This is a genomic window from Mannheimia indoligenes, assembly GCF_036880405.1.
Taxonomy (GTDB): Bacteria; Pseudomonadota; Gammaproteobacteria; order Enterobacterales; family Pasteurellaceae; genus Mannheimia; species Mannheimia indoligenes.
In genome coordinates this window covers 1-57,671 of record NZ_JBAJJM010000005.1, presented here as the reverse complement: position 1 = coordinate 57,671, position 57,671 = coordinate 1, and the positions used below count along the sequence as shown (strand labels likewise).

48 protein-coding genes and 1 riboswitch (1 of these 49 running past the window's edge) are annotated in these 57,671 nt (G+C 39.4%); of the genes, 34 read left to right on the top strand and 14 right to left on the bottom strand.

The window, feature by feature from the left end; all coding sequences use genetic code 11:
- The 9 genes from lepB to V6W77_RS03490 form a co-directional block, all read left to right on the top strand.
- Positions 1-820, top strand: partial view of a signal peptidase I gene (gene lepB / locus V6W77_RS03530; RefSeq protein ID WP_334253803.1) — the 3' portion only. The gene continues 140 nt to the left of window position 1, outside the view; the window shows 820 of its 960 coding nt (coding positions 141-960); its start codon lies off the left edge, out of view; it ends in the stop codon at positions 818-820.
- A gap of 56 nt (positions 821-876) precedes the next feature.
- Positions 877-1,551: a ribonuclease III gene (gene rnc, locus V6W77_RS03525; RefSeq protein WP_334229408.1), complete on the top strand. Its 675-nt coding sequence runs from the start codon at positions 877-879 to the stop codon at positions 1,549-1,551.
- Between the two features lie 49 nt (positions 1,552-1,600).
- Positions 1,601-2,518 carry a GTPase Era gene (era, locus tag V6W77_RS03520; protein ID WP_334236508.1) on the top strand — a complete coding sequence of 306 codons (918 nt, stop codon included), beginning with the start codon at positions 1,601-1,603 and terminating at the stop codon, positions 2,516-2,518.
- 228 nt (positions 2,519-2,746) lie between these two features.
- Positions 2,747-3,469, top strand: coding sequence for a DNA repair protein RecO (gene recO, locus V6W77_RS03515; protein ID WP_334253802.1), 723 nt, complete (start codon positions 2,747-2,749; stop codon positions 3,467-3,469).
- 77 nt (positions 3,470-3,546) lie between these two features.
- The gene (gene rhlB / locus V6W77_RS03510; RefSeq protein WP_334233137.1) at positions 3,547-4,788 is read left to right on the top strand and encodes an ATP-dependent RNA helicase RhlB; all 1,242 of its coding nucleotides are present in this window, start codon (positions 3,547-3,549) and stop codon (positions 4,786-4,788) included.
- Between the two features lie 4 nt (positions 4,789-4,792).
- Positions 4,793-5,212 carry a hypothetical protein gene (locus V6W77_RS03505; RefSeq protein ID WP_283386010.1) on the top strand — a complete coding sequence of 140 codons (420 nt, stop codon included), beginning with the start codon at positions 4,793-4,795 and terminating at the stop codon, positions 5,210-5,212.
- A 23-nt stretch (positions 5,213-5,235) separates the two neighbouring features.
- Positions 5,236-6,726 carry a helicase HerA-like C-terminal domain-containing protein gene (locus tag V6W77_RS03500; protein WP_025235821.1) on the top strand — a complete coding sequence of 497 codons (1,491 nt, stop codon included), beginning with the start codon at positions 5,236-5,238 and terminating at the stop codon, positions 6,724-6,726.
- A gap of 140 nt (positions 6,727-6,866) precedes the next feature.
- Positions 6,867-8,576, top strand: coding sequence for an Hsp70 family protein (locus V6W77_RS03495; RefSeq protein ID WP_334253801.1), 1,710 nt, complete (start codon positions 6,867-6,869; stop codon positions 8,574-8,576).
- Between the two features lie 9 nt (positions 8,577-8,585).
- Positions 8,586-10,319, top strand: a complete 1,734-nt coding sequence (locus V6W77_RS03490) for a J domain-containing protein (RefSeq protein WP_334253800.1) — start codon at positions 8,586-8,588, stop codon at positions 10,317-10,319.
- A gap of 62 nt (positions 10,320-10,381) precedes the next feature.
- Here the strand turns inward: V6W77_RS03490 and V6W77_RS03485 are convergent, their stop codons facing one another.
- The 5 genes from V6W77_RS03485 to V6W77_RS03465 form a co-directional block, all read right to left on the bottom strand.
- Positions 10,382-11,020, bottom strand: a complete 639-nt coding sequence (locus V6W77_RS03485; protein WP_334253799.1) for a DsbA family oxidoreductase — start codon at positions 11,018-11,020, stop codon at positions 10,382-10,384.
- 13 nt (positions 11,021-11,033) lie between these two features.
- Positions 11,034-12,044, bottom strand: a complete 1,011-nt coding sequence (locus tag V6W77_RS03480) for an ABC transporter ATP-binding protein (RefSeq protein ID WP_334253798.1) — start codon at positions 12,042-12,044, stop codon at positions 11,034-11,036.
- 9 nt (positions 12,045-12,053) lie between these two features.
- Entirely contained in the window at positions 12,054-13,700 is a 1,647-nt protein-coding gene (locus V6W77_RS03475) for an ABC transporter permease (protein ID WP_334253797.1), read from the bottom strand.
- Positions 13,701-13,821: 121 nt separating this feature from the next.
- Complete coding sequence (locus tag V6W77_RS03470; RefSeq protein ID WP_025235825.1) at positions 13,822-14,850, bottom strand: Fe(3+) ABC transporter substrate-binding protein; 1,029 nt, start codon at positions 14,848-14,850, stop codon at positions 13,822-13,824.
- Positions 14,847-15,008: a hypothetical protein gene (locus V6W77_RS03465; RefSeq protein ID WP_283386005.1), complete on the bottom strand. Its 162-nt coding sequence runs from the start codon at positions 15,006-15,008 to the stop codon at positions 14,847-14,849. Before V6W77_RS03465 ends, V6W77_RS03470 begins: the two co-directional genes overlap by 4 nt.
- 211 nt (positions 15,009-15,219) lie before the next feature.
- Here V6W77_RS03465 and rpsB point away from each other — a divergent pair, with 211 nt between their 5' ends.
- Together rpsB and tsf are read left to right on the top strand one after the other, a co-directional pair.
- Positions 15,220-15,933, top strand: a complete 714-nt coding sequence (rpsB, locus tag V6W77_RS03460; protein WP_334253796.1) for a 30S ribosomal protein S2 — start codon at positions 15,220-15,222, stop codon at positions 15,931-15,933.
- 97 nt (positions 15,934-16,030) lie between these two features.
- On the top strand, positions 16,031-16,882 hold the full coding sequence (gene tsf / locus V6W77_RS03455; RefSeq protein ID WP_025235827.1) for a translation elongation factor Ts: 852 nt from the start codon (positions 16,031-16,033) through the stop codon (positions 16,880-16,882).
- Positions 16,883-16,974: 92 nt separating this feature from the next.
- Here the strand turns inward: tsf and V6W77_RS03450 are convergent, their stop codons facing one another.
- Positions 16,975-18,516 carry a phosphoethanolamine transferase gene (locus tag V6W77_RS03450; protein WP_334253795.1) on the bottom strand — a complete coding sequence of 514 codons (1,542 nt, stop codon included), beginning with the start codon at positions 18,514-18,516 and terminating at the stop codon, positions 16,975-16,977.
- Positions 18,517-18,608: 92 nt separating this feature from the next.
- Between V6W77_RS03450 and pyrH the strand changes: the two genes are divergently transcribed.
- Together pyrH and frr are read left to right on the top strand one after the other, a co-directional pair.
- The gene (gene pyrH / locus V6W77_RS03445; protein WP_025235829.1) at positions 18,609-19,322 is read left to right on the top strand and encodes a UMP kinase; all 714 of its coding nucleotides are present in this window, start codon (positions 18,609-18,611) and stop codon (positions 19,320-19,322) included.
- A 49-nt stretch (positions 19,323-19,371) separates the two neighbouring features.
- A complete protein-coding gene (frr, locus tag V6W77_RS03440; protein WP_025235830.1) occupies positions 19,372-19,929 on the top strand; it encodes a ribosome recycling factor in 558 nt (185 codons plus the stop codon).
- 72 nt (positions 19,930-20,001) lie between these two features.
- Here the strand turns inward: frr and V6W77_RS03435 are convergent, their stop codons facing one another.
- Complete coding sequence (locus tag V6W77_RS03435; RefSeq protein ID WP_283386003.1) at positions 20,002-20,685, bottom strand: 2,3-diphosphoglycerate-dependent phosphoglycerate mutase; 684 nt, start codon at positions 20,683-20,685, stop codon at positions 20,002-20,004.
- A 163-nt stretch (positions 20,686-20,848) separates the two neighbouring features.
- Between V6W77_RS03435 and V6W77_RS03430 the strand changes: the two genes are divergently transcribed.
- The 13 genes from V6W77_RS03430 to gyrB all read left to right on the top strand — a co-directional run bounded on the left by V6W77_RS03430 (position 20,849) and on the right by gyrB (position 39,628).
- Positions 20,849-21,997 (top strand): murein hydrolase activator EnvC family protein, encoded by a 1,149-nt coding sequence (locus V6W77_RS03430; protein ID WP_334253794.1) that lies wholly within the window; start codon positions 20,849-20,851, stop codon positions 21,995-21,997.
- Positions 21,998-22,858, top strand: a complete 861-nt coding sequence (locus tag V6W77_RS03425) for a divergent polysaccharide deacetylase family protein (RefSeq protein ID WP_334253793.1) — start codon at positions 21,998-22,000, stop codon at positions 22,856-22,858. It abuts the gene before it with no gap.
- A gap of 12 nt (positions 22,859-22,870) precedes the next feature.
- A complete protein-coding gene (gene tamA, locus V6W77_RS03420) occupies positions 22,871-24,721 on the top strand; it encodes an autotransporter assembly complex protein TamA (RefSeq protein WP_334253792.1) in 1,851 nt (616 codons plus the stop codon).
- Positions 24,722-24,789: 68 nt separating this feature from the next.
- A complete protein-coding gene (gene tamB, locus V6W77_RS03415) occupies positions 24,790-28,887 on the top strand; it encodes an autotransporter assembly complex protein TamB (protein ID WP_428981771.1) in 4,098 nt (1,365 codons plus the stop codon).
- 101 nt (positions 28,888-28,988) lie between these two features.
- A complete protein-coding gene (gene cydD / locus V6W77_RS03410; protein WP_334253791.1) occupies positions 28,989-30,755 on the top strand; it encodes a heme ABC transporter permease/ATP-binding protein CydD in 1,767 nt (588 codons plus the stop codon).
- Positions 30,755-32,422 (top strand): heme ABC transporter ATP-binding protein/permease CydC, encoded by a 1,668-nt coding sequence (gene cydC / locus V6W77_RS03405; protein WP_334253790.1) that lies wholly within the window; start codon positions 30,755-30,757, stop codon positions 32,420-32,422. The genes cydD and cydC overlap by 1 nt, the downstream gene beginning before the upstream one ends.
- A 137-nt stretch (positions 32,423-32,559) precedes the next feature.
- Positions 32,560-32,742: a type II toxin-antitoxin system HicA family toxin gene (locus tag V6W77_RS03400; protein WP_334253789.1), complete on the top strand. Its 183-nt coding sequence runs from the start codon at positions 32,560-32,562 to the stop codon at positions 32,740-32,742.
- A 24-nt stretch (positions 32,743-32,766) separates the two neighbouring features.
- A complete protein-coding gene (locus V6W77_RS03395) occupies positions 32,767-33,177 on the top strand; it encodes a type II toxin-antitoxin system HicB family antitoxin (protein ID WP_334253876.1) in 411 nt (136 codons plus the stop codon).
- Positions 33,178-33,293: 116 nt separating this feature from the next.
- Complete coding sequence (gene hflD / locus V6W77_RS03390; RefSeq protein ID WP_334253788.1) at positions 33,294-33,923, top strand: high frequency lysogenization protein HflD; 630 nt, start codon at positions 33,294-33,296, stop codon at positions 33,921-33,923.
- Positions 33,924-33,956: 33 nt separating this feature from the next.
- On the top strand, positions 33,957-35,324 hold the full coding sequence (gene purB, locus V6W77_RS03385; protein WP_334253787.1) for an adenylosuccinate lyase: 1,368 nt from the start codon (positions 33,957-33,959) through the stop codon (positions 35,322-35,324).
- A 66-nt stretch (positions 35,325-35,390) separates the two neighbouring features.
- Complete coding sequence (locus tag V6W77_RS03380; RefSeq protein ID WP_334253786.1) at positions 35,391-36,152, top strand: DeoR/GlpR family transcriptional regulator; 762 nt, start codon at positions 35,391-35,393, stop codon at positions 36,150-36,152.
- Positions 36,145-37,020 (top strand): 4-hydroxybenzoate octaprenyltransferase, encoded by an 876-nt coding sequence (ubiA, locus tag V6W77_RS03375; RefSeq protein ID WP_334253785.1) that lies wholly within the window; start codon positions 36,145-36,147, stop codon positions 37,018-37,020. Before V6W77_RS03380 ends, ubiA begins: the two co-directional genes overlap by 8 nt.
- Before the next feature lie 175 nt (positions 37,021-37,195).
- Positions 37,196-39,628, top strand: coding sequence for a DNA topoisomerase (ATP-hydrolyzing) subunit B (gyrB, locus tag V6W77_RS03370; protein ID WP_334253784.1), 2,433 nt, complete (start codon positions 37,196-37,198; stop codon positions 39,626-39,628).
- A gap of 62 nt (positions 39,629-39,690) precedes the next feature.
- Here the strand turns inward: gyrB and cmoB are convergent, their stop codons facing one another.
- Together cmoB and ycaO are read right to left on the bottom strand one after the other, a co-directional pair.
- The gene (gene cmoB / locus V6W77_RS03365) at positions 39,691-40,653 is read right to left on the bottom strand and encodes a tRNA 5-methoxyuridine(34)/uridine 5-oxyacetic acid(34) synthase CmoB (protein WP_334253783.1); all 963 of its coding nucleotides are present in this window, start codon (positions 40,651-40,653) and stop codon (positions 39,691-39,693) included.
- Positions 40,654-40,716: 63 nt separating this feature from the next.
- Positions 40,717-42,480: a 30S ribosomal protein S12 methylthiotransferase accessory factor YcaO gene (gene ycaO, locus V6W77_RS03360; RefSeq protein ID WP_334253782.1), complete on the bottom strand. Its 1,764-nt coding sequence runs from the start codon at positions 42,478-42,480 to the stop codon at positions 40,717-40,719.
- Positions 42,481-42,672: 192 nt separating this feature from the next.
- Between ycaO and rng the strand changes: the two genes are divergently transcribed.
- Positions 42,673-44,148: a ribonuclease G gene (rng, locus tag V6W77_RS03355; RefSeq protein WP_283385989.1), complete on the top strand. Its 1,476-nt coding sequence runs from the start codon at positions 42,673-42,675 to the stop codon at positions 44,146-44,148.
- Positions 44,149-44,299: 151 nt separating this feature from the next.
- Positions 44,300-45,802 carry a lysine--tRNA ligase gene (gene lysS, locus V6W77_RS03350; protein WP_334253781.1) on the top strand — a complete coding sequence of 501 codons (1,503 nt, stop codon included), beginning with the start codon at positions 44,300-44,302 and terminating at the stop codon, positions 45,800-45,802.
- 61 nt (positions 45,803-45,863) lie between these two features.
- Here the strand turns inward: lysS and ygiD are convergent, their stop codons facing one another.
- Positions 45,864-46,649, bottom strand: coding sequence for a 4,5-DOPA-extradiol-dioxygenase (gene ygiD / locus V6W77_RS03345; protein WP_334253780.1), 786 nt, complete (start codon positions 46,647-46,649; stop codon positions 45,864-45,866).
- 140 nt (positions 46,650-46,789) lie between these two features.
- Positions 46,790-47,863 carry a homoserine O-acetyltransferase MetX gene (gene metX / locus V6W77_RS03340; RefSeq protein WP_334253779.1) on the bottom strand — a complete coding sequence of 358 codons (1,074 nt, stop codon included), beginning with the start codon at positions 47,861-47,863 and terminating at the stop codon, positions 46,790-46,792.
- Positions 47,864-48,206: 343 nt separating this feature from the next.
- Here metX and V6W77_RS03335 point away from each other — a divergent pair, with 343 nt between their 5' ends.
- Positions 48,207-48,821 carry a SanA/YdcF family protein gene (locus tag V6W77_RS03335; protein WP_428981752.1) on the top strand — a complete coding sequence of 205 codons (615 nt, stop codon included), beginning with the start codon at positions 48,207-48,209 and terminating at the stop codon, positions 48,819-48,821.
- Between the two features lie 30 nt (positions 48,822-48,851).
- Here V6W77_RS03335 and purU read toward each other — a convergent pair whose 3' ends face one another.
- Positions 48,852-49,688 carry a formyltetrahydrofolate deformylase gene (gene purU, locus V6W77_RS03330; RefSeq protein WP_334253778.1) on the bottom strand — a complete coding sequence of 279 codons (837 nt, stop codon included), beginning with the start codon at positions 49,686-49,688 and terminating at the stop codon, positions 48,852-48,854.
- Positions 49,689-49,761: 73 nt separating this feature from the next.
- Positions 49,762-50,181 (bottom strand): H-NS family histone-like protein, encoded by a 420-nt coding sequence (locus V6W77_RS03325; RefSeq protein ID WP_334253777.1) that lies wholly within the window; start codon positions 50,179-50,181, stop codon positions 49,762-49,764.
- Positions 50,182-50,321: 140 nt separating this feature from the next.
- A riboswitch (Lysine riboswitch) is annotated at positions 50,322-50,491 on the top strand.
- 119 nt (positions 50,492-50,610) lie between these two features.
- Between V6W77_RS03325 and V6W77_RS03320 the strand changes: the two genes are divergently transcribed.
- The 5 genes from V6W77_RS03320 (at position 50,611) to V6W77_RS03300 (ending at position 56,884) form a co-directional block, all read left to right on the top strand.
- Positions 50,611-52,140: a Na+/H+ antiporter NhaC family protein gene (locus V6W77_RS03320; protein ID WP_283385984.1), complete on the top strand. Its 1,530-nt coding sequence runs from the start codon at positions 50,611-50,613 to the stop codon at positions 52,138-52,140.
- A gap of 242 nt (positions 52,141-52,382) precedes the next feature.
- Positions 52,383-53,135, top strand: a complete 753-nt coding sequence (locus V6W77_RS03315; protein WP_334253776.1) for an SDR family oxidoreductase — start codon at positions 52,383-52,385, stop codon at positions 53,133-53,135.
- 48 nt (positions 53,136-53,183) lie between these two features.
- A complete protein-coding gene (trpB, locus tag V6W77_RS03310; RefSeq protein ID WP_334253775.1) occupies positions 53,184-54,374 on the top strand; it encodes a tryptophan synthase subunit beta in 1,191 nt (396 codons plus the stop codon).
- Entirely contained in the window at positions 54,374-55,180 is an 807-nt protein-coding gene (trpA, locus tag V6W77_RS03305; protein WP_334253774.1) for a tryptophan synthase subunit alpha, read from the top strand. The genes trpB and trpA overlap by 1 nt, the downstream gene beginning before the upstream one ends.
- Before the next feature lie 135 nt (positions 55,181-55,315).
- Positions 55,316-56,884: a sialidase family protein gene (locus V6W77_RS03300; protein ID WP_334253773.1), complete on the top strand. Its 1,569-nt coding sequence runs from the start codon at positions 55,316-55,318 to the stop codon at positions 56,882-56,884.
- An 84-nt stretch (positions 56,885-56,968) separates the two neighbouring features.
- Here the strand turns inward: V6W77_RS03300 and V6W77_RS03295 are convergent.
- On the bottom strand, positions 56,969-57,671 hold a 703-nt coding region (locus V6W77_RS03295), incomplete at its 5' end, for a transferrin-binding protein-like solute binding protein (protein WP_334253772.1).

Sequence of the window (57,671 nt, the reverse complement as noted above, 5' to 3'; positions counted from 1 at the left end):
CAAATTCAGTGCCGATCCAAGACGTAAACAGGCAATTGCTCAACAGCAAAAACGCTTAGGCAGAGCATTAACCGCTGAAGAAATGGCAGAAATTCAGCCAAAATCGGCAGTGGGCGAATTTTTTGCCTCGCTTTTCGGCATTTTATTCTTTGTTACCGTACTACGTTCATTTTTATTTGAGCCGTTCCAAATCCCAAGTGGCTCAATGGAACCTACACTACGAGTAGGTGATTTCTTAGTGGTGAATAAATTCAGTTATGGTATTAAAGATCCGATTTGGCAAAATACTTTAATTGAAACCGGCAAGCCGGAGCGTGGTGATGTAATTGTATTTAAAGCACCGGCACAACCGCACATTGATTATATTAAACGTGTGGTTGCAGTAGGGGGCGATAAACTACAATATGATTTTGCCACCCAGCAATTAACAATTACCAAAGCAAATGGTGAAACTAAGGTATTTGAATACAGCGAGGGCAAGCCAAACCCTGAGTTCTTCTATCACGGTGAAATGCAAGTGGAACGTACGGAAAAAGGTGATGTTACGCATCAAATTTTAAATCACCCGATGGCGTTTAACTATGCTCCTTATTTCTACAAGCAAGAAGGTCAAGCAGAAGGCGAGTGGATTGTGCCAGAAGGACATTACTTTGTAATGGGCGATAACCGTGATAACAGTGAAGATAGCCGTTTTTGGGGTTTTGTACCTGAGAAAAATATTGTAGGTAAAGCAACTTTTATCTGGCTCAGCTTAGATAAAAAAGCAAACGAGTTCCCTACAGGGCTTCGTTTTTCTAGAATGTTTACTACTATTAAATAATGTCGTGTAGGGGCGAATTGTAATTCGCCCCTAAGTCTTTAATAAATAAAGAATTTATGCAACTAGAACGATTACAGAAAAAATTAGGTTATCAATTTCATAACCTCGATTACCTCACTCAAGCCTTAACGCACCGTAGTGCGGCGGCGAAAAATAATGAACGCCTTGAATTTTTGGGCGATTCGATTTTAAATTTTACTATCGGCAAAGCGTTATACGATAAATTCCCTAAAGCGAACGAGGGAGAATTAAGCCGTATGCGGGCAACGCTTGTGCGTGAACAAACCTTAGCCATTATTGCCCGTAAATTTGATTTAGGCGAATATCTAAAATTAGGTCCGGGTGAGCTAAAAAGTGGCGGACATCGCCGAGAATCTATTTTATCGGACTGTGTAGAAGCCATAATTGCAGCTATCTATTTAGATCAAGATATGGATCAGGCAATGGCAAAAGTGATGGATTGGTATGCGGATTTATTAAAAGAAATCAGCCCAGACGATTCACAAAAAGACCCAAAAACCCGCCTGCAAGAGTTTTTACAAGGCAGAAAATTGCCCTTGCCTGAATATGATGTATTAGATATTAAAGGCGAAGCCCACAACCAAACTTTCCGTGTTACTTGCAAAGTGATCAATCTCGATGAAATTTTTATCGGTACCGGCACGAGCCGCCGTAAAGCCGAACAAAACGCAGCAGAAAAAGTATTAACGGTAATTAAAACAAAGAAATAACGAATTCCCTTCTTTCTAAAGAAGGGGATCTATATGAAAGGAAAACCAAATGACAGAACAAAACCAAATCCCAATCAAAACCTACTGTGGCTTTATTGCCATTGTTGGTCGCCCGAATGTTGGGAAATCGACTTTATTAAACAAAATTTTAGGGCAAAAAATTTCAATCACCTCACGCAAAGCACAAACTACTCGCCACCGTATTGTTGGTATTCACACCGAAGATCAATACCAAGCGATTTATGTGGATACTCCGGGGCTTCACATTGAAGAAAAACGTGCGATTAACCGCTTAATGAACCGTGCAGCAAGCTCGGCGATTGGCGATGTGGATTTAATCATTTTTGTTGTTGAAGGCACAAAATGGACGGATGACGATGAAATGGTGTTGAACAAGCTCCGCTCGGCAAAAGCTCCAGTGTTGTTGGCGATCAACAAAATCGACAATATCAAAGAAAAAGAAGAGTTGTTGCCACACATTACCGAGCTTTCACAAAAATTCGATTTCGCAGAAATCCTACCGATTTCGGCTCAACGTGGTAAAAACGTCCATATTCTGCAAAAATTTGTACGTGAATCGTTACGCCCGGGCGAGCATCATTTTCCTGAAGAGTACGTAACAGACCGTTCCCAACGCTTTATGGCATCGGAAATTATCCGTGAAAAATTAATGCGTTTCACCGGTGAAGAATTGCCTTATTCGGTAACGGTAGAAATTGAGCAATTTAAAATGAACGAGCGTGGTGTGTATGAGATCAATGGCTTAATTTTGGTTGAGCGTGATGGTCAGAAAAAAATGGTTATCGGTGCCGGCGGTCAAAAAATCAAAACCATTGGTATTGAAGCCCGTAAAGATATGGAACGCCTGTTTGATAACCAAGTCCATCTCGAACTTTGGGTGAAAGTCAAAGCTGGTTGGGCTGATGACGAAAGAGCCTTGAGAAGTTTGGGGTATATGGAGGAGTAGGCTTTTTTAACTTTCATTCGTAAAGTTCAGATTGTATCAAATCTCCCCTAACCCCTCTTTTCTAAAGAGGGGGACTAGATCCCCATAAATTTTAAATTCATCTTTCTACTTGAGTTGTTAAATAGGGAAATGACTTACAAATAGACTTTGTACGATCTCCCCTTTTTAGCAAAGAGGGGAGGGGGAGATTTGGCAGAAGTATTACAGCCTCATAATTTATAAGACAATATGACTACAGACCAATGGCAACGAGCCTTTGTGCTTCATCGCCGAGAATACAGCGAAAGTAGTTTGCTTGTGGATTTCTTTACGGAACATTACGGGCGGATCACACTACTTGCTAAAGGAGCAAGGCGGGCTCGTTCGCCGTTGAAAGCGGTGTTGCAGCCGTTTACGCCATTGTTGTTGCGTTGGACGGGAAAAGGGGATCTGAAAACCCTCACTAAAGCAGAGCCGGCAGCACTTACTTTACCGATGGAAACAATCGCTCTTTATAGTGGTTTCTACATCAATGAAGTACTTGCAAGAGTATTGGAAAATCAGACCGCTTACCCAGAGCTCTTTCTGCATTATTTACATTGTATGACGGCACTTGCCACTCAAGATCGGGTTGAGCCGATTTTACGTACCTTTGAATTTCATACCCTCAAAGCATTGGGCTATGGGGTGGATTTTACCCACTGTGCGGCAACAGGTTTACCGGTTGATCCGAATATGAGCTATCAATTCAGAGAAAATGAAGGCTTTATTGCCTCGCTACTTCAAAATAACCATAGCTTTTTAGGGCGTGATTTACTGGCATTTTCTCAGCTTGATTTTTCAGAAAAAGCAACCCAACAAGCGGCAAAACGGTTTACTCGTATTGCATTAAAACCCTATTTAGGTTCTCAGCCACTCAAAAGCCGAGAACTTTTTCAAGCAATCTTGCCTAATAAAGTGAAAAGCGGTTAGTTTTGTTAAATTTTTTGCAAATTTTCAGTAAAATATAACCGCTTGTAACAATAACAATTATCTCAAGGAAATATTATATGTCAAACCATCTTACCGAGCACCGTTTTATCGATTTCCCTATTCACGCTAATGTCCTGAATGCGTTGGATAGTAAAGGTTTCGAGTTCTGTACGCCAATTCAAGCGAAAACCTTCCCGATTACCTTAAAAGGTAATGACATTGCAGGACAAGCCCAAACGGGTACAGGGAAAACGCTTGCCTTTTTAATTGCGACCTTTAACCACTTATTAAATAATGAAATTGAAACGGCAAAAAACCAACCTAGAGCTTTAATTCTTGCCCCCACTCGTGAATTGGCGGTACAAATTGGGGCGGATGCACAGTTATTTTTACAACATTGTGATCTTAAACTTGCCCTTGCCTATGGTGGAGATGGCTACGATAAGCAGGTGCAAGAAATTGAAAAAGGTGTAGATATTCTTGTTGGTACAACAGGTCGAGTGATTGATTATGTAAAACAAGGCATTATCAACTTAGATAACATTCAAGTAATCGTACTAGATGAAGCAGATCGAATGTTCGATCTTGGCTTTATTAAAGATATCCGCTATTTAATGCGAAAAGCACCTAAGCCTTCTGAGCGTTTAACGTTGCTCTTTTCTGCCACTTTATCGGCAAAAGTGCGAGAGCTTGCTTATGAAGATATGGATAATGCCGAATACATTGAAATTGAACCACTGCAACGTACAGGGCATCGTATTAAAGAAGAACTGTTTTATCCGTCAAATGAAGATAAAATGGCATTATTATTAACTTTATTGGAAGAAGAATGGCCGGAGCGTTGTATGGTGTTTGCCAATACTAAACACAAATGCGAAGAAATTTGGCAATATTTGGCGGCAGATGGTCATCGGGTTGGTATGCTAACGGGTGATATTCCGCAGAAAAAACGTCTGTCGTTGCTGGATAATTTCACTAAAGGTAATTTGGATATTTTAGTTGTAACTGATGTAGCTGCTCGTGGATTGCATATTCCAGATGTAACGCACGTTTTTAATTACGATTTGCCTGATGATAAAGAAGATTATGTTCATCGTATTGGCAGAACGGGGCGAGCAGGGGAAAGCGGGCATTCAATCAGCTTTGCTTGTGAGCGTTACGCGGTAAATTTACCAGCTATTGAAGAGTATATCGGACATCAAATTCCGGTCAGCCAATATGATAAGGAGTCTTTATTTGATTTGCCGAAAGTGAATCGTCCAAGAACTAAAAGTCCTTTTGTCGCAAAGAAAAATAATCGTAATGGTTGGAATAAATAGAGCTATGAATACCATTAAGTTTGCTAAATATCTATGTTGCTTAGTATTGCTGACTGGCTGTAAGAGCCTAGAGCAGTTTGAGGAAGATTGGTTATCTTCGGCAGAATCGGTTAATCGCCATTCATCAGCTAAGATTATAACGAAAAAAGAGCGTAATATAGGATTAAATCCGACGGTTAAAGCTAGTCAAAATAAATTACCTATAGTTAATCAAACTGTTGTAAATAAACGGATAAATACGACCGCTTGTAAAGACAGTGATGATTGGTATTTAGATGGCTATCGTGTAGGGAAATCATTCCGTGCACAGAAAAACCAAATGTTAGAACAACGAAGTAGATACTGTGGCTATAATGTAAAAGAGTTACCTTCTCATTATTATCATAATTGGGATAGAGGTTTCCGCATTGGCATTAAAAGTTAATTTTAGACGAAAGAGAATCAAAAATGGGTTTATATAATATTGCTCAAACAGAATCGGGCAAAGTCATCTCACTTAACGCAAAAATGGCGAACCGACACGGTTTAGTGGCTGGGGCGACAGGTACAGGTAAAACAGTTACGTTACGAAAATTAGCGGAAGCCTTTAGTGATGATGGTGTGCCGGTATTTTTAGTGGATGTAAAAGGCGACCTTTCAGGTTTAGTACAAGCGGGCAGTTTTTCCGGAAAAATTGCAGAACGCATTGAGATGTTCAACTTAGGTGGAGAGGATTACTTAAACGGTTATCCTGTCTCATTTTGGGACGTGTTTGGTGAATCGGGCATTCCGCTTCGTACCACGATTTCCGAAATGGGACCGATGCTACTTTCCCGTTTACTTAACTTAAACGATACCCAAGAAGGTTTATTAAATCTTGTTTTCCGTGTAGCAGATGATCGTGGATTGCTATTGATTGATTTAAAAGATTTGCGTGCTTTACTTAAATTTGTGGCAGATAATGCGAAAGAATTCCAAGTGGAATACGGCAATGTATCTGCGGCAAGTGTAGGAGCTATTCAACGTGCATTATTAAGACTTGAAAACGAAGGGGCGGATAATTTATTTGGCGAACCTGCACTAGATTTACACGATTGGATGCAAACCCGTAATGGGCGTGGTGTAATCAATATTTTAAATTCGGAAAAATTAATTAATTCTCCAAGAATGTACGGTGCTTTTTTACTATGGTTTATGGCAGAATTATTTGAAAATTTACCTGAAGTTGGCGATCCTGAAAAACCAAAATTTGTGCTTTTCTTTGACGAAGCTCACTTATTATTTGATGATGCCCCTAAAGCATTAGTAGATAAAATTGAACAGGTGGTTCGCTTAATTCGTTCTAAAGGTGTTGGGGTTTATTTTGTTACGCAAAACCCACTCGACTTACCCGATTCTGTGCTAGGGCAGCTCGGTAATCGTATTCAACACGCCTTGCGAGCTTTCACGCCTCGTGATCAAAAAGCAGTGAAATCAGCGGCGGAGACCTTCCGTGCCAATAAAGAGGTAAATGTAGTAGAAGCTATTACTCAACTTGGTGTGGGGCAAGCGTTGGTTTCGGTGTTAGATGAAAAAGGAATGCCAACACCTGTTGAAATTGCCTATATCTATCCGCCAAAAAGCCAGCTATCTCCATTAGCTACAGGCGAACGTGATGCTTTAGTGAAACAGGATGATCTGTATCATCATTACAGCCAGTATGTAGATAATGAATCAGCGTTTGAATTGCTTAATGCTAAAGCTGAACAAGTGAAAGCCGAGCAAGCTGCTGTGGAAGACGAAAATAACGATTTCTTAGGTGGCATTATCTCTTCGATTTTTGGCTCGAAGAAGAAAAAAGATCAATCTATTACCGAACAAGTGGTTAGCCAAGTGGCACATTCAGTTGGTAGAAATTTACGCAACCAAGTAACTAAGCAAATTATGCGTGGCATTTTAGGGGCGATTACTAAAAAGTGAATTTAGAAAAGTAAGTGAGAAATTTGCTTCTGATGTGAATATAAAAATTGAGATATTTAAAAAATATTTCATATTTAGTTATAAGCCACATTTTTAGAATAGAAAAAGTTCATCAATTTTAAATAATGTAAGGGATGGATATGGCACTTCAAATTGGGATTGACTTAGGTACAACTAACAGCTTGGTAGCTCAGTTTATTGAGGGTGAAACTCGGTTAATTCCTAATCGTTTCGGGCATTTTCTCACACCGTCTGTGGTGAGTCTTGATGATGACGAATCTGTATTAGTCGGTCTACCAGCCCGTGAAAGGTTGGTGACAGCACCAGATAAAACAGTGGCATCCTTTAAGCGGTTTATTGGAACCGACAAAGTATTCACGATGGGAAAACAGCGTTTTCGGGCCGAAGAGTTATCGGCACTACTGCTAAAACAATTAAAAGAGGATGCGGAAGCCTATTTAGGTGAAACGATAAGCGATGTGGTGATTACTGTACCAGCCTATTTCAATGCAATTCAACGCCAAGCAACTCAAAATGCAGCAAAAATTGCAGGTTTGAATGTCCTAAGGTTATTGAATGAACCTACTGCGGCTGGATTGGCCTATAACTTACAGGATAAGCCCGATAATACACAATTTTTGGTCTTTGATTTAGGGGGCGGTACTTTCGATGTCTCTATTCTTGATTATTTTGATGGCGTTGTGCAGGTTTCTGCCAGTGCGGGCGATAATCATCTGGGTGGAGAGGATTTTGTAAATGCTGTTCGCTACGCTTTTTTATCCCGTTGTACGACTTTAAATGAAGGACAAAAGCAGCAGATTAAACAGAGTAGTGCGTATTGGCAGCTATTTGAAACAGCAAAACGGACACTGAGTAAAGAGAAATCGGTAGAGGTAAAACTACATTTAAAAGGAGAATTGCACCAAGCCACAATCAGCGAAGAGGATTTCCGTCAAGCTTCACAAAGTCTTATCTCCCGTCTACGCCAGCCACTTGAACGGGCATTGCGTGATGCCCGAATTACGCCAGCTAATATTGATGGTATTATTTTAGTTGGTGGGGCAACCCGTATGCCGATTATCCGCAAAGCGATTATGGCGTGGTTCCAACGGATTCCTCTCTCAGCCATTAATCCTGATGAAGCCATTGCACGTGGAGCTGCAGTACAAGCAGCGTTAATTGCCCGTAGTGCTAGCGTGGAAGAGATTGTCTTAACCGATGTGATGCCGTTTTCATTAGGCACACAGACCAGCCACGAATTGTCGGGTGGGCGTTTGGTACATAATCGCTTTGCTCCGATTATTGAGCGAAATATGCCGGTGCCAATCTCACGGGTTAGAAGTTTTGCTACTATTTACGATAATCAAGAAAAATTGCTGTTTCAAATTTTGCAGGGCGAATCGGCAATCGCCTCGGATAATCTGTTATTAGGTGAGATGGAAATTACCATTCCGAAACGGCGGGCTGGTGAAGTCTCTGTAGATGTTCGGTTTAGCTATGATATGAACGGCTTATTGGAAGTGGATTTAACCAATGATGAACTCTCGATTGCTCATAATAAAGTGTTTCAGCAAAACAGCCAAAATCTGAGTGAGGCGGAGATTCAACAGGCGTTAAACCGGTTGGCAGGCTTAAAAATTCACCCGAGGGAACAGAAAGAGAACCGTTATTTACTCGAAAAAGGAAAACGGTTATATGAAGAGCATTTAGGTGAAGAACGCCGCATTATTAGCGAATATCTTGCCTATTTTGAGCAAACGCTGGAAAGCCAAGATGAGACTCTGATCCGTAAGGCTCGCAAAACATTCAGCGAATGTTTGGAACGCTATGACAGTGGTTGGTTGCTATAAGGGGGAAGAATGGGGTGTTGGGCTATCTTAGGCATTGATCCGACCGCAGATGAGCGGGAAATTCGCCGTGCCTATGCGAAAAAATTGAAAATCACCCGTCCTGATGACGATCCTGAAGGGTACCAAGCTTTGCGGGAAGCCTATGAACAGGCACTACGAGATGCACCGTTTTATACGGAAGATGCAGAGCAGGCACCTCTGTTCCCCGATTTATCAATGGATAATGAGCAACAAGCGGGCGAAAACGAGGTATTTTTTGCAAATTCGGATATCTTGTCATTAGATCCCGATTTCGCAGAAAATCAAGCGGAACTCACAGCTTGTGAGTTGGATATGGCAGAGCGTGAGCCGTTAGTGCCACAGAATGATTTGGCTGAACAGGACGATGAGCTGTATTACTCGGGTGAATTTATTTTTCATCATATTGCCGAGCTTTATCAAGAGGCAGGCGAGCAGGGATTACTCAATGAATGGGATTCTATCCAAGAACAGCTATTGGCGAGAATGGCATTTGGTGAACAGGAAGGACTTGCTTTCAATCTGTTTCTGTTTTTAAAAAATAATGACATTGAACACCCGATTATCTGGAAGCAGTGGAGTGAGTATTTTGGTTGGTTGAGTGATTATCACAGTGCGGATTATATTTTTGCTGATGATCGTGAATTATTACAATCGAAATTAGAGGCAGCTAATCAGTATTTATGGGGAGATCGTGGCTATGCCCCAGTGAAAGCGGACATCACAGATCATCACTTTCCACTTGCTCAAGCCTTTGTGAATTATCTGCAAAAGGGTGGCTCCCGCATTTTGGCGTTATTCTATGCAATGCTCATTACCCCCACGATCAGCCAAGAGACGAACAAGCCTCTTCGTTACCATTTAATGTCGAAAAATAAAACGCTAGATTGGCTGTATGACTATGCCTTTATACTTCGTTTCTTTTGGCCTCTAATATTGTTTGGTATTGTGGTATTTACTCGCAATGAAAATAACATTTTGTATATAACCTTTTCTTTGGCTCTTTATTCTGCTGTTCTTTTAATGTTTGGGTTACTAATGCTAGCGATTATTTCATGGGTTGTTAAATGTCTTCCAAGGTGGCTTTATCAGTATCGTATGATATGGGAACTGCTGAGTGCCTTCTTATTGCCATTTATTATTGTTGGCTTGGCATTTTTTAACGAATATCGCTACATTGCTTTCACCAGTTTTGTGATCTGGTTTGTCAGCTATTTCACTTTTATTCGGCAGTTTAATGCAAAATCGATAGGGTGCTCTATTCCTCTGATTATAATGATGGTAATGCTCGCTATTCCTGAAAACTTAGATCCGTCTGTTCGCTCTCTGGCCTTGCTAGGAGCTTTACTATGGCTTAATGCTAATCTTTTTTTAGAGGCTCGTTTCCCGAATATTACACAGAGGATGCTAGATGAAATTCATCAACCATTCCAACAGATTTCTTATGATAAAGCACTACTTCTGTTGCCAGTGAAAATATTAAAATCAGCACTACTTTGGTTGTTTTTTATTCCTCTGAACTGTGGAAGATTTTTGGAGAAGAGTGGAGGATATGCGACATTGGTAGAGATTGGGCTAGTAGCGTTATTTGGTGTGCTTTATCTGAGCCAATATAGTGATCTAAGCTATCTCTTATTCTACCCAATATCTTACTTAGTCTATTTCAATTATAAGTTACTTGAAAAGTGGGTATTTAAGCAGTTAGGTTTTAATTACAAGACTTAGAATGATTTTAAGGGCTAAGCTCAGAATAAGACCGCTTGTTTAGCTTAACAAGCGGTCTTTTTTCAACTTATTTTTTGCAATGCCTGTTTGATGGCATTTAGCAGTACTTCTGGCGGTTGAGCCCCTGACACGCCGAGTTTTTCATCAATCACAAAAAATGGGACGCTGTGAATACCATATTTGTGGGCAACTCGCTCATCTTCACGGACTTCGTGCCCGAAATCATCGCCTGTGAGCAGTTGAGCGACTTCATCACGTTCTAAGCCGATTTCTAAAGCTAAACCGATAAGTTCTGTGCGTTTAGCTAAAATAGTGTTATCGGTAAAATAGGCTTTGAATAAACGTTCAACCATTGCTTCACCTAAGCCTTTACTTTCCGCAAATTTTGCCAAGCGATGAGCCTCAAAGGTGCGAGTGTATTGTGTGGTGCGGTAGCGTAAATCTAGCCCGGCTTGTTTTCCAGCTTCCTCTACATAGTTAATCATTTCATCAGCCTGTTCAGCCGTTTTTTGATATTTCTGCATTAAGCGTTGCTGAATATCACCTTCCGGTTCACCATTTGCGTGTGGGTCAAGCTCAAAGGCTCGGAAAATCACTTCAACCTCACCCTCACCCTCAAATTGAGCTAAGGCTTGCTCTAAATGGCGTCTGCCGATGTAACAAAACGGGCAGGCAAAGTCTGACCAAACTTCAATTTTCATATTCTCTCTCTGTTTAAAATAGGATAAATTCTCTCACTTGGAAGCCAACTTCCACTTGTTCGCCAATTTTCAGCTCTTGGGATTGGTAAGTTACAATCTCAATGCCTTTAATTTCAACTTGATAGCGGTAGTATAAGCCTAAAAACAGTTTGCCTACCACTTTACCTAAGCCTAGCTCATTGGGTTTTAAGATAATCTGCTCTGGGCGAAGAAGCCAGCGGTAACGCCCCTTCTGAACGTCCATTTCAGGGAAGAGTCGGAACTCACCAATCGGGCTACATAGCACTTTGTCTTCCGTTACATTACAGTTAAGATAGTTTGTGCCACCTAAAAAATCCGCTACAAATGGATTAACCGGAGAATGATATAGCTCGTTTGGCTTACCAAATTGAACAATTTTTCCTTGATCCATCACGGCAATTTTATCGGCAAACGCAAAGGCTTCTTCTTTGCTATGGGTTACAAAAATAGCCGGCACATTTTGGCTTTTTAAGATTTGCTTGATCTCTTGAATCATCGCATAACGAGTTTGGCTGTCAATATTGGAAAACGGCTCATCTAACAGTAGCAGTTCTGGCTGGCAGGCTAATGCTCTGGCTATCGCGACACGTTGTTGTTGTCCGCCCGACAGCTCGTGTGGAAAACGGCTTTCAAAGCCTTGCAAATGCACAACTGAAAGCATTTTTTCGGTAATCGCTTTTTGTTGAGCTTTTGGCAATTTAGATAAACCAAATTGGATATTGTCAGCCACCGTTAAATGTGGAAAAAGAGCATAATCTTGGAAAATCAGCCCGATTTTACGCTCTTCCACCGCTTTGCTTTTTAAGCATTGTCCGGCTAAATGAATATCACCTTGTTCAATTGGCAATAGCCCGGCAATCGCTTTCAGTAAGGTAGTTTTACCGCAGCCACTTGCACCAAGCAGGCAAATAATTTCATTCTGATTTACCGCGAGATGGAGATTTTGTAAAACCATTGTGCTGCCAAAATTAAGATTCAGATTATTGATAGTTAAAACAGACATAAAATTCCTTTATCTTTCCTTTTCAGACTGCGAAATAAGTGATCGGGTAAGCCAAATAACTGGCAATAAACCGACTAACACCAATACGATGGCAGGCAGAGCAGCACGCTCAAGTTGCTCGTCTGATGTAAAGGTAAACACGTAGGTTGCGAGTGTATCAAAGTTAAACGGGCGGAGTAGTAGAGAAGCGTTTAGCTCTTTCATACTCTCAATAAAAACCATCAATCCGGCAGTTAGAATGCCTTTATAAATCAATGGGATATGGATTTTTGCTAACATTGCGATGCCGTTTTTACCAAGCGTTTGGCTTGCCATATCCAATGAAGGTGAAATTTTATTGAGCGAAGTTTCAAGACTTCCGATTGCCATTGCTAAAAATCGAATGGTATATGCCAATACCAATGCAAAGAGTGAGCCTGAAAAAATCAATCCAACAGGTGATAATTCAAGGCTTTTTAGCCAAGCGTGGAGTTGATGATCGGCAAATGTTAAAGGTGAAAGTAAACCGATCGCTAATACTGTTCCCGGAACAGCATAGCCAAGAGAGGCTAATTGTAACGACAAGCGGTCATTTTTGACTAAAATTTTACGGGTATTCAAACGTTTAGAAAAATGCAGAAGTAGAGCAATGAATACCGTTATGACTGAGGCGATAATCGACACTTTTAAGCTATTAAGCGAAAATTGGACAAAGTCTAAATTCCACGCTTGCTCGAAATAGTCGTATGCCCAATAGAGCAATCTGCCAAACGGAATGAAAAAAGCTAACGCCAACAAGCCCCAGCACCAAGCAAGGGCTAATGCTAATTTCCAACCGGTTAAAGATTTAAATGCTGATTTCTTTTCATAGCCACGTTGATAGCTTTTTTGTTTGCGGCGGCTGTATTGTTCCAAAGTCAAAAATAGGAAAATCATCAGCAGCATAAAGACCGCAATTTGGCTGGCTGTGCCGAGATCGTGATAACCTAGCCACGAGTCATAAATTGCCGTAGTAAGCGTTGGCACGGCAAAATAGGCAACGGTGCCAAAATCGCCTAAGGTTTCCATTGCGACTAATGCCATACCAACTGCAATAGAAGGGCGAATTAATGGTAATGTAATACGGCGAAAAAGTTGAGCAGGAGATGCTCCAAGCATTTTTGCACTATGCGTTAGGTTTTCTGACTGTTCTAATAATGCCACTCGCACTAATAAAAAAATGTATGGATACAGCACTAATGCAAGTACAAAGCAAGCACCGTACAATGTTCGAATTTGGGGAAACCAATAATCTTGCGGGCTGGTCCAGCCAAAAATACTACGTAACCAGCCTTGAAAAGCCCCCGAGTAATCTAGTAAATCAGTGTATAAATAGGCGATTAAATAAGCAGGCATTGCAAGAGGCAAGCAGAGTAGCCATTGCAAGGTTTTTTGTCCCCAAAAGCGATAGTTAGCCACAATCCAAGCGGTAGGCAGAGCAAAGAACAGAGCGAGAAATACCGTTCCTAACACTAATAATGTTGAATTTTTCAGATAGATTGGCAACATTGTTTGCCAAAGATGGGAAAGGTTTTCACTGTCTCCTTGCAATGCGTGATAACCAATGGCAAGGAGTGGAAGTAAAACAATAAAAGTGGTTAGAGTTGCAATGCTTTTCCAGCAAAATTGTGATCGCATTTTTATTTAAGCCTGTTATTCCATAAAAAATAAAAGGACGCAAAATGCGTCCTTTTGCAAGCGGTCATATTTTAGCAAAATTTTGCAAATTTTTGTGGAAAAATGACCACTTGTTGGTTGATTATTTTTTCTCAGAGAAATCGTCAAATTTCACTTCATCAACCAATTTTAATGCTGCTTCATAGTGTTTTGCGATATTTTCCAGCTTGATTTTATCAGCTGTGAATGTACCCCAACCTTTTACGATTGCAGATGGCTCAATGCCTTCTTTTACCGGATATTCGTGGTTAAGCTCAGCATATAAACCTTGTGCTTTTTCACCACTGAGGTATTCGATTAATTTCACCGCATTTGCTTTGTTCGGCGAGTGTTTCGCAATTACCACACCGCTGATGTTTTTGTGTGTACCGTACTCGCCGCTAGGGAAGTTAATCACCGCCGCTTCTGCCCACGATTTTTGTTTTTCATCATCTAACATTTTACCGTAGTAATAGCTGTTACCGATAGAGTAATCACAGATCCCTTCTTTGATTGCTTTTACTTGATCACGGTCGCCACCTTGTGGTTTTTGTGCAAGATTTGCTTTTAAGCCTTCTAAGAATGCTTTTGTTTTCTCAATGCCGTAATGTTCAATCATCGCCGCAAAGAGTGATACATTGTAAGAGTTTTTACCTGAACGAACGCAAACTTTGCCTTTATACTCAGGTTTTGCTAAATCTAAGTAATCAAAACCGGCAGGTAATTTGCCTACACGATCTTTTGAGGTATAAATTACGCGAGCACGTGTAGTTAAACCGAACCATTGGTCGTTAGAATCACGGAATTGTTCAGGAATGTTTTTCTCTAATACTTCAGAGTCAATTTTTTGAGCAAGACCCGCATTCACAATTTCCATTACACGAGCGATATCCACTGTTAAAAGTACATCAGCCGGGCTTAATTCGCCTTCTTGTTTCACACGATCAACTAAACCTTTATCCGCAAAAATAACATTTACTTTGATGCCGGTGTCTTTTTCAAAGTTTTTCAGCATCGGCTCAATTAAGTAAGGCTGGCGGTAGGAATATACATTCACTTCATTAGCGGCAAGTGCTGAGGTTGAAGCAAAGGTTGCAGCAGCAACAGCAAGAGCAGAAAGCGTTTTTTTCATTGATAGTCTCCTTTGTTTGATTGACTTTGTATAGCAATTTCGGCAATTCTAAATGCACTTATTTCTTTAGTCAATAATGAGAACGGTTTTTGTTTATTTAGAGCAATTAATTTTGAAACAAGAATAAAGTGATTGGCAAATTGTTTGTTTTTTGGCATAATACTCGCCGTTTTTTGTCTTTACTGATTAAGTAAGAGAAAAAACATAACCATTTATTTTTTAACACTAAAACACACACATATCACAAGCTAGGAATTGGGGTGTCTATTATCTCAGTGAGCGTAGATCGATTTTCTAGGATATGTGGAGGCTAAACCCCGTTTTGCCGTTCATAAGTGGCGAAACAAACAACTTTGAAGGAAAATTCTTATGGCACAAGTTTCTATGCGCGATATGCTTAACGCAGGCGTTCACTATGGTCACCAAACTCGTTACTGGAACCCAAAAATGAAACCATTCATTTTCGGTGCTCGTAATGGTGTTCACGTTATTAACTTAGAAAAAACATTACCTTTATTCAACGAAGCATTAGCAGAATTAACTCGCATTGCTTCTAACAACGGTAAAGTGTTATTCGTTGGTACAAAACGTGCAGCGTCAGAAGCAGTTAAAGCAGCGGCAGTAGAGAGCCAACAATTTTACGTAAATCACCGTTGGTTAGGTGGTATGTTGACTAACTGGAAAACTGTTCGTCAATCAATCAAACGTTTAAAAGATTTAGAAACTCAAACTCAAGACGGTACTTTTGACAAAATCACTAAAAAAGAAGCGTTAATGCGTACTCGTGAGTTAGAGAAATTAGAGTTAAGCTTAGGCGGTATCAAAGATATGAACGGTTTACCGGATGCAATTTTTGTAATCGGTGCTGATCACGAACATATCGCAATCAAAGAAGCAAACAACTTAGGTATTCCTGTATTTGCTATCGTTGATACTAACTCAACTCCAGATGGCGTTAATTACATCATCCCTGGTAACGATGACGCAACACGTGCAATCCAACTTTACTTAGATTCAGCAGTAGCTGCAATCAAAGAAGGTCGTGGCGTTGAAGTTGTTGCAGCTGAAGAAGCAGCAGAATAATTCAGTTTGTAGGGGCAGGTTTTACCTGCCCTAAACGATAAAATCTCTAGGCAGGTAAATCCTGTCTTTCCCGTATCAAATCAAGAGGAATTAAAAAATGGCTGAAATTACAGCATCATTAGTTAAAGAGCTTCGTGAACGTACCGGTGCAGGTATGATGGAATGTAAAAAAGCATTACAAGAAGCAAACGGCGATATCGAATTAGCGATCGACAATATGCGTAAATCTGGTCAAGCGAAAGCGGCTAAAAAAGCAGGTAACATTGCAGCTGAAGGCGTAATTTTAGCACGCGTAGCTAACGGTTTCGGCGTATTAGTTGAAATGAACTGCCAAACTGACTTCGTAGCAAAAGATGCAGGTTTCTTAGGTTTAGCAAATGAAGTTGCAGATTTCGCAGCGGCAAACAAAGATATCTCTATCGAAGCATTAGCAGCACAATTTGAAGAAAAACGTGTTGCATTAGTGGCTAAGATTGGTGAAAATATGAACATTCGCCGTGTTAAATTCTTAGAAGGTAACGTAATTGCACAATACTTACACGGTGCAAAAATTGGTGTATTAGTTGCAGGTGAAGGTTCTGAAGAAGAATTACGCAAAGTAGCAATGCACGTTGCAGCAAGCAAACCTGAATTCGTAAACCCGGAAGATGTGTCTGCTGATGTAGTAGCTAAAGAGCGTGAAATCCAAATCGAAATCGCGATGAACTCTGGTAAACCAAAAGAAATCGCTGAGAAAATGGTTGAAGGTCGTATGGCTAAATTCACCGGTGAAGTTTCATTAACCGGTCAGCCGTTTGTAATGGATCCATCACAAACTGTAGGTCAATACTTAAAATCAGTAGGTACTTCAGTTGCTAACTTCATCCGTTTAGAAGTGGGCGAAGGTATCGAGAAAGTTGAAGAAGATTTCGCAGCAGAAGTTGCTAAAATCACTGGCGGTAACGCTTAATTCAATCCTTGAGTTGATGAAAAAAAGCAGGCTTTTGCCTGCTTTTTATTGTGTAATGATGGGCAAATTGTTATTTGCCCCTACAAGTAGAATTAATGTGATGGAATAACGACTGCCGGATCTTCCACAGTAGATTGGGTTTCAATGATTTTTTTCAGCCCGTAATCGCTTTTATCAGTTTTATTATTAAAGAGATCAAGCTCTTTATCTAACAACGCATTTTCAATGCCAATCCAATTTGCAATCCCATTGGTAAAATTCAGCCCTGATTTAAATGTCTTATAAATATTACGTTGAGTATCATCACTTGAAATTTTGAACAACGGAATGTCGTAGTGTAATTTACTTCTATCTTTACCATTTTGAATGACAATATTATCTTTAGACATTTCGTGAGATAAGCCGTGATCAGATAAATAGATCATCGAAAATGAACGCTGAGTTTCGGTTTGGTTTTTCACTAACATCTCATATATCCGTTTTAGCAATTCATCGGTTTTCTTAATTGAGGAAATATAACAATTCACGTTGAAATAACGCTTCGGTAGTTTGTTGTCATCAAACATTTTCGGATAATCGGTTAAACGGTCGCAAGTAATTGGGTGTGAGCCGTATAAATGCAAGAAAATAAAACGTTTGCCACTAGCAGGTTCTGCAATCACTCTACTGAAATGTGGCAGTAATTCAAAATCGCTCACGTTGCTGTTTAACGAATCGCCTGATTTGGTGAAGATCTTCACATCACTTTTATTGCCGATCGAGGAAATAGGTGTATCGTAATTACCCAAATAGCCTTGGTTAGAAATCCAATAGGTTTTTACCCCAGCAGATTTAATCAAATCAATCAAGGTTAAGGCATAATTAGCCTCCCATTTTTCAGTATCAGGCTTGGTTAGCATTAAACGCAGTGAGGCAATAGTATTTGTACCACCAGAGGTTAAACCGTCAACAAGCGTACCATTTGCCGAGCTCATAAAAGGCGTGTTAAGAATAGGATAGCCGTAGGCGTGGTGATAATCCTTCCTTGCACTTTCGCCCATAATCAGCACGTAATCATCATATTTTGCGTTATCGCCAAGCTTCGATTCTCCCCATTGGGATTCTAAGGTTAAATTATTTAATTTCTCCAATTCTTTCGCGACTTTTGTTCCTGAACTATAAAATTCTTGGAAAAACTTGAATGGAGCAAGTTGAGCTAACATTAAAAGAGAAGCGGCTATGACAAAAGTTTTATTTCTCAAAAAGTGGATTTGATAAGCATTGGTAATTTTTTTGAAAAAAATGACCGCTAGTACAATCACTATGCCGGCTAAAATATGCAAAATAGGAAGCTGAGCCAGAAACTCTTTACTCTCCATCATATCAGTTGCGAATACGGAAGCGATATATTCATAGGTTGGTTTACCAAAATTAAGCCCAATGGGCGTATAAAAGGCATAAGCAATACTAATTGGCAACAGTAACGCATAGTAAGTCCATTTAGAACTGGCTAAGATAATAATCAGAAATACCCCAAATAGTATTTCAAAGATAGTGGGAGTCGGAAAAAAGCCCGAGCCAATCAGCATCAAATAACTTGCAAGAACAGCCAGTGAAAGTGCAATAAATAATGCTAAAAATTTGTTTTTTCTCATTGTTGTTAAAATTTTTCGGTTTATCGTTGAAGTGGATTGTTCTATAATAGCGTAATTTTGTGTTTAGTCCATACAGTTAAGAGGCAAATAAAATGAGCAAACCTATTTACAAGCGAATCCTTCTCAAATTAAGTGGTGAAGCCTTACAAGGCAACGAGGGCTTTGGTATCGATCCGTCTATTTTAGATCGTATGGCACTAGAAATTAAAGAGTTGCTTGAAGAAGGCGTTGAAGTTGGCGTTGTACTTGGTGGCGGTAACTTATTCCGTGGAGCAAAATTAGCTAAAGCTGGAATGAACCGTGTGGTGGGCGACCATATGGGGATGCTGGCAACCGTGATGAACGGCTTAGCGATGCGTGATGCTCTACACCGTGCCGAAGTGAATGCAAAATTAATGTCTGCATTCCAATTAAACGGGATTTGTGATACTTACAATTGGTCTGAAGCCATCAAAATGTTACGTGAAAAACGTGTAGTAATCTTCTCAGCCGGTACAGGCAGTCCGTTCTTCACCACCGATTCTGCCGCTTGCTTGCGTGGTATTGAAATTGAAGCTGATGTCGTATTAAAAGCAACAAAAGTAGATGGTGTTTACGATAAAGACCCGGCAAAATTCGCAGATGCTAAACTTTTCAATCAATTAACCTATGCTGAAGTAATCGATCAAGAATTACAAGTAATGGATTTAGCGGCATTTACCCTTGCACGCGATCACGGAATGCCGATTCGTGTATTTAATATGGGTAAACCAGGTGCATTACGCAAAGTGGTATTTGGCACAGAAGAAGGCACAACTATTTCTTAATAATTTTCTCTATTTTTAACTCTGTTTTAAGTAAAAGGATAAACAATCAATGATTAATGAAATCAAAAAAGATACACAAGATCGTATGGAAAAAAGCCTTGAGGCTTTAAAAGGTCATATTGCAAAAATTCGTACCGGTCGTGCTCAACCTTCTTTATTAGACGGTATTCAAGTTGAATACTACGGTTCTGCAACACCTCTACGCCAAGTAGCTAACGTAGTAGCAGAAGATGCTCGCACATTAGCGGTAAACGTATTTGATAAATCGTTAATTTCTGCGGTAGAAAAAGCGATTTTAACCTCAGATTTAGGCTTAAACCCATCATCAGCCGGCACAACGATTCGCGTTCCTCTTCCACCATTAACAGAAGAACGTCGCCGTGATTTAATTAAAATCGTGAAATCTGAAGGCGAGCAAGGCAAAGTTGCTATTCGCAACGTACGCCGTGATGCAAACGACCAAATCAAAGCGTTGTTGAAAGATAAAGAAATCAGCGAAAACGAACAACATAAAGCTGAAGAAGATATTCAAAAAATCACTGATACTTTCATCAAAAAAGTAGATGAAGTATTAGCTGCAAAAGAAAAAGAACTATTAGATTTCTAATTTGCAAAACTTCCTCAAAAAATAACCGCTTGCATCACTACAAGCGGTTATTTTTCATCAAAACTTTACAAATTATAAGTAACGTTTGCTGATCACTTTTAAGTTGTCGTCTAATTCGTACACTAACGGCTGACCGGTTGGGATTTCTAAATCCATAATGTCTGCATCAGAAATGCCTTCGATATGTTTCGCTAACGCACGAAGAGAGTTTCCGTGTGCAGTAACTAATACGGTTTTACCTGAAATTAACGCCGGAGCAATTTGGTCTTCCCAGAATGGTAATACACGCTCAAGGGTAATTTTTAGGTTTTCTGCGTTTGGAATTAAATCTTTCGGTAAGTTTGCATAACGGCGGTCGTTATGAGCAGAATTTGGATCTTGTGGGTCTAAATCCGGAGGAGAAATATCGTAAGAACGACGCCAGATATGAACTTGCTCATCACCGTATTTTTCCGCAGTTTCTTTTTTATCTAAACCTTGTAATGCACCGTAATGACGTTCGTTTAAACGCCAGTTTTTGATTTGTGGAACCCATAATTGGTTAGATTCTTCTAACACGATGTTACAGGTTTTGATTGCACGGGTTAAAACAGACGTGAACGCGATGTCAAATTCAAAGCCGGCAGCTTTTAATTTTTGACCTGCAGATTTTGCTTCTTCAATGCCGCGTTCTGTTAAATTCACATCACGCCAGCCTGTAAATAAATTTTTAGCATTCCATTCACTAAAACCGTGACGGATAAAGACTAATTTCATAATGACTCCTTGTTTTGAGTTAAATAATGGATTTGAAACTGCGGTATTTATAGCAAAATTCTTGCCGTTTTTAAATAGATAGTTAAATTCTTTCACTAAAAAGCTGATCTTGAGCAAATAACCGATTAGAATATAGGCTTAATGATGTTTTTGTAGATAAGGTATGCTTGTGAAACAACGAAATTTTTATTATTGGGTTTTAATTTTAGGTGGGGCGTTAAGCTTTTCCGTGCCTTCGTCGTGGGCGAATAACTTAAATCAGATTCAGCAGAAGATTCAGCAGCAAACCTCTAAAATCAACGAGCAGAAACAAAAACGCATAGCATTGCAATCCACTTTAAAAACTCAAGAAATTGAAATGGGAAAAGTGTTGGATAGATTGCAAAAAACCGAAATGTCGTTAGGTGAAATTCGTCAAACCATTAAAGCTACCGAGCTCGAGATCACTCGTCTTGAAAAACAAGAAAAACAACAAAAAGAGAAGTTAAAAGAACAGCTAGATTCTGCCTACCGTTCGGGTGTGAATCCGTCTGTGCTAGAGCGTCTTTTGTCGGAAGATGCAAAAAATGCAGAAAGAATGGCGACTTATTATGGGCATATGAATAATATCCGTATTGATTCGATTGTCGAAATTCGTAAGACCCAAGCAGATTTGAAAATCAGACGGGATGAGTTGAAAGCTCAGCTTAAAGATCATCAATCGCAATTAAACGAACATAAAAAACAAGAAAAAGATTTAAAGAAAGTTCAAATCCAGCGTGAGAGCACCTTGCGTTCTATTGATAAAACGCTTGAGCAAGACCAAAGTCGTTTGGAGAATTTACGCAGTAATGAACAAGCGTTAAAACAACAATTGGATAAAGCTCAAAAAGAGTCTGAACAAGCTCAAAAGCGTGAGCAACAACAGGCAAAATCATCTAAAAGTTCAGATAACGTGAGTAGTGCACAAATTAAAGCAGGCAAATATACGATGCCTGTTTCGGGCAATATCATCACCAAATTCGGCAATAATTGGCACGGTGTGGTAATTGGAGCAGCAGCAGGTACGTCGGTAAAAGCAATGGCAAGCGGCAGAGTCATTATGGCACAATGGCTTGCCGGCTATGGCAATATGGTAGCAATTGATCACGGCAATGGTGATATTTCACTGTACGGCTACAATCAGTCTGTTTCTGTGAGCAAAGGTAACCGAGTGCAAGGCGGGCAAGTGATTGCCAAAGTCGGGAATACCGGTGGACAGACTCGTCCGGCACTCTATTTTGGTGTAACTCGAAAAGGCACACCTGTCAATCCATTAAATTTGGTGAAATAGATGCTAAAGCAGATTTACAAGCGGTTAAATTTTACGATTTTTTTGCAAATTGTGCTGATTTTGCAAATTTTTATGTTTTTTTCACCGCTTACGCAAGCCGCCCAAATTGCCATTGTGATTGATGATGTCGGTTATCGAGTAAAAGAAGATCGGGAAATTTTGTCTCTACCTAAAGAAGTGAGCGTGGCAATTATTCCTGATGCCCCTTATGCGGCAGAAAGGGCGAAAGAGGCTTATGCTCAAAAGCGTGATATTTTAATTCATTTACCAATGCAGCCGAAATCCAAACAATTGATTGAAGCAAATAGCGTTAAAATTGGTGATAGCGAAGAAAAAATTCGGAAACTTATTGAGCATTCACGTAGTCAAGTACCTTATGCGATTGGTTTAAATAACCATATGGGTAGTGGGGCAACCTCAGATCCAGCCACAATGCAACATTTAATGAAAGTGTTGAAAGAGCATTCACTCTTCTTTTTAGATAGTAAAACTATTGGTAGTAGTGTTGCGGCTAACACTGCTCGCCAATTTGGGGTAAATGCATTAGAGCGAGATGTTTTTTTAGACGATAGCGATCTGCTTTCTGATGTGCAGAAACAATTCTCGCAAGCCGTTCAGTACGCTCGCAAAAACGGCGTAGCCGTTGTCATTGGACACCCTCGTAAGAATACGATTAGTGTACTTAAACAACATTTAGCTCAATTACCGAAAGATATTGAATTAATCGGGGTTGGGGCATTGTGGCGAAATGAAAAAGTGGTACCGGAAAAACCGTTCATTATACTATTTGAGCAAGAACCCGCATTAACGTCTGTGCCACCTTATGAAAGTGTGCCGCTGTTACGCGGTATTCCAAAATAATAAAGGTTATCAATGAATACAAAACTGCATTTTTTAACATTCTGCTGTTTAATTGCTTTTGCTTCAATGGCTAAAGCAAATCAGGAACAGAACAATCAACAAGATAGAATTACCGATGTTGATCAAGAAAGAATTGGTGAATTGGAAGATACACTCACAGATGAGCCAAATGATGAAGAAAAAGTGGAAGCTTTAGTGGATTTAGACGTTAAAGGTATTCACGATAAAGAAGCAAAGAAAAATGTCGATTTGTATTTAAATCAAATTGCCGATGAATATGCGGATGGTTCAGAACGCCATCAATATTTAGTCCAAACAACGGTGGATAAAGCTCTGCGTGCGTTGGGTTATTACAATAGCAAATATCAATTTGTGCAACTGCCTAACAGTGGTAAAAAGCCTTTATTGGTGCTGAATGTTGAGCTGGATAAAGAAACCGTCAAAATTGATGAGACCGATATTGTGCTACAAGGCGAGGCAAAAAATGATGAAGATTTTGTAGCTATCACTAAAAAAGCCCCGAAGCAAGGTTCTCGTTTAAATCATAAAACCTATGAAAACTTTAAGAGCGATATTGAAAGCAATGCATTCAGCAAAGGTTATTTTGACGGGCATTGGCTTTATCACCGTTTAGAAGTTTACCCAACCGATCATAAAGCTGATTGGCGTTTAGGCTATGATAGTGGCATTCGCTATCGCTACGGACAAATTAATTTTGTAGACAGCCAAATTAAAGAGGAATATTTACGCAATATTCTGAAAATTAATTCGGGTGATCATTATTTTGCCAATGATCTTTCCAACTTAACCCAAGATTATTTATCCAGTAACTGGTTTTCATCGGTAATGGTTGAGCCACATCTCAATGAACAAGATAAGACGGTAGATTTAAACGTGCTACTCCAACCGAAAAAGAAAAATGAGCTTGAAATTGGTATCGGTTATGAAACGGAAGTAGGACCTCGTTTACAATTTAACTGGAAAAAACCGTGGCGAAATAAAAGAGGGCATAGTATCGATACTCGAACTTATATTTCCGCCCCTGAGCAGAGATTTGAATTTGGTTACAATATTCCGCTAAAAGAAGATCCGCTTCATTACTACTATCAGATATCGGGTACGGTTGAAAATGAAGATCAGAAGGATACTAAATCAACGGCAGCGACTTTAGGTTTACAGCGTTATTGGACACATACCACAGGTTGGTCGTTCTCTGCAGGGGTAAAAGTCCGTTATGATTCTTTTACGCAAGCCAACGATCGTTTTAAAACTTTGCTCGTATACCCAACTGCCTCATTAAACCGTACTCGTACTGATGGCAAGCCTTATCCATTATGGGGAGATAGCCAAAAACTTACCGTAAATTGGGGAAACAAAATATTTGGCTCAGATGTGAATTTTTATAGCTATAAAGCTTCTACGTCGTTTGTGAGAACTTATGCAGATAATCATCGCTTCTACTTAAGGGCGGAGTTAGGCTATTTGAAAGCAAACCAATTTGAACGTATTCCGCCTGCCTTACGCTTTTTTGCGGGGGGCGATATGAGTGTGCGTGGTTTTGGTTATAAAGATATTTCACCGAGAGATCCGGCAAATGGGAAACGTGTAGGCGGTTCACATTTAGCTACAGGTACGTTTGAATACCAATACCAAGTTTACCCAAACTGGTGGGGAGCGGTGTTTTATGATGTGGGCTTAGCAGCGAATAAATTTGAGACAAAACAGTTGCATCAGGGGACAGGTTTAGGTGTTCGCTGGGCTTCACCTATAGGAGCAATTAAATTTGATGTGGGTATGCCTGTAAAATCGCCTGATAATAAACGCGGTTTCCAAATTTATGTTGGCTTAGGCTCGGATATTTAATACAAGCGGTGCGATTTTACTAAAATTTTACCAATGATGATTTTATTACTCAGTAAGTATTCAAAATGATGAATGAACAACAAATAATAGATAGCCAAGAAATGCAAGCACAACAAGAAATGCCTAAAAAGAAACCTAGCTCAAAATGGCGTTTCTTGAAATGGAGTATTTATATTTTTTTAATTCTGCTCTTGGCTCTTATTTTATTTTTATGCACAGGCTTTGGGCAGCGTAAAACTGTTCAGTGGGTTGATCAATTCGTTGAACCGTTGCAGATCGGAAAAGTTGAAGGTAGCATACAAGACGGTTTGCAACTTTCTGATACTCAATTTATTACTGATGGCGTTAATGTACAAATAGGTCAAGCAGACTTACACATTGATTTTAATTGCTTAATTAAATATGAAGTTTGTCTAAACAATTTTAACGTGCAGGATACCAAAGTTGTTATTGATACCACTCAACTTCCGCCTTCTCAAGAAAAAGAAGACAACACGCCTTTCACTGAGCTAAATTTACCGCTCGGTATTTCAGCGAAAAATATCACCCTAGAGAATATTGATGTCAGCGTTGATGATATGGATATTCATCTTAATCACTTCAATACCTCAATTTCCGGCAAAGGGCGTGAGGTTATTATCAAGCCTACCACCTTAGATGACTTAAAGTTGCTATTAGCTTTAAAAGTGGGGGAAGCACTAGATACACAAGCGGTCGATTCTGACGCAGAAAATGCAAAAGTTACAGTAACCAGAAACCCGGCTAATGCACAAGAAGCGATGGATCGAGTTGTTCAAGAAGCGGTGGAAAAAACCGGCGAAAAAGTAGTTGAAGAATTCCATCAATTACAAGGTAAAACCACCGCAGAAGCTGAACAACAGCCGCATAATAAAGTGGATTGGGCGGCGATTAAAGCTCAGTTAGAACAACCGATCTTAAATAAAAATATCCGTCTCTCGTTACCGTTAGATTTAACCATTGAACAGATTGATATTGCCAATGTTTCGGTTGCTCAAAAAGCACAAGATGGAAAAGGCAACTTGGTTGAGCCGATTTCACTCATCAATGTAAATTCTTTACAGCTTAAAGCCCAAGCGAAAGATCAGCTGGTAACCTTGCAACGCTTGGATTTTAAGAGCGATCAAGGCGATCTCAGTGCAACAGGTACACTTTCACTTAAAGAGAATTATCCATTAAATTGGCAGCTAGAAGGTATTGAGGTAAAAGAGGCTAAAGTGAAATTGCCATTTAGTCATATCAAGGCAATGCTTTCAGGCGAGTTGTATGATAAAACCGTGCTGAATTTACAAACAAATGGAGCTATTAAGGCAGCTTTAGAGGGGCATATTGAGCTTGCAACGCCTAAAACACCTTTTGATCTGATGCTTAAAAGTGAATCAGTGAAGTATCCTTTTGCACCGCAAAAAGGTGATGATACGCTGGTTTTAGAGAATATTGACATTCATCTGAATGGTAATCCGCTTGCTTACAATTTGGTAGCAAAAGTCAGTGCCAAAGGTATGGGAATTCCGCCAAGTTCCGCTGATTTAAAAGGCAATGGCGAATTAACGCATTTTAATATCCACGATTTATTGCTCAATACATTAGAAGGTAATGCTCAACTTACGGGCTTAATTGATTGGACGGAAGGGATCGAGTGGAATTCTAATCTTAAGCTAAACAATATTAATACTAAAGCTTTAGTACCGGATTGGGCAGCGGTATTATCAGGTTCTCTTTCTACTCAAGGTTATGCAGGGCGTGGTAACATAGGCTCAGATTGGAAGGCAGATGTTTCAAATATTGATATTAAAGGCTCACTACACCAGAAGAATCTACAATTAACAGGGAATTTAAATGCCAATAATCAGCAACTTTTAGATGTGCCGGGTTTATCGCTGGTTTATGGCGAAAACAAAATTGATCTGAAGGGGCTTTTAGGCGAAAAATCAGATTTTTATGCAGATATCAAAGCCCCGAATTTACAAGGTTTAGTGCCAAATTTAAAAGCAAGTGTGAATGGCAATGTGAAATTATCAGGCAAAATTGCCGAGCCAAATGTGGATTTAGATTTGGTTGTTTCCAATGTGAGTTATGAGCAATTTAAACTTCAACATTTAACCGCAAAGGGCAAAATTACCACTGAGCAGACCATTCAAGGCGATGTAGAATTAGGGCTACGCCAATTTGCCTATAATGACATTAAAGTAGAAAGTGCTACCTTATTGGCAAAAGGGAATGAAGCAAACCATAGCTTGAAATTAACTTCAAAAGGTAATCCGGTTGGAGGCGATTTGCAAATTTCCGGAAAATTTGACCGCTTGCAACAGATTTGGGAAGGACAGTTGAGCCAAGTTGCTATTCAATCTACCGAGTTTGGCAGATTCCAAACGGATAAAGCAGTGAATGTGAAATATGACAATAAAGCGATTAATGCTAATGTGTCTGCTCACTGCTGGCAAAACCCGAAAATTCACCTCTGCTTCCCAACTGCATTTAATGCAGGGCAAGAGGGCAAAGTACCTTTCGATATTCGCAATTTTAACTTAGCAGTGTTGCAAGATTATCTTGATAATACCAGCCAAATTTCAGGTATTGTAAACGCCAAAGGTGATGCTGCGTGGTTTAAAAATAAACCGCCACAGGTTAATTTAGATCTCACTTCCAATTCCATTAAATTTGTGCAGAAAATGGAAGGCGGAAAAACCTTTCCGCTTACGGTTTCGCCATTAAAAATTAATCTGAAAATGTCAGATAACAATTTAGCCCTTAAATCGAATTTAAGAGTTGAAAATAACGGCACTCTGACAACTGACATTGTGATGCAAGATTTAACTAATGCGAGAAGCTTATCAGGTAATATCAATATTGACCAATTAACCTTAAAGCTCATTCACCCGCTGCTTGAGCGAGGCGATTTTGTTGATGGCAGAATTAATGCTCGCTTAACGGTAAGTGGTAAAGCAACCTCACCGTTGCTACACGGAAACTTGAATTTAACAGGCTTAAAAGCACGTTCTGTTACGATGCCGTTTGATGTAACAGATGGTAATTTAGCGATGAACTTTCACGGAGCAACCTCTACATTAAACGGTAGGTTACAAACAAAAGAGAGTGAGCTACGCTTGGAAGGCGACGCAGATTGGCGAAATATTAATGCCTGGAGAACCAGAGTTCATGCTCAAGCAAATCGCTTCAGAGTGGATATTCCGAGCTTAGCAAGAGTGGAAATCAGCCCCGATATTCAAGTTGTGGCAACCCCGACACTTTTAACATTAAGTGGTAATATTGATGTACCGTGGGCAAGAATTGAAGTAGAACAATTGCCGGAACAAGCCGTTAGCGTAAGTGGCGATGAAGTGATTATGGACGGCTTTGCAAGAAACAAAGTGCCATTTAATCAACGCACTATTCCAACTCAAACTGCAGGTGGAATGGCAATTAATGCGGATATTAAAATTAACATTGGTAATGATGTTAAGCTCAAGGCATACGGTTTGAATAGTCATTTAAACGGATTACTCTCGGTGCGTCGCGGTAAGCAAGGCTTAGGGCTTTACGGGCAAGTTCGCTTAGACGAAGGACGTTTTGCGGCTTATGGGCAAGATTTATTGATTCGCAAAGGAAATATCAGTTTTGCCGGCTCGCCTTCACAGCCATACTTAGATATTGAAGCGGTGAGAAACCCGGATGCAATGGAAGATCCAACCATTACCGCAGGGGTACGGGTAACTGGCTTGGCGGATGCACCAAATGTGAAAGTATTCTCAGATCCGGCAATGTCGCAAAACGAAGTCCTTTCCTATATTTTAACAGGGCGATCACTTGAAAGTAGCGGCGATGCAGGCTCAAGCAATGCAGTAGCGGCTGCCTTGCTCAGTATGAGTTTATCCAAAAGTAGCAAATTAGTCGGTGATGTTGGCAGTACCTTTGGCTTAAAAGATCTCAGCGTAAGCACCGCCGGCATTGGGGATAATACCAAAGTAGAAGTGAGTGCCAGTCTCTCGCCTCGTTTCCGTGTGAAATATGGTGTCGGCGTATTTGCTCCTTTAACTGAACTGACATTGCGATATAACTTAACCCCAAGACTCTATTTGCAATGGGTTTCGAACGTAAATCAAGCGGTCGATTTAATGTACCGCTTCCAGTTTGATAAACTGTTCTAATTCAAAAGGTTGTTAATCAGAGCATTAACAACCTTTTGGCTTTATAGTAAAATGGCAACTTTATCTACAAGCGGTCGAAAAAATAAAAAAATTTACAAATTATGGAAAAACAACGCCAACGTGAATTGCAGAAATGGCTTAAAAGTCAGCAAAAAGTCATTAAAAAATATATGCACTTAAACGTACTGTTAGGGATATTCAGTAGTTTATTTATGATTGGGCAGATGTGGCTGTTGGCAACAATGCTACAAAAAATGATTGTAGAAAAACAGTCTCCCAACATTTTTATCAGCGAAATTGTTTTATTATTCGGCTGTTTTGCTGGCAGAGCATTATTAATTTTTCTACGTGAGCGTGTGGGGTTTAAAGCCGGGCAGACATTACGTTTGCATCTTCGCAAGCAAATTTTAACGAAGATGGAAGCGGTTGGACCAATGAGCCTACAACAAAAACCGGCAGGTAGTTGGGCTACCTTAATGTTGGAACAAGTAGAAAATTTACACAATTTCTATGCTCGTTATTTACCACAGCAATTTTTATCGTTAATTATACCGCTTGTGATCCTCTGTTTTGTCTTCCCAATCAACTGGGCGGCTGGTGTAATTCTGTTTGCCACTATGCCGTTATTACCGCTATTTATGATTTTGGCAGGTATGAAAGCCGTTGAGGCAAATCAACGCAACATCGGTATTCTTTCTCGTATAAGTGGTCAATTTTTAGATAAATTGAAAGGCTTGGAAACCATTCGTTTATTTGGGCAAGCGGAAAAACAAACTGAGCAAATTTACCAAAGTACTGAAGATTTTCGCACCAGCACGATGGACGTGTTAAAAATGGCATTTTTATCCTCTGCAGTGTTGGAGTTTTTTACCTCGGTATCCATTGCGGTAATGGCGGTTTATTTCGGCTTTATCTTTTTAGGTGAGCTGGATTTCGGCTATTACGGCACAGGCGTTAGCTTATTCATTGGCTTTTTCTGCTTAATGTTAGCCCCTGAATTTTATCAACCTATGCGTGAATTGGGTGTGTACTATCACGATAAAGCAGCGGCAATCGGTGCGGCAGATAGCATTGAAACCTTCCTAAAAGAGGAGGTAAAAACGCAATCGAATAATGTGCAAAAATCAATAGAAAATCGACCGCTTGTGATTGAAGCTCAAGAATGTGTAATTCTCTCGCCTCAAGGCAAAGCCTTAACACAGCCACTGAATTTCAAAGTAAATCCACATCAACATATTGCGTTAGTCGGACAAAGTGGGGCAGGTAAGAGTTCGTTGATGAATATGTTGCTCGGTTTCTTGCCTTATGAAGGATCGGTTAAAATTAATGGTGCGGAATTGCGTGAACTGAATTTAACCGAATGGAGGTCGAAATTAGCGTGGGTAGGGCAGAATCCACAATTAATGCGAGGCAGCTTAAAAGAGAATATTTTATTGGGTAACGCAGCGGCTACAGAAGCCGAAATCGCCAGAGCTCTACGTTTATCAAAAGCGGATGAGTTTGTATCCCGTTTAGGGCTGGAACATCAAGTGCAAGATAGTAATATCGGTATTTCAGGTGGACAAGCCCAACGTATTGCGATTGCCAGAGCCTTGTTACGCCCATATGAATTATTGCTACTTGATGAACCAACGGCGAGCTTAGATATGGACTCCGAGCAGCAAGTGTTGGAAGCATTACACCATTTAAGCCGAGAGCAAACGACCTTGATGATTACCCACCGAGTGGAAGATTTAACCCAATGCGATGAAATTTGGGTAATGAAACAAGGGCAGATTATCCAGAAAGGTAGCTTTAGTGAATTAGAACATACAGGCTTTTTTGCCGAATTATTGCGTAATGAATTAGTTCATCAGGGAGAAATCTAATGAAATCATTGTTCCCATTCTTTTCTCTCTATCAAACTCATTTTGGGCGTTTGTTATTAGGTATTGTACTGGCAATTTTAGGTTTAGCGGCAAGTATTGGTTTATTAAGCCTATCAGGTTGGTTTTTAGCGGCTTCTTTTTTAGCGGCTAATGCGATTATTTTTAATTTCTTTTACCCTGCTGGAGGGGTAAGAGGTTTAGCTATTTTCCGTACGGCTTCACGCTATTTTGAAAAGCTGGTTACGCACGATGCAACCTTCCGTGTGTTGGCAAACTTACGTGTGAGTGTATTTAAAAAGCTGATTCCACTTAGCCCAAGCGGTTTAAACCGTTTCAGAAATAGCGAATTGTTGAACCGATTGGTTGCAGATGTAGATACGCTTGATACGCTTTATCTCAACCTTGTCTCACCCTTTGTGAGTGCGGTAATGATTATCCTGTTTATGGCAATTGGCTTGTCATTTGTTTCCGTACCATTAATGCTGATTATTTGTGGCACGCTACTGGCTTTGCTCATTGTTATTCCAACAGTGTTTTATCACTTAGGGTTGAAATTAGGGCGAGATGCTATCCAAAATCGAGCTAACTACCGTAGCCAATTTATTGAATGGGTGCAGTTGAATGCAGAATTTTTATTATTCGGCAATTTAAACCAAGCAGGTGAAAAATTGCAACAAACCGAACACCAATGGCTCAATGCACAAAGCAAGGAGAGCCGACTTTCGGGGTTATCGAATAGCTTGTTAATGCTTTCAAACGGTATTTTGACTTGTGTTGTGATCTACTTGGCTTCTACTGCAATTAATGTGCCAACAGCGAAATACCCTGAAGCCTTAATTGCATTGGTGGTTTTCTGTGTAATGGCATCAGCTGAAATTCTTACCCCAATCGGCATCGCATTTTTACATTTAGGGCAAGTGATTACTGCCGCAGAACGCATTAATGAAATTACTGAGCAGCAACCAAGTGTTCAATTTAATGGCACGGCACAATGGCAAAATTTAGTGAAAAATCAACCGCTTGTACGCTTTGAAAATGTTAATTTTGCGTATTTGAATGGCGAGCAGCAAGTATTAAATAATCTCTCTTTTGAAGTGCTAAAAGGGCAAAAAGTTGCGATTTTAGGTAAAACAGGAAGTGGAAAATCCACTATTTTTCAATTATTAAACCGCAATTATGACCCAACAAGCGGTCAAATTTGGCTTAATAATTGCAAAATTGAAGATTTCTCGGAAAATATTTTGCGTTCAAAATTAGTTACCTTAAGCCAGCGTGTGCATATTTTCAGCCAAACGTTGCGTGATAATTTATTAATGGGAAACGCAACAGCCACCGATGAGCAAATGATTGACGTCGTGCAAAAAGTCGGCTTAGGCTACTTACTTGAAACTGAAGGGTTAAAACTTTGGCTCGGCGAAGGAGGCAGACCGCTTTCAGGGGGAGAACAACGCCGCTTAGGGCTTGCTCGTTTATTACTAAGTTCAGCTGAGTTAGTGCTACTAGATGAACCAACCGAAGGGCTAGATCGTGAAACCGAACAGCAGATCTTAAATCTCATTCTAACTCACTGTGCAGAAAGAACATTACTGATGATTACCCACAGACAAAGTGGATTGGATAAATTTGATCTGGTTTATCGAATGGACAATGGGCGATTGGTTGGATAATTATTTTTGTGATGAGGATCGAAAAGTGAGGTTTCTACAGTTGTTTATAACATATTAAAACGAGAGACTATTAATAAATTGTTGTAATTGTCACTAATAGAGTTATAGTAACTCTATTAAACCTAGACAAGGCATTTATGGATAGTCGAAGTTTAGTAAAATTAATCGTTGCAGACGGTTGGTTTTTAGTTGGAATTAAAGGTAGTCATCATCAATATAAACACCCAACTAAAAAAGGTCGTGTAACGCTTCCTCATCCGAAAAAAGATTTACCTACTGCGACAGTTAAGTCAATATTAAAACAAGCTGGTCTGGAATAGTTTAAGCTATTAAGGAGTAAAATGATGTTATATCCTATTGCAATTGAAATAGGGAATGAAAAACAATCCTATGGAATTATTGTTCCTGATGTGAAAGGCTGTTTTTCAGCAGGAGATACATTAGAAGAGGCTTTTAATAATGCTAAAGAGGCTATTTTATTCCATATTGAAACATTAATTGAAGATGGTGAAGTTATCCCACAACCGACAGCACTTGAAAATCATAAAAATAATCCTGAATACAAAGATTTTATTTTCGCTTTAGTAGATGTAGATTTAACTCATTTAATGGGAAAAACTGAAAAAATCAATGTGACTTTACCGTCATTACTCATTCTCCGTATTGATGAGTTTGTTGCTAAAAATCCAGTGTATAAAACCCGAAGCGGTTTTTTAGCTCAAGTAGTAAGTGAACGTATTTTAAAAAATTACTAGCGTTTTGAAATTAAGGCATTTATCTTTTTCTCTCGGTAAATGCCTTTTACCATTCAAAAGAAAGCTAAAAAATGCTATATTCTCTCTCAATTTTGAAATAAGACTGATTTTATAAAATGGCAGATTATCACGATATTACTATTGCGTATGCAGGCGTATGCCAAGCGGCGAATTTAGTGCAGCAATTTGCACATAAAGGCACAGCAGATAGAGATGCGTTTAGGCAATCTATGCGTAGCTTATTAGTTACTCAGCCTGAAACTACGCTAAGTGTATTTGGCGATGACCTTTCTCATCTCAAAATGGGGTTGGAAACGGCATTATCTCAAACAGGTGGCGGCAATGGTAAGCTAGATACTGAAGTCGGGCGTTATTGGATAAGCCTGATTGCTCTTAGCCAAAAATTAGATAAAAAACCTGAAGCCAAACAACAACTTGCCCTGCGTTTACAACAAATTGAACGCCAATTGCCATTATATGAAGATGATGTTTTAGCCGATCAGATGATTGCTAATTTAGCCGCAATTTATAGTGATATTATCAGCCCGTTAGGCACGAAAATTCACGTGATGGGAATGCAAGATTACTTGGTTCGCCCTGATATTCAACACAAAATTCGAGCCTCCTTACTTGCCGGTATTCGTGCCGCGATTTTATGGCAACAGGTGGGTGGTAGTCGCTGGCAATTTTTATTTTCACGCAAGAAAATTTTTAACCAAGCTCAACAGCTTTATCGTCAAATTTAACCGAACATTTATTATTTTGGAGAACACTAAACAATGGAACTTACTGCTTTAACCGCGTTATCCCCAATTGATGGGCGTTATCAAGACAAAGTGTCTAGCCTTCGCCCAATTTTCAGTGAATTTGGTTTATTAAAATTCCGTGTAGAGGTTGAGGTTCGCTGGTTACAAAAATTGGCATCTCACGCACAAATTAAGGAAGTTCCCGCTTTTTCAGAAAAAGCAAACGATTACCTAGACCAAATTGTGGCAAATTTTTCGTTAGATGATGCAAATCGAATCAAAACTATCGAACGCACAACTAACCACGATGTAAAAGCGGTGGAGTATTTCCTAAAAGAAAAATGTGAAGCCTTACCTGAGTTACAAGCGGTAAATGAATTTATTCATTTTGCCTGCACTTCGGAAGATATCAATAATACTTCACACGCTTTAATGCTTAAAACGGCTCGTGAAGAGGTGTTATTGCCGGAATGGAAAAAATTAATTGATGCCATCGTTGATTTAGCCAAGCGTTATCAACATATTCCGTTACTTTCTCGTACGCACGGTCAGCCGGCAAGCCCAACGACTATTGGTAAAGAGATGGCAAATGTGGCTTATCGTTTACAACGTCAATATAAACAATTAGAAAATTTAGAAATCTTAGGCAAAATCAACGGTGCGGTAGGTAACTACAATGCTCATTTATCAGCTTATCCTGAAATTGATTGGCACACTTTCAGCCAAGAATTTGTGGAATCTTTAGGTGTTACTTGGAACCCGTACACTACGCAAATTGAACCGCACGACTATATCGCTGAATTCTTTGATTGTGTGGCACGTTTTAACACTATCATTATTGATTTCGACCGTGATATGTGGGGGTACATTGCGTTAAATCACTTCAAACAACGTACAGTTGCAGGTGAAATTGGCTCAAGCACAATGCCGCACAAAGTGAATCCGATTGACTTTGAGAACTCAGAAGGTAATTTAGGTTTAGCGAATGCGGTAATGGCACATTTAGGACAAAAACTCCCAATCTCTCGCTGGCAGCGTGATTTAACCGATTCAACGGTACTGCGTAATTTAGGTGTAGGTTTAGGTTATGCGTTAATTGCTTACGCTTCAACCTTAAAAGGCATCAGCAAATTAGAAGTAAACGAGCAGCACTTGCGTGATGAACTCAACCAAAACTGGGAAGTGCTAGCTGAGCCAATTCAAACGGTAATGCGTCGTTATGGCATTGAAAAGCCGTACGAGAAGCTGAAAGAATTAACGCGTGGTAAACGTGTTGATGAAATGGCAATGCGTGAGTTCATTGAGAAGTTGGACATTCCTGAAAATGAGAAAGCCCGCTTAAAAGAGATGACACCGGCAACCTATATCGGCTATGCTGTCGAGCTCGTTGATAAATTGTAAAATTTAACGCAAAAAAGACCGCTTGCAAGCGGTCTTTTTCTGATAGTTTTTTGCAAAGGAAATAATATGAAGCAGGCAAATAGACATAAAAGAATTATTGAGCTCGTTAATCAGCTGGGGTATGTCAGCACGGAAGAGCTAGTGGCTCAAATGAATGTGAGTCCACAAACAATTCGTCGTGATTTAAATGAGATGGCAGAAAATAATCTCATTCGCCGCCATCACGGTGGAGCAGCTGCCCCCTCTAACACCGAAAACAGTGATTATACGCACCGTAAGCAATTTTTCTCTCAAGAGAAGAATGCGATTGCTCAACAAGTGGCAAAGCTTATTCCGAACGGGGCATCTGTATTTTTAGATATTGGTACAACATCAGAAGCTGTTGCATTGGCACTACTTTCACATAAAAATTTAAAAGTAGTAACGAATAATCTGAATGCAGCACATATTTTAATGAAAAATCCGGATTGCCAAATTACCGTTGCAGGAGGGAATTTACGAAGCGATGGCGGATTAATTGGCGAAGAAACGGTACGTTTTATCAATCAATTCCGTTTAGATTTCGGTATTTTAGGTATTAGTGCGGTAGATTTAGACGGCTCAATGCTGGATTATGATTATCACGAAGTACAGGTAAAAAGAGCATTAATGGAATGCTCCAGACAGGTTCTATTGGTTACTGACCACTCAAAATTCAGCCGTAATGCGATGGTTCGTTTGGGGAATGTGAAAGAAATAAATTATTTGTTTACAGATACTGATTTGCCGTTAGAATTACAAAATCATTTAAGTCAATCAGACGTTATCGTTAAAATTTGTAATGAATAAAGGCAGTTTTTTCTCTAAACAAAAATGGATTGCATATGCTCAATTAATGCGGTTCGATAAGCCTATCGGCACACTATTATTGCTTCACCCAACGTTATGGGCGTTATTTGTGGCATCTGACGGAATGCCGCCACTTTCTATTTTGCTGATTTTTACACTTGGTGTAATAGTAATGCGTGCGGCAGGTTGTGTGATTAATGATTATGCAGATAGAGAGATTGATGGCCACGTTAAGCGAACCTCGCAACGCCCACTCGCCACAGGCAGGGTTTCTACCACTGAGGCAAAAATCATTTTTGCGATTTTGTTGCTAATGGCATTTGGGCTGGATTTGTTGCTCAACCGTTATGCCTTTTTACTTTCTTTTGTCGCGGTGTTTTTAGCGGTGGTTTATCCCTTTATGAAACGCTTTACTCATTTACCGCAAGTGGTTTTGGGAATGGCGTTTGGCTGGGCGATCCCGATGGCGTTTGGGGCTGTGAGTGAATCGCTACCGCTTGAATGTTGGCTGCTATTTTTCGCCAATCTCGCTTGGACGGTCGCTTATGATACCCAATATGCGATGGTGGATCGTGATGATGACTTGCGAATTGGGGTGAAATCCACTGCCATTTTATTTGCTCAATACGATAATAAAATCATTGCTTTATTGCAATTTACCACTTTGATTTTATTGAGTTTGCTCGGTGTTATCAAAAATTACCATATCGGCTATTTTATTGTTTTGGCTCTCAGTGCCACGCTCTTTATCTACCAATGTTGGCTCACCAAAAAACGAGAACGCAGCGAATGTTTTAAGGCGTTCTTAAATAACCACTATTTCGGCTTAGGCGTGTTTGCCGCGATTTTGGTGGGGATTTATTTATAATCTATCTAATCGGGCGAATGATGATTCGCCCCTACATAAATATGACAAGCGGTTAAATTTGAATGGAAATTTGCAAATTCCAAGAAAAATTTAACCGCTTGTTTTACGATACTTTCTCGCATTTTTCTGCTATAATCAGCACAATTTTTTCGATTTTAAATTAGTAGGAATAACAATGTCTGAACAAACTCAACCAACCAGTTATGATTCTTCAAGTATTAAGGTGTTACGAGGCTTAGATGCCGTGCGTAAACGCCCGGGAATGTATATCGGCGATACGGACGATGGCACGGGCTTACACCATATGGTGTTTGAGGTTGTGGATAATGCCATTGACGAAGCGTTAGCCGGACATTGTAAAGACATTATTGTTACTATTCACTCCGATAATTCGGTTTCTGTACAAGATGATGGTCGTGGTATTCCTGTTGGTATTCACCCTGAAGAGGGCGTGTCTGCGGCTGAAGTGATTATGACCGTCCTTCACGCCGGCGGTAAATTTGATGATAACTCCTATAAAGTATCGGGCGGTTTGCACGGTGTAGGGGTGTCGGTTGTAAACGCACTTTCTTCTAAATTACAGCTTACGATTCGCCGTGAAGGACACGTTCACGAGCAATTTTATAGCTTAGGTGAGCCGGATGCACCATTAACGGTTATCGGTAATACAGAAAAAACCGGTACTTCTGTCCGTTTCTGGCCAAGCCTAGATATTTTCAAAAATAAAACCGAATTTGAATATAAAATTTTATCTAAACGCTTGCGTGAATTATCGTTTCTTAACTCAGGCGTGTCGATCAAGCTAGTCGATGAACGTGACGGCAAAGAAGAGCATTTCAAATATGAAGGCGGTATTAAAGCCTATGTGGAATATTTAAACGAAGGCAAAACCCATATTCACAACACGCCATTCTATCTTTCAACCGAAAAAGACGGCATTGGTGTGGAAATTTCACTGCAATGGAACGACAGCTACAACGAAAACGTGTACTGCTTCACCAACAACATTCCACAGCGTGATGGCGGTACGCACTTAGCCGGTTTCCGTGGTGCATTAACCCGTGCGTTGAAAAATTATATGGATAACAGCGGTGTGCTGAAAAAAGCCGATGCGAATATTGATGCTTCAGGCGATGATGCTCGTGAGGGCTTGGTGGCGGTGATTTCGGTGAAAGTGCCGGATCCAAAATTCTCATCACAAACTAAAGATAAACTGGTTTCTTCTGAAGTGCGTGGAGCGGTGGAAAGTTCAATGAACGAAGCCTTAGCGGATTACTTGGCGGAAAATCCGGACGATGCGAAAAATATCGTGACCAAAATTATTGATGCGGCTCGTGCTAGAGAGGCGGCTCGTAAAGCCCGTGAAATGACCCGCCGTAAAGGGGCATTAGATTTAGGCGGTTTACCGGGGAAATTGGCGGATTGTCAGGAAAAAGATCCTGCATTATCTGAGCTTTACTTGGTGGAGGGGGACTCTGCGGGTGGTTCTGCAAAACAAGGGCGTGATCGTAAAAACCAAGCAATTCTACCGTTAAAAGGTAAAATCCTAAACGTAGAAAAAGCCCGTTTTGACAAGATGCTTTCTTCACAAGAAGTTGCTACCTTGATCACCGCATTAGGCACAGGTATTGGGCGTGATGACTATAATCTTGAAAAATTACGCTACCACAAAATCATTATTATGACCGATGCGGATGTGGACGGTGCGCATATTCGTACACTTTTATTGACTTTCTTCTATCGTCAAATGCCGGAGTTGATCGAAAACGGTTATATCTATATTGCCCAACCGCCACTTTACAAAGTGAAAAAAGGTAAACAAGAGCGTTATATTCAAGATAACGATGAAATGTCGCAATATGAAATTGATATCGCGCTTGAAGGTGCGGGCTTATATGTGAGCAACTATGCTCCAGCATTAAGTGGTGTAGCGTTGGAAAACTTAATTTCTCAATACAATAACGTGCAGAAATTAATTGAGCGTTTAAGTCGCCGTTACCCAACATTGTTATTAAATGAATTAATTTATTCAAAACCGCTTTCAGCAGAATTTGCAAAAAATGAAGCAAATATGACCGCTTGGAGCGAGCAATTTGTGGCGAAATTAATGGAAAAAGAGGTAGGTGGCAGTTTCTATCGTGCCAGCATAGTCTTTAATGAAGAACGCCAAATTTATGAAGCTGAAATTGTGGTTACCACTCACGGTATGGACACAACCTACCGCTTAGATTTCAACTTTATCAGCAGTAATGAATATGCTCGTATTGTCGCCTTAGGTAATGAATTGAATGATTTACTCTCAGATTCCGCCTATGTGGTGCGTGGCGAACGCCGTCAAGAAATCAGCAGTTTTGCCGAAGCTTTAGATTGGTTGGTAAAAGAATCCCGCAAAGGTTTAACCATTCAACGCTATAAAGGATTGGGCGAGATGAACCCTGAGCAATTGTGGGAAACCACAATGGATCCGGTAGCACGTAAAATGTTGCAAGTGAATATTACGGATGCGATTGCAGCAGACAAGCTATTCAGCACGCTAATGGGCGATGAAGTAGAACCTCGCCGAGATTTCATTGAAAGCAATGCGTTATATGCACAGTTAGATATTTAATTGTTGAAAATAAAAAATCCTCTATTGCAAAATAGAGGATTTTTTTAACCGCTTGTAATGAATCAAGCATTCGCTAAAATCACAGCTCTTTTCGGTGCCGGGTAGCCTTCAATGGTTTTACTATGATCGTTAGGATCTAAGAAATCCACTAAACTCTCATTTTCCAACCAATCGGTTTTACGTTGCTCTTCAAGTGTGGTAATAGCTTCATCAACGCAACGTACATTCTTAAAGCCCACTTTTTCCAACCAATTAATCAGAGCCGGCACAGAGGGAATAAAATAGACGTTTTTCATTTTTGCATAACGGTCAGCCGGCACTAAAACATCATTCACATCACCGTCAATCACTAAGGTTTCCAATACTAATTCTCCGCCTTTTACAAGCTGAGCTTTGAGCTGAGAAAGGTGGTCGAGTGGTGATTTACGATGATAAAGTACGCCCATAGAAAAGACGGTATCAAAGGCTGCTAATGGCTGCATTTGCTCAATACCAAGTGGAATGAGATTTGCTCGTCTATCATTGCCGAGTAGTTTTCTTACCGCTTCAAATTGACAGAGGAAAAGTTCGGTTGGGTCAATGCCTATCACCATTTTTGCCCCTTCGCCCACCATTCGCCACATATGATAACCGCTGCCACAACCAACGTCTAAAATCGTTCTTCCTTTAAGTGGAGCAAGGTGAGGTAATACACGATCCCATTTGAAATCGGAACGCCATTCAGTGTCAATATGGATACCGTGTAGATGATAAGGGCCTTTACGCCAAGGCATCAGCTGTTTTAAGTGATGAATAATTTGCTTGGTTTCCCCAACAGATAGCGGTGCATTTGGAATGGATTCCACCTTATCTTTTAGGTTGATGCAAGCGGTTGAATTTGGTAAAAAATCTGCAACTTTTGCCCATTTTGCATAATCAGCGTGGGTGGTTTTTTCCCATTGTTTTAATTGCAAGGGTAAGGTTTCAAGCCAAGCAGATAGGGAAGTTGTTGCAATTTGTTGATAAAAAGGACGGAAGTCGATCATTGGAATTAAACTTGTTGTTAGAAAAATCCCTCTTTCCTTTAATGGGAAAGAGGGGGGGATAAATTATCTTGCAATCGGATTTACTTTCGCTTTTTGCACCTTGCGGTAAGCATTGAGTAATTTCTGATGAGCGATCATATTTTCTAGCGTTTCATCAGAAGCGGTTAAACCGTTAAACGGATTACCACCTTGCACAGCATTCCAGGCAAATTCTACCGCCTCAACACCATACATTTTCTCGAATACGGAACGGTATTGAGCCGGCTCACGATTTTCATCAAGGAATAACTCAATGGTACTGATTAAGCAGCGGTAGTAATTGTTGCGTTCTGCGGTGAACACGCTGGCGTTCATATTTGCTGTCCAGTTTGCCCAATCCAACGCTTGCTCTAAGTTGCCAAGAGCCAAGTGAAGCATTGATTTCAGCTCGCCGATACGCAAGGTTTGCATTGCTGAACCTTTTTCTGCAACCACACCGATAAACTCACGCACACGGGTTAAATCATCAATGCTTTGTTCGTCTAACTCATCCAGTAATTCTTGATAAGTTTCGGCATCGTGATGGAAATGTGGCAAATCTAACAAGATTTCACGCCAATCCATACCCATATTGTTGTTAGCGTAAATTAAGTCATCGCTTGGGTAAATATTCGACATTCCCGGAGCTAAGATACGACAAGCGTATATGCCTAAATGCTCGTAATCCATAATATAAACAGGCTGATTATGCTTATTGAAAATCGAGATCATATTATTGAATTCTTGCTCGGTAGTGCCTGAGAAATCCCAATGCACAAACGGATAATCTGCATCACGTTTGAAAAGATCCCACGAAATTAGACCGCTTGAATCAATAAAATGGGTTTCCATATTAGCGTGATCTGCCACATCATCATTATTGAAAGATGGTGGAGCAAACACATCTAAATCTTTTAAGCTACGACCTTGTAGAAGCTCGGTTACGGTACGCTCAAAGGCAACTTGGAAATTCGGATGAGCTCCGAAAGAAGCAAAACAAGTGCCGTTTTGTGGATTGAGTAAAATCACACAAATAACCGGGAATTCACCGCCTAATGAAGCGTCATAACAAAGGATCGGGAAGCCTTCTTGCTCTAGTTTTTCGATAGAAGCTTTGATTGTCGGGTAACCATCAATTACCGATTGTGGAATTTCAGGCAAGCTGATTGCTTCAGTGATAATACGGTGTTTCACGAAACGCTCGAATACTTCCGATAAACCTTGTACACGAGCTTCGTTTTTTGTGTTACCTGCCGACATACCGTTTGACACAAATAAGTTGCCAATAATGCTTTGCGGAATATAAACCGTTTGATTATCCGATTGGCGAACATAAGGCAATGTTACGATACCACGATCGTAATTTCCTGATTGCAAATCAACCAATAATTCCGGCGTAAGTTCGCCGTTCGGGTCGAAATATTCCCAAAGGAAATCGTCCATCATTTCCGGTGGCGGCACATCTTCATCTTCAATCGGGAACCATTTTTCAGTTGGGTAGTGCACAAAATCACTATTCGCAATTTCTTGACCTAAATAGAAATCCGCCCAGAAATAGTTAGTGGATAAACGCTCAAAATACTCGCCTAATGCAGATGCAAGAGCCGCTTTTTTACTTGCCCCTTTACCATTTGAGAAACATTGCGGACAGTCCGCATCACGAATATGCACCGACCACACATTCGGCACAGGGTTTAACCAAGACGCTTCTTCAATGTTAAAACCAAGGGTTTTTAATTTATGTTGAAAGGTAGAAATACTGTCTTCAAGTGCAGCATCTTTACCGGTAATAAAAGTTTGTTCAGTCATCATTTTTCTCTTGTTAAAAATTTGTGGTAGAAAATAGCAAAATTTAGGAAAAATTGCAAAAAAACTCATAAAAATAACCGCTTGTAGAGTATTTACTTTTTCGAGTAAGTAAGAAATTGAGTGATTTAATTTTTTTCTTAAAAGCAAAGTGATACACTTATTACAATTTAATTTTATAGCTAGAGATAAACGATGAGTGGAACAGAATTATTAGTCAATGTAACCCCGAGTGAGACAAGGGTAGCATTGGTTGAAAACGGCTTACTAAAAGAACTCCACATTGAACGTGAGGCAAAACGTGGTATTGTGGGAAATATTTACAAAGGGCGTGTAACTCGGGTATTGCCTGGAATGCAATCTGCTTTTGTGGATATTGGTTTAGAAAAAGCGGCTTTTTTGCACGCTTCCGATATTGTTTCTCATACGGAATGTGTTGATGAAAATGAGAAAAAGCAATTTGTGGTAAAAGATATTGCTGAGTTGGTTCGTGAAGGGCAAGATATTGTTGTTCAAGTCGTTAAAGATCCGATTGGTACCAAAGGAGCGAGACTGACGACGGATATTACTTTGCCTTCTCGCTATTTAGTTTTTATGCCTGAAAATAGCCACGTTGGGGTTTCACAACGTATTGAAAGTGAGGCGGAACGTGAGCGTTTAAAAGCATTGGTTGAGCCTTATTGCGATGAATTAGGCGGATTTATTGTTCGTACAGCAGCGGAAGAAGCAAGCGAAGAAAGTTTAAAGCAAGATGTGGCATTTCTAAAACGCTTATGGCGTAAAGTGTTGGAGCGTAAGACGAAGTATCCTGCTAAATCAATGCTTTATGGTGAGTTGGCGTTGGCTCAACGTGTATTGAGAGATTTTATCGGTACGCATATTAACGCAGTTTGGATCGATTCCAAAATTACCTGCGAGCAAGTTAAAGAGTTTTTAACCGAGTTTATGCCGGAACTCACAAATTCTGTGAGCTTATACACCGGAGCAAAAACCTTATTTGATGCTTATGGTGTAGAAGAGTCTATTCAGAAAGCACTTAATAAACGGGTAAACCTAAAATCAGGCGGTTATCTGATTATTGAACAAACAGAGGCGATGACAACGATTGACATCAATACAGGAGCGTTTGTTGGACATAGAAATCTCGCTCACACCATTTTCAATACGAATATTGAAGCCACGCAGGCAATTGCACATCAGCTCCAGTTACGCAATTTAGGCGGTATTATCATTATTGATTTTATTGATATGCAAGAGGAAGAACATCGCAATTTGGTGTTGCAGTCGTTACAAGATGCATTAAAAGGTGATAGGGTTAAAACCAATGTCAATGGTTTTACCCAGCTTGGTTTGGTTGAAATGACGCGTAAACGTACGCGTGAAAGTTTAGAACGCATTCTTTGCTGTGATTGCCCAGAGTGTCAAGGACGAGGTACGGTGAAAACAGTTGAAACAGTTTGTTATGAAATTATGCGTGAAATTGTGCGAGTTCATCATTTATTCAAAGCAGAAAAAATGCACGTTTATGCTTCTAAAGAGGTGGCGGATTACTTAATTAATGAAGAAAGCCACGCACTATTAGCGGAACTGCAAGCCTTTATCGGATCAAAAATTGAGATAAAAGTTGAGCCGTATTATCATCAAGAACAGTTTGATGTTGTCGTGATGTGATTGATTAGAGGATTTAAGCTATATTAGCCTTAATCCTCTTTTTTGCAAAATTTATCGAAAATATGACCGCTTGTTTCCTACCAAAATTGCCTAAAATAACGTATAATCGCTCAGTTTTATTTATCCAAATTTTGAAATCTAAGGTAATTCAATGTCTGAAGTAGAAAATCAAGAATTAGATCTTAATGGGGAAATGTTAGCCCGCCGTGAAAAATTGACTAAAATTCGTGAGCAGGGTAACGCTTTCCCAAATACTTTCCGCCGTGATGCGTTAGCAAAAGATTTACATAGTCAATATGATGAAGTAGAAGGCGAAGCATTAAAAGAACAAAATATTCAAGTGAAAGTTGCCGGTCGTATTATGCTAAAACGTGTAATGGGAAAGGCGTCTTTCTTTACTATTCAAGATGTGAGTGGAGCAATTCAGCTTTATGTTGCTCGTGATAACTTGGCTGAAAGCATTTACGAAGAGAAAGTGAGCCTTTGGGACTTAGGCGATATTATTGGTGTTGAAGGAACGCTATTTAAAACTAAAACAGGTGAATTAACCGTTCGTTGTTCAGAAGTACAACTTTTAACCAAAGCATTACGTCCGTTACCGGATAAACATCACGGTTTAACGGATTTAGAAACTCGCTATCGTCAGCGTTATTTGGATTTAATTTCTAACGAAGAATCACGCCGTACCTTTATGATTCGTTCACAGGTAGTTTCGGGCATTCGTAAATTCTTTTTAGATAGAGATTTTATTGAAGTTGAAACGCCAATGTTACAAGTGATCCCGGGCGGTGCAGCAGCAAAACCGTTCGTAACGCACCACAATGCGTTAGATGTGGATATGTATTTGCGTATCGCCCCTGAGCTTTATTTAAAACGCTTAGTGGTAGGCGGTTTTGAGCGAGTGTTTGAGCTAAACCGTAACTTCCGTAACGAGGGTGTTTCTGTTCGCCACAATCCTGAATTTACAATGATTGAATATTACCAAGCCTATGCGGACTACCACGATTTAATGGACAACACCGAAGAATTATTACGCAAATTGGCGTTAGATATTTTAGGTACAACCGATGTACCTTACGGTGAATATATGTTCGATTTCGGCAAACCGTTTGAGCGTATCACAATGCACGATGCGATTGTGAAATATGGCAATGGCATTAAGCGTGAAGATTTAGACAGCTTTGAAAAATCAGTCGAAATTGCAAAAGGTTTAGGTATTGAAATTCAAAAATCCTGGGGCTTAGGTTCTGTTGTGAATGCAATTTTTGAAGAAGTAGCAGAGCACCAGTTAATTCAGCCGACTTTCTTAATGGCTCACCCAGCGGAAATTTCGCCACTTGCTCGCCGTAATGATGAAAACCCTGAAGTAACGGATCGTTTTGAATTATTTATTGGTGGTCGTGAAATCGGTAACGGTTTCTCAGAATTAAATGATGCGGAAGACCAAGCTGAGCGTTTTGATGCTCAAGTAGCTGCAAAAGATGCAGGCGATGATGAAGCAATGTTTAAAGATGAAGACTTTATCGTGGCGTTAGAACACGGCTTGCCACCAACAGCGGGCGAAGGCTTAGGTATTGACCGTTTAGCAATGATTTTTGCTAACGCTCCATCAATCCGTGATGTGATTTTATTCCCTGCAATGCGTCAGAAATAATTTCTAAAAATAATAAATAAGCCCCACTAGGAAATTCCTTAGTGGGGCTTTGCTATTTAGACTAACCGATTTTTATTGATGTCATACTTAGCGATCCGCCGACCAGTTCATCATTAAAGAAAGTAATTTCTTCATTCTCTTCTTGTTGAGCAACAACATAAAGCAATGGCAAGTAATGCTCTGGTGTGGGAATTGAAAGCTCTGCTGCTTGTCCGAATGGTTGGGTTTCGATAATTGCATCATAGTTGCCGTCCACAATCGCCTGATTGATATATTCACGGAAGGCAAATGCCCAATCATACCCAGCTCCAATCTGTTCCATATGTTGCCAGCTAATTGCCCGTAAATTATGTACAATGTTACCACTGCCGATAATCAGCACGCCTTGTTCACGCAATGGTTTTAATTTTTGGGCTAATTCAAAATGCCATTTCGCCGGCTGGTTGCGGTGAATACTCAGCTGAATGACGGGGATATCTGCTTCTGGGTAAAGGTGTTTCAGTACAGACCACATTCCGTGATCGTAACCACGTGTTGGGTTGAGTTCCGCTTGTTCCGGCAGTAAAAGCTGCTGAATATGTTCAGCTAACTCAGGGCAGCCTTGAGCAGGGTAAGTTACTTGGCTCAACTCTTCAGGGAAACCGTGGAAATCGTAAATTAATTCGGGATTTTGACCGCTTGTAATCTGTAATTTACTGCTATACCAATGAGCGGAAATCATTAAAATCGCTTTTGGTTTTTCAAAGGTTTTGGTGATCTGTTTGAAGCCTAGATTAAACGGGTTTTGAGCATCGAGTGTGTTCATCGGGTTGCCGTGCCCGACAAAGAGGGCTGGTAATTTTTTCATCTTATTTCTCCATTTATTTAGTCGAGTACAGTATAAATAGAGCAAATAAAGAGAAAAAGATGCAAAAAAGCAAAAGATTATTTCTGATGGGGAAATAATAAGAAATACAAGCGGTTAAATTTTTCTTAAAAAATGCAAATTTACTTTTCCAGCCCTTTTTTAATCATCGGCTCGAAGAAATCATAATCAACCAGAAAGGCATCGTGTCCGAAATCAGAGTGGAACTCGTGAAAATCCAAATTCACCCCGGCTTGTTCTAATTTCTGTTTGCTTTTATACACATCAACTTGTTTGAATAGCTGATCGCTAGTTACTGCTACAAAAACATAATTGGCTTTAATGCGTTTTAACGCAGCTTCTTCATTTTCATAGCCAAGTGCGGGATCATATAAATCTAAGGCTCTTAATAAGCGAAGGTAGGTATTGGCATCAAAGCGACCTAAAAATTTAGTGCCTTGATAGCTTAAGTAAGATTCTACTTGGAAATGATCACCCCAAATTTTCCCTTGCTGTTTGGTTTCTCGCCCGAAAGCTTTAGCCAGCTGAATATCCGTGCGGTAAGTCAGCATTCCTAACATTCGAGCAATTTTTAAGCCATTATCGGGTGCGATGCCATCATAATAATCTCCACCATTGAAATGTGGATCATTAATAATTGCCTGACGCATAACGTGGTTAAAACCAATCGCTTCCGCACTTAAAGTAAGTGAAGAACAAAGGTTGATAATATTACGTACCTGATCCGGGTAGCTAATTCCCCATTGCGTTGCTTGCATTCCACCAAAAGAGCCGCCAATGACGGCGTGGAGAGTTGGAATTTCTAAGTAATCAATTAAGGCTTTTTGAACATTAACAATATCTTGAACGGTAATAATCGGGAATTGGCTACCGTAAGGTTTATTGGTTTTCGGATCAATTGAAGAAGGACCTGTTGTGCCTTTACAACCACCTAAAACATTACTACAAATAAAGAAATATTTTTCGGTATCAAAGGCTAAACCCTTGCCGATAAAATCCTGCCACCAGCCTTTCTCGGTTGCAGAATCGTAATAAGGCTCGGCATCGCCGGTTAAGGCGTGGCAGATCAACACAGCATTGCTTTTATCTGCATTTAATTCGCCGTAAGTTTGGTAAGCCACTGTGATAGGGGAAAGTTCGCCACCTAGTGAAAGGGGCAATGGCGTTTCCTCAAAAAGTGTAATGTGCTGAGCCATAGAATCCTTATTTGCAAAAAATTATGCTTTTTTAACCGCTTGTAATTGTAATAATATGGTTAAATTAACGGTGTTGTTGTCAATTGTCAAGAAATTTTAGCCGTCTAAACGTCTAGATTTTTAAACGGCTAAATTTTTTAGGTTTTAGGTGTGATAAATAGAGTTTAGGACTTAACAAACACACTAAAATAGAATAAATTGATTGAACGATCAGACAACTTTGTTTGTCTTTAATATACTCATTATTTGAGTAATAAGAATAAATAAGTGATTTTTGGAAGTCGAAATTTAAGGGGCTAGGTCATTGCCGTTTTTTCATCAAATTAAGCAATTTGGCATAAAAATACTGAAAGTGATTGTGATCTTACACTTAATAGGAATTGCAACCCTATTAATTGTGGATTCAATAACGAGTTATGCTGTGCGGGATAAAGTCTATAGCGAGATTAACGATCTGCCTCATAGAGATTATGCCGTAGTGCTCGGTACAGCGAAATTTTACTCAAAAAATGTGATCAATGAATATTACAAATATCGTTTAGAAGCAGCAAAGCAATTAGTGAAAAGTGAAAAAGTAAATAAACTTTTAGTTAGTGGTGATAATAAAACCCCTTATTATAATGAGCCTAAAACAATGACTAATGATTTGCTGAAAATGGGCATACCTCAGCTACAAATTAAGCAAGATTATGCGGGCTATACTACTTTTGATTCAATTATAAGAGCGACAGAGGTTTATAAATTACCGCCGTTTACGATTGTCTCACAGAAGTTTCATTGTGAAAGAGCATTATTTATTGCGAAATTTAAAAATATTGATGCGATTTGTTATGCAGCGAAATATCCTGAAGGGGCTTATCAAGTAAGGTTAAGAGAGATTTTGGCAAGAACGGCAATGCTATTTAATTTGTTAATAGGTAAAATGCCTGAAACGTTGGAAGATATTCCATCTAAATAAAATAGCCAGTTTCAATCACTGGCTATTTTTTTATAAAATAATGGTTTTGTTTTTATAAACAAAGATCTTATCAGCAAGTACTAATTCTAATGCTTGACTGAGAACGGTTTTCTCTACATCCCGCCCGGCACGCATCATTGCCTCGGCAGTATAGGTGTGATCTACGTTGATCACATTTTGCATAATAATTGGACCTTCATCTAATTCATCATTTACAAAATGAGCCGTTGCACCAATAATTTTTACACCACGTTCGTAAGCTCGTTGATATGGCTTCGCACCAATAAATGCAGGTAAGAAAGAATGGTGGATATTTACAACACGATTTGGGTAACGTGCTACAAATTCAGGATTAAGCACACGCATATATTTAGCTAGTACAATATAATCCGGGGCGTATTCGTCAATTTTATCGGCTAATAATTTATCGTGTTCAACACGGGTCAGATTTTCGTGGCTGACCAAGTGGAACGGCACATCAAAGCGTTCAACTAATTCTCTTAATGTGTCGTGATTACCGATTACAGCTGCAATTTCTACATCTAAACCACCATAATAGTTTTTCATTAATAAATCGCCTAAACAGTGAGCTTCTTTGGTTACTAAAATAACAATACGCTTTCTCTGCTTTGGCAATAATTTATAAATTGAACCGTCAGGCAAAGTAAATTCTAGATCGGCTAGAAATGTTTTATCGTTAAAAATACCGTTTAACTCCGTACGCATAAAAAAGCGTTTCGTTTCGTTATCCACAAATTCCGAGTTTTTAATAATATTTAATTGGTGTTTGTAACAAATATTGGTAATTTTAGCGACTAACCCTGTATCATCTGGGCATTCAGTTAATAAAATTTTATGTTCAAGCATTTGATATCCTATTATAAAAATAAGAGAACCCAATTAGAGTTCTCTCATATCTAATCTTTATATAAATAATAAATTAAATAGCAAAATCTTCTAATTTCTTGCCTTTATCAAGTGCTTCTTGCAATGCTTTTGGTGTTCTGCCTTGACCTGTCCACGTTTTTTCATTACCTTCAGCATCAACAAATTTATATTTAGCAGGACGAGAGGCAATCGGTTTGCGTGCTTTAGGGGCTTTTCGACCTTTAATTACTTTATCTGCTAATAATTGAGCTAATTCATCAATAGAAAGTCCATCTTGTTTTAACATTTCGGTGTATTTATTTAAGCTTTCTAATTGTTTTGCTTTTTCTTGCTCTTCTTTTCTAATTTCTTCTTCTTTTTCAGCAATAATAGTATCTAATTTTTCAGCAAATGATTTTAATTGTTCAAGTGCTAAATCTTTAGCAAATACTCTTAAACTACGAAGGTTTAAAAGGCTTTTTAAATCTGACATTGTATTCTCCTAATGTTTTAGTAACGAAGTGAATTTTATTCTTTTTTATCATATATTAAAAGATATTTGAGGTAAATAAATATAAATAAAAAAGAGGTACTTTATATCTTCGGATATTCGTGGTATCTTTACGTCATCCTACAAAATGTAGAGGTGCAAATTCAATAAGTATTTTTTCTGAGTGGAAAACGATGAAGAAAAAGGAAAGGTGGATTTGCCGAAATCAATTAGGCGTCATCTTAATTGGTTGGGGTCGTTCTCGAAAGAAACGACACTGTCGTAGTAAACGCTACGGAGTGCTACTGTTAGGGTGGGTTTTAGTTTTTCATATTTCCTTCCTTTATATTTATTCCTATAAATATCTCAGTACATCTCTTGTTTGGCTATTATTTTTATATACAAATTATACAAAGTCATTTTAGAGGTTTTATGAATCTAGTTGATTATTCCACATCGTTTTGGTCTGTGTTACCGGCTCTGATTGCATTAATTTTAGCGATTGTTACACGCAAAGTGATTATTTCATTAAGCATTGGGATTATATTTGGTGCATTTATGCTAACTAATAGTAATTTTCTTGATGCACTTACTTATATAAAAAATAGTGTTGTTTCTTTAGTTTATAAAGGAGCTGAAGAGGGTTTAAATTCTAACAACATCAATATCATTTTATTCTTAATTTTATTAGGTGTATTGACTTCTTTATTAAGCATTTCAGGAAGTAATCAAGCCTTTGCAAATTGGGCTCAGAAAAGAATTAAAGATAAACGTGGTGCAAAATTAATAGCCGCAGGTTTAGTATTTTTCACTTTTATTGATGACTATTTCCATAGTTTAGCGGTAGGGGCAATTGCTCGCCCGGTAACGGATAAATTCAATGTTTCTCGTGCAAAATTAGCTTATATCCTTGACTCAACCGCCGCACCAATGTGCGTATTAATGCCAATTTCAAGTTGGGGAGCTTACATTATTACCTTAATTGCCGGTTTATTAGCAACTCATTCAATCACGGGCTATTCTCCGCTTGGTGCATTTATGACGATGAGTGCAATGAATTTCTATGCGATTTTCTCAATGATTATGGTGTTCTTCGTAGCTTATTTCTCATTCGATATCGGCTCAATGGCTCGTTTTGAACGCCAAGCAGAACATTTAGCAGAAGTAGAGGAAGAAAGTATTGAAGTTAAAGGGCGTATGCGTAATTTAGTGTTCCCGATTGTTGCTTTAATTGTGGTTACGGTTGCAATGATGATTAAAACCGGTGCCGATGCATTAGCAGAATCAAACACACCATTTTCGATTTTAGGTGCTTTTGAAAATACCACTGTGGGTATTTCGTTAGTGGTAGGCGGTCTAGCTGCATTAGTAGTTGCCAGCATTTGTATTATGGCAAGCGGTCATATTTCACTAAAAAATTACGTTCGTGCCTATGGTTTAGGCGTAAAAATGATGTCTGGTGCAATCACCATTTTATTCTTTGCTTGGACAATTAATGGCGTAGTAAGCGATATGCAAACAGGCAAATACTTATCAGGCTTAGTTGGTGAGCATATTGCAGCAGGATTCTTACCGGCAATTTTATTCGTATTAGCCGCATTTATGGCATTCTCAACAGGCACAAGCTGGGGAACATTTGGTATTATGTTACCAATCGGTGCGGCAATGGCAGTTCATTCTGATCCTGCATTAATCATTCCTTGCTTGTCGGCAGTAATGGCGGGGGCAGTATGCGGAGACCATTGTTCACCGGTGTCAGATACTACTATCTTATCTTCAACAGGTGCACAATGTAACCATATGGATCACGTTATTTCACAATTACCTTATGCGTTATTGGTTGCTGCTGCTTCTATTGTTGGCTACTTAGTAGTAGGTTTCACGCAATCTGCTTTATTAGGATTTGTGGCAACAGCCGCAGTGATGGCTGCCTTAATTTTAATCTTTAAAGCAAAAAAGTAGGAAAATAAAGGTTAATTTCTAAAAATGTGAAGGCAATCACAGAATTAAATGGATTTATGATATAGAATGTCATTCAAGATATGGATATCGAATGTTGTGTTATATAAATCTTAAAATAAGATCCTCCTATGTATTTAGCGTACCTTTTGGTACGCTTTTTTCTTTTCTGAACGATATATTTCTTGCAATTTTTTAAATTTTGTACTACTTTAATAGTACATTTTAATTTTGAGGGTAAAACGATGAAAACTGCATTAGTAACAGGGGCAACCGCCGGTTTTGGTTTAGCAATTTGTAAATTACTTCTTCAATCAGGCTATAGAGTGATTGGCACAGGCAGACGTGCAGAGCGTTTAAGCGAACTACATTTGCAATTTGGCGATAATTTTCTACCGCTTGTATTTGATATTCAAGATTCCTCAGAAGTTGAAAAAGTATTAAATAGCCGCCCTCAAAGTTGGCGAAAGATTGACTTATTAGTGAATAATGCAGGTTTAGCACTAGGCTTAGAGCCTGCTCATAAAGCGGATTTAACTGATTGGTATCAAATGATTGATACTAATATTAAAGGCTTAGTAACAATGACACGCCTAGTTCTTCCTGAAATGGTTGAGCATAATTCAGGACATATTATTAATATCGGTTCGATTGCAGGAACTTACCCTTACCCGGGTGGGAATGTTTATGGCGGTACAAAAGCCTTTGTGAAGCAGTTTAGCTTAAATTTGCGTGCAGATTTAGCAGGCACAAAAGTACGGGTGTCTAACGTTGAGCCGGGCTTATGTGGTGGGACAGAATTTTCTAATGTTCGCTTTAAAGGCGATGACGAAAAAGCAGCAAAAATTTATGAAAATGTTGAATTTGTTCGCCCTGAAGATGTGGCTAATATCGTGCTTTGGTTAAATCAACAACCGGAACACGTCAATATTAACCGTGTTGAAGTAATGCCGGTAGCTCAAACCTCATCAGCCTTAAATGTAGCTAGAAATTTATAATTTTATACTCTCTTTCAAGACGAGAGAGGAAATAGAAAAGGAAATATTATGTCAGACACACTTCTTAACCCTTACTTCGGTGAATTTGGCGGAATGTATGTTCCTGAAATTTTAGTATCGGTACTCAAAGAATTAGAGCAAGCCTTTGTAGAAGCTCAACAAGATCCAACATTCCAAGCAGAATTTGCCGATTTACTCAAAAACTATGCAGGTCGTCCAACGGCACTTACGCTTTGCAGTAATTTAACTAAAGGTACAAACAGCAAACTCTATCTAAAACGTGAAGATTTATTACACGGTGGAGCTCATAAAACCAATCAAGTACTAGGGCAGATTTTACTCGCCAAACGAATGGGCAAAACCCGTATTATTGCCGAAACTGGAGCTGGGCAGCACGGTGTGGCAACCGCATTAGCTTGTGCAATGCTAGGTATGCCTTGTGTGGTTTATATGGGGGCAAAAGATGTGGAACGCCAATCGCCTAATGTGTTCCGTATGCGTTTAATGGGAGCGGATGTAATCCCTGTCGAAAAAGGTTCTTGCTCGCTTAAAGATGCGTGCTGTGAGGCGATGCGTGATTGGGCAGCAAACTACGATACCACTCACTATTTAATTGGTACAGCAGCAGGTCCACATCCATTCCCGACAATGGTGCGTGAGTTCCAAAAAATGATTGGCGAAGAAACCAAACGTCAAATTTTAGCAAAAGAAGACCGCTTGCCGGATGCGGTGATTGCTGCCGTTGGCGGTGGTTCGAATGCAATCGGAATGTTTGCTGATTTCATCGAAGAAACATCGGTACAATTAATCGGAGTTGAACCGGCAGGCAAAGGCATTGAAACAGGTGAACACGGTGCACCGCTTAAACACGGCACAACAGGAATTTACTTCGGTATGAAATCACCGATTATGCAAGATAAAGATGGACAAATTGAAGAATCTTACTCTATCTCGGCAGGTTTAGATTTTCCATCAGTTGGTCCGCAACACGCCTATTTAAATGCAACAGGCAGAGCCGATTATGTATCGATTACCGACCAAGAAGCATTAGATGCTTTCCAAGCACTCGCTAAAAATGAAGGGATTATTCCTGCGTTAGAGTCTTCACACGCCTTAGCTTATGCACTGAAGTTGATTAAGCAAAATCCTGAGAAAGAGCAACTATTAGTGGTAAATTTATCTGGACGTGGCGACAAAGATATTTTCACGGTCGATAAAATTTTAAATGGAGGTAACTAATGAGCCGTTTTGATAACGTATTTGAACGCTTAAAAGCGAAAAACGAAGGGGCTTTCGTGCCGTTTGTTACTTTATGCGATCCTGATTTTGACCGTAGTTTTGAAATTATTGAAACGATGATTGCCAATGGAGCTGATGCGTTAGAATTAGGCTTTCCATTTTCAGATCCATTACTAGATGGACCTGTTATTCAAGCAGCGAACAAACGTGCATTAGATGCAGGTTACAGTACAGATGCTTGCTTTACGTTGATAGAAAAAATTAGAGCGAAATATCCCGATATTCCAATTGGTTTATTGCTTTGTGCGAACTTAATTTTTGTACCGAGTACGGAGAGGTTCTTTCAACGCTGCCGGCAAACAGGTGTTGATGCGGTGTTAATTGCAGATTTACCTGTTTTAGCAGCAGAAGAGTTTGTACCAACGGCTAAAAAATATGGTATTCAGCCTGTGTTTATCTGCCCGCCAAATGCAGATGAAAATACCATTCAACGCATTGCAAAATTAACTGAAGGCTATACTTATTTAGTTTCTCGTGCAGGTGTAACCAGTGCGGAAAACCAAGCTCACGCAAGTAATCTTGATAATTTAGTGGGGAGCTTAAAACAAGCGAATGCTGCACCAATCTTACAAGGTTTTGGTATTGCTAAACCGGAACAAGTGAAAGAAGCCTTAAGACTTGGTGCTGATGGGGCAATTTCAGGCTCGGCAATTGTGAAGATTATTGAATGTAATTTAGATAACCAAGCGAATTTGCTGGAAGAACTTGCTGAATTTGTACAAGCGATGAAAGCTGCGACTAAGTAACTGACAAGCGGTTATTTTACCGAAAAAATTTGCAAACGCTTTTAACTTAAAAATAAGTTAAAAGCGTTTTGTTTTACTGTTCAAAATTAATACATTACGCTAGAATACGCCGCCTAAATGTTAAACCTAGACACTATGAAATCTGTTATCTTTTTTTGCCTATTCTACATTTTTTTATCTTATAGTTCCGCCAAGCAAACTGTTGGTGCAGTGAATGGCTATAGTGAACAAGAGCTGGAAATTGCGAGCAATATTGTTATTGGACAAGAAAAGCCACTTTTTGTGGCAAATAAATCAGCAAGAAATTACCGTATTCCCTCGCTATTAACCACAGAAAACGGCATTGTGTTAGCGGCAATTGATAAACATCAATTTGATAATAAGGATTGGGGTAATATTGATTTAGTTATCCGTCGAAGTTTGGATAACGGCAAAACTTGGCAGAACGACCAAGTCGTGATCGATTTAATTGAGCATCCCTACAATGCTCCTAATTTTGAAAATACCCAATCGGCATTTGTTATTGACCCTGTGATGGTGCAAGACAAAAATTCCGAACGCATTTTCTTATTAGTGGATATGTACCCCGAATCGAGTGGCATTCATAGTCATATTACTTATCACGGCAAAAGAGAGCCTGCTAACCCAGCCAATGCGTTAGGTAGTGGTTATACTAAAATTGATGGTCAAGCCTTTTTGAAACTGATTGGTAAAGATCAGATCTATACTTTGCGAAAGCAAAGCCACACTTTAGGTCGAGTGTATGATACCCAAAACAATCCAACAGATTACCAAGTAGTAACTAAGGGCAACCCCGATAAAGCCTATCGAGATTTAGGCGATGTTTATTTGGGTGAAATGAACGATGCCAATTATCAAGGTAATATTTTTCTCTCCTCGCAAAAAGAGTTTAATCGTTCCTCCCCATTTACAGTGCAGAAAACCAGTTATTTATGGTTGATTTATAGCGATGATAATGGCAAAACGTGGTCAAATCCGATTGATTTAAACCCACAGTTGAAAACTGATTCGATGAAATTTCTTGGTACGGGTCCTGGTACAGGGGTTCAATTGGAAAGTGGAACGTTACTGGTGCCGGTTTATTTTATTGACCAATATGACAATGAATTGACTGCCGTCATCAAAAGTGAAGACGGTGGTGAAACTTGGCTAATGGGCGAAACGCCTATTAAATTTAATGGCAATAAAGCACCTTATAAGGCGAGTGAATCGCACATTGTGGAACTCAATGATGGTACGATAACGCTTTTTACCCGCACTAATAAAGGCAATGTATTGGTATCTAGCAGTAATACTGAAGGTATGACGTGGCAAAGTAGTGAATTTGATGCGGAGTTACTTAATTCTTACACTCAATTATCAGCAATAAAATATTCAAAAGAAATTAACGACAAAGAGTATGTACTGCTTTCTAACGCTCATTCTAAGCAAATGTGGAAACGCATTAATGGAAGAGTTTGGATTGGTGAAATCAAGTCAGATAATACCATTGATTGGCAAGATTATATTCAGATAACTGATGATAATGAAACTTTTGGCTACAGTAGCATTGCAGAGTTGCCGGACGGAAAAGTCGGTTTACTTTATGAAAAAGTGGGTGGTGAGATCAGATATGTTCGCTTAGAGGTTGAACAGATTTTAAAAGATGATAGGCTAAATAACTACAAGCGGTCGTTTTTCTAAATTTTTGTTAAAAGACGATTATTTATTTAATTCTTGTAAATATAAAAAGACCGCTTGTAGCGGTCTTTGAAAGAAATTTAATCTTTATTCAGATTTCTCTGCTCGGAATACACCAATAGCATTTTGTTGGCTACCTTCTTCGGTTCTGTAATCTCCAATTAACTCTCCAGCATTTTCTCCAAAGAAACCACCTTGCACGCTGATATAATTTTTACTTCCAGAGAACGTGTTCTTGGTAATACTTGCTGAAATTTCAACGGGTTTAAAAGCACTATTTTCTAAAGATGATTTTACCGTACCTGTTAAGATTTTTTGGTTGAAGTCAGCGACAAATTCGGATGTGCCTTTAGTAATTGCATTGAGAGTTCCTGTACCATCTGATGAATAGATATTAAAACTCTTCCCTTTATAGGTTATCTCTCCTGCTGTTGGCATTGCTTTAGACAGGTTTATACCAGAAGTAAACAAATATTGATTTTCTAAGTCATTTTGTGCAATGAATACTATTTGAGTGTTTTTCCCTTTTTCAGCATATAATTTTTTATCTTGAGAGTCTAAAGAAATGCTATTGCTATTAATGTTAGAGTAGGAAATTGGAATATCTTTTCCTTCAACACTTATTATGCTAGTTAATTGAGCTGACCTTGATGATACAGCAGCTTTTTTAATATTCTCCTCATTTTTAGGAATGATAAAACCTGAACCTACAGAAGGATAATTTTGTGTGTAGGCAGTTTCTTCCTGTGGCAATAAATCATCTGGTTTTGGAGGCTGTGCTGGTTGAGCA

Coding starts and splice junctions, on each gene's coding strand:
- V6W77_RS03450 (WP_334253795.1), bottom strand. CDS start 18,516: ATGAGAAAAAACAAATTTTTAGCATTATTTATTGCACTTTCACTGGCT.
- V6W77_RS03500 (WP_025235821.1), top strand. CDS start 5,236: ATGGGTTTATATAATATTGCTCAAACAGAATCGGGCAAAGTCATCTCA.
- V6W77_RS03400 (WP_334253789.1), top strand. CDS start 32,560: ATGGATAGTCGAAGTTTAGTAAAATTAATCGTTGCAGACGGTTGGTTT.
- V6W77_RS03485 (WP_334253799.1), bottom strand. CDS start 11,020: ATGAAAATTGAAGTTTGGTCAGACTTTGCCTGCCCGTTTTGTTACATC.
- hflD (WP_334253788.1), top strand. CDS start 33,294: ATGGCAGATTATCACGATATTACTATTGCGTATGCAGGCGTATGCCAA.
- cydC (WP_334253790.1), top strand. CDS start 30,755: ATGAAATCATTGTTCCCATTCTTTTCTCTCTATCAAACTCATTTTGGG.
- V6W77_RS03465 (WP_283386005.1), bottom strand. CDS start 15,008: ATGCCAAAAAACAAACAATTTGCCAATCACTTTATTCTTGTTTCAAAA.
- rhlB (WP_334233137.1), top strand. CDS start 3,547: ATGTCAAACCATCTTACCGAGCACCGTTTTATCGATTTCCCTATTCAC.
- ubiA (WP_334253785.1), top strand. CDS start 36,145: ATGAATAAAGGCAGTTTTTTCTCTAAACAAAAATGGATTGCATATGCT.
- tamB (WP_428981771.1), top strand. CDS start 24,790: ATGAATGAACAACAAATAATAGATAGCCAAGAAATGCAAGCACAACAA.
- V6W77_RS03505 (WP_283386010.1), top strand. CDS start 4,793: ATGAATACCATTAAGTTTGCTAAATATCTATGTTGCTTAGTATTGCTG.
- tsf (WP_025235827.1), top strand. CDS start 16,031: ATGGCTGAAATTACAGCATCATTAGTTAAAGAGCTTCGTGAACGTACC.
- V6W77_RS03435 (WP_283386003.1), bottom strand. CDS start 20,685: ATGAAATTAGTCTTTATCCGTCACGGTTTTAGTGAATGGAATGCTAAA.
- tamA (WP_334253792.1), top strand. CDS start 22,871: ATGAATACAAAACTGCATTTTTTAACATTCTGCTGTTTAATTGCTTTT.
- V6W77_RS03425 (WP_334253793.1), top strand. CDS start 21,998: ATGCTAAAGCAGATTTACAAGCGGTTAAATTTTACGATTTTTTTGCAA.
- V6W77_RS03475 (WP_334253797.1), bottom strand. CDS start 13,700: ATGCGATCACAATTTTGCTGGAAAAGCATTGCAACTCTAACCACTTTT.
- V6W77_RS03495 (WP_334253801.1), top strand. CDS start 6,867: ATGGCACTTCAAATTGGGATTGACTTAGGTACAACTAACAGCTTGGTA.
- V6W77_RS03490 (WP_334253800.1), top strand. CDS start 8,586: ATGGGGTGTTGGGCTATCTTAGGCATTGATCCGACCGCAGATGAGCGG.
- recO (WP_334253802.1), top strand. CDS start 2,747: ATGACTACAGACCAATGGCAACGAGCCTTTGTGCTTCATCGCCGAGAA.
- purB (WP_334253787.1), top strand. CDS start 33,957: ATGGAACTTACTGCTTTAACCGCGTTATCCCCAATTGATGGGCGTTAT.
- V6W77_RS03300 (WP_334253773.1), top strand. CDS start 55,316: ATGAAATCTGTTATCTTTTTTTGCCTATTCTACATTTTTTTATCTTAT.
- cydD (WP_334253791.1), top strand. CDS start 28,989: ATGGAAAAACAACGCCAACGTGAATTGCAGAAATGGCTTAAAAGTCAG.
- V6W77_RS03470 (WP_025235825.1), bottom strand. CDS start 14,850: ATGAAAAAAACGCTTTCTGCTCTTGCTGTTGCTGCTGCAACCTTTGCT.
- V6W77_RS03315 (WP_334253776.1), top strand. CDS start 52,383: ATGAAAACTGCATTAGTAACAGGGGCAACCGCCGGTTTTGGTTTAGCA.
- V6W77_RS03320 (WP_283385984.1), top strand. CDS start 50,611: ATGAATCTAGTTGATTATTCCACATCGTTTTGGTCTGTGTTACCGGCT.
- era (WP_334236508.1), top strand. CDS start 1,601: ATGACAGAACAAAACCAAATCCCAATCAAAACCTACTGTGGCTTTATT.
- pyrH (WP_025235829.1), top strand. CDS start 18,609: ATGAGCAAACCTATTTACAAGCGAATCCTTCTCAAATTAAGTGGTGAA.
- ycaO (WP_334253782.1), bottom strand. CDS start 42,480: ATGACTGAACAAACTTTTATTACCGGTAAAGATGCTGCACTTGAAGAC.
- trpA (WP_334253774.1), top strand. CDS start 54,374: ATGAGCCGTTTTGATAACGTATTTGAACGCTTAAAAGCGAAAAACGAA.
- ygiD (WP_334253780.1), bottom strand. CDS start 46,649: ATGAAAAAATTACCAGCCCTCTTTGTCGGGCACGGCAACCCGATGAAC.
- trpB (WP_334253775.1), top strand. CDS start 53,184: ATGTCAGACACACTTCTTAACCCTTACTTCGGTGAATTTGGCGGAATG.
- cmoB (WP_334253783.1), bottom strand. CDS start 40,653: ATGATCGACTTCCGTCCTTTTTATCAACAAATTGCAACAACTTCCCTA.
- V6W77_RS03480 (WP_334253798.1), bottom strand. CDS start 12,044: ATGTCTGTTTTAACTATCAATAATCTGAATCTTAATTTTGGCAGCACA.
- V6W77_RS03430 (WP_334253794.1), top strand. CDS start 20,849: ATGCTTGTGAAACAACGAAATTTTTATTATTGGGTTTTAATTTTAGGT.
- V6W77_RS03380 (WP_334253786.1), top strand. CDS start 35,391: ATGAAGCAGGCAAATAGACATAAAAGAATTATTGAGCTCGTTAATCAG.
- V6W77_RS03325 (WP_334253777.1), bottom strand. CDS start 50,181: ATGTCAGATTTAAAAAGCCTTTTAAACCTTCGTAGTTTAAGAGTATTT.
- metX (WP_334253779.1), bottom strand. CDS start 47,863: ATGGCTCAGCACATTACACTTTTTGAGGAAACGCCATTGCCCCTTTCA.
- purU (WP_334253778.1), bottom strand. CDS start 49,688: ATGCTTGAACATAAAATTTTATTAACTGAATGCCCAGATGATACAGGG.
- V6W77_RS03395 (WP_334253876.1), top strand. CDS start 32,767: ATGTTATATCCTATTGCAATTGAAATAGGGAATGAAAAACAATCCTAT.
- lysS (WP_334253781.1), top strand. CDS start 44,300: ATGTCTGAAGTAGAAAATCAAGAATTAGATCTTAATGGGGAAATGTTA.
- rng (WP_283385989.1), top strand. CDS start 42,673: ATGAGTGGAACAGAATTATTAGTCAATGTAACCCCGAGTGAGACAAGG.
- rnc (WP_334229408.1), top strand. CDS start 877: ATGCAACTAGAACGATTACAGAAAAAATTAGGTTATCAATTTCATAAC.
- gyrB (WP_334253784.1), top strand. CDS start 37,196: ATGTCTGAACAAACTCAACCAACCAGTTATGATTCTTCAAGTATTAAG.
- frr (WP_025235830.1), top strand. CDS start 19,372: ATGATTAATGAAATCAAAAAAGATACACAAGATCGTATGGAAAAAAGC.
- rpsB (WP_334253796.1), top strand. CDS start 15,220: ATGGCACAAGTTTCTATGCGCGATATGCTTAACGCAGGCGTTCACTAT.